General features: G+C 51.5%; 52 protein-coding genes and 2 riboswitches (1 of these 54 running past the window's edge). Of the genes, 31 read left to right on the top strand and 21 right to left on the bottom strand.

What is annotated here, in order from left to right; genetic code table 11:
• The 8 genes from P9J64_07830 to P9J64_07865 all read left to right on the top strand — a co-directional run.
• Positions 1–1,780: the 3' portion of a cohesin domain-containing protein gene (locus tag P9J64_07830; GenBank protein ID MDG5468226.1), read on the top strand. Its footprint begins 680 nt before the window's first position; only the last 1,780 of its 2,460 coding nucleotides appear in the window; its start codon lies off the left edge, out of view; it ends in the stop codon at positions 1,778–1,780.
• A gap of 2 nt (positions 1,781–1,782) precedes the next feature.
• Positions 1,783–2,274 carry a type II secretion system protein gene (locus P9J64_07835; GenBank protein MDG5468227.1) on the top strand — a complete coding sequence of 164 codons (492 nt, stop codon included), beginning with the start codon at positions 1,783–1,785 and terminating at the stop codon, positions 2,272–2,274.
• Positions 2,275–2,279: 5 nt separating this feature from the next.
• Entirely contained in the window at positions 2,280–2,687 is a 408-nt protein-coding gene (locus P9J64_07840) for a type II secretion system protein (GenBank protein MDG5468228.1), read from the top strand.
• A gap of 119 nt (positions 2,688–2,806) precedes the next feature.
• Entirely contained in the window at positions 2,807–3,508 is a 702-nt protein-coding gene (ftsE, locus tag P9J64_07845; protein MDG5468229.1) for a cell division ATP-binding protein FtsE, read from the top strand.
• Entirely contained in the window at positions 3,508–4,413 is a 906-nt protein-coding gene (locus P9J64_07850; protein MDG5468230.1) for a permease-like cell division protein FtsX, read from the top strand. Before ftsE ends, P9J64_07850 begins: the two co-directional genes overlap by 1 nt.
• Positions 4,410–5,582, top strand: a complete 1,173-nt coding sequence (locus P9J64_07855; protein MDG5468231.1) for a peptidoglycan DD-metalloendopeptidase family protein — start codon at positions 4,410–4,412, stop codon at positions 5,580–5,582. The genes P9J64_07850 and P9J64_07855 overlap by 4 nt, the downstream gene beginning before the upstream one ends.
• A 15-nt stretch (positions 5,583–5,597) precedes the next feature.
• Complete coding sequence (locus P9J64_07860) at positions 5,598–6,899, top strand: S41 family peptidase (GenBank protein MDG5468232.1); 1,302 nt, start codon at positions 5,598–5,600, stop codon at positions 6,897–6,899.
• A gap of 37 nt (positions 6,900–6,936) precedes the next feature.
• The gene (locus P9J64_07865) at positions 6,937–8,088 is read left to right on the top strand and encodes a divergent polysaccharide deacetylase family protein (GenBank protein ID MDG5468233.1); all 1,152 of its coding nucleotides are present in this window, start codon (positions 6,937–6,939) and stop codon (positions 8,086–8,088) included.
• Here the strand turns inward: P9J64_07865 and P9J64_07870 are convergent.
• Entirely contained in the window at positions 8,076–9,476 is a 1,401-nt protein-coding gene (locus tag P9J64_07870) for a ParA family protein (protein MDG5468234.1), read from the bottom strand. The two genes, P9J64_07865 and P9J64_07870, sit on opposite strands and share 13 nt — an antisense overlap.
• A gap of 91 nt (positions 9,477–9,567) precedes the next feature.
• Here P9J64_07870 and xseA point away from each other — a divergent pair, with 91 nt between their 5' ends.
• From xseA to dxs, 5 genes are read left to right on the top strand one after another with little or no spacing between them, the layout of a single operon-like run.
• On the top strand, positions 9,568–10,767 hold the full coding sequence (gene xseA, locus P9J64_07875; GenBank protein ID MDG5468235.1) for an exodeoxyribonuclease VII large subunit: 1,200 nt from the start codon (positions 9,568–9,570) through the stop codon (positions 10,765–10,767).
• Positions 10,764–11,606, top strand: coding sequence for a M23 family metallopeptidase (locus tag P9J64_07880; protein ID MDG5468236.1), 843 nt, complete (start codon positions 10,764–10,766; stop codon positions 11,604–11,606). The genes xseA and P9J64_07880 overlap by 4 nt, the downstream gene beginning before the upstream one ends.
• A gap of 54 nt (positions 11,607–11,660) precedes the next feature.
• A complete protein-coding gene (gene xseB / locus P9J64_07885; GenBank protein ID MDG5468237.1) occupies positions 11,661–11,900 on the top strand; it encodes an exodeoxyribonuclease VII small subunit in 240 nt (79 codons plus the stop codon).
• 7 nt (positions 11,901–11,907) lie between these two features.
• Positions 11,908–12,798 (top strand): polyprenyl synthetase family protein, encoded by an 891-nt coding sequence (locus tag P9J64_07890; GenBank protein MDG5468238.1) that lies wholly within the window; start codon positions 11,908–11,910, stop codon positions 12,796–12,798.
• Between the two features lie 29 nt (positions 12,799–12,827).
• Positions 12,828–14,699 carry a 1-deoxy-D-xylulose-5-phosphate synthase gene (dxs, locus tag P9J64_07895; GenBank protein ID MDG5468239.1) on the top strand — a complete coding sequence of 624 codons (1,872 nt, stop codon included), beginning with the start codon at positions 12,828–12,830 and terminating at the stop codon, positions 14,697–14,699.
• 86 nt (positions 14,700–14,785) lie between these two features.
• Here dxs and P9J64_07900 read toward each other — a convergent pair whose 3' ends face one another.
• The 4 genes from P9J64_07900 to ccsA all read right to left on the bottom strand — a co-directional run bounded on the left by P9J64_07900 (position 14,786) and on the right by ccsA (position 19,705).
• Positions 14,786–15,766 (bottom strand): response regulator, encoded by a 981-nt coding sequence (locus P9J64_07900; protein ID MDG5468240.1) that lies wholly within the window; start codon positions 15,764–15,766, stop codon positions 14,786–14,788.
• 55 nt (positions 15,767–15,821) lie between these two features.
• Positions 15,822–17,660: a hypothetical protein gene (locus tag P9J64_07905; protein ID MDG5468241.1), complete on the bottom strand. Its 1,839-nt coding sequence runs from the start codon at positions 17,658–17,660 to the stop codon at positions 15,822–15,824.
• A 173-nt stretch (positions 17,661–17,833) separates the two neighbouring features.
• A complete protein-coding gene (locus tag P9J64_07910) occupies positions 17,834–18,910 on the bottom strand; it encodes a cytochrome c biogenesis protein ResB (GenBank protein MDG5468242.1) in 1,077 nt (358 codons plus the stop codon).
• Positions 18,911–18,913: 3 nt separating this feature from the next.
• On the bottom strand, positions 18,914–19,705 hold the full coding sequence (gene ccsA / locus P9J64_07915; protein MDG5468243.1) for a cytochrome c biogenesis protein CcsA: 792 nt from the start codon (positions 19,703–19,705) through the stop codon (positions 18,914–18,916).
• Positions 19,706–19,866: 161 nt separating this feature from the next.
• Between ccsA and P9J64_07920 the strand changes: the two genes are divergently transcribed.
• Genes P9J64_07920 through P9J64_07935 form a run of 4 tightly spaced genes read left to right on the top strand, consistent with a single transcriptional unit; the run spans position 19,867 to position 23,477 of the window.
• On the top strand, positions 19,867–20,676 hold the full coding sequence (locus P9J64_07920; protein ID MDG5468244.1) for a 6-carboxyhexanoate--CoA ligase: 810 nt from the start codon (positions 19,867–19,869) through the stop codon (positions 20,674–20,676).
• Complete coding sequence (bioF, locus tag P9J64_07925; GenBank protein MDG5468245.1) at positions 20,669–21,841, top strand: 8-amino-7-oxononanoate synthase; 1,173 nt, start codon at positions 20,669–20,671, stop codon at positions 21,839–21,841. Before P9J64_07920 ends, bioF begins: the two co-directional genes overlap by 8 nt.
• The gene (locus P9J64_07930; protein ID MDG5468246.1) at positions 21,838–22,644 is read left to right on the top strand and encodes an alpha/beta fold hydrolase; all 807 of its coding nucleotides are present in this window, start codon (positions 21,838–21,840) and stop codon (positions 22,642–22,644) included. The genes bioF and P9J64_07930 overlap by 4 nt, the downstream gene beginning before the upstream one ends.
• Positions 22,644–23,477 (top strand): methyltransferase domain-containing protein, encoded by an 834-nt coding sequence (locus tag P9J64_07935; protein ID MDG5468247.1) that lies wholly within the window; start codon positions 22,644–22,646, stop codon positions 23,475–23,477. The genes P9J64_07930 and P9J64_07935 overlap by 1 nt, the downstream gene beginning before the upstream one ends.
• Positions 23,478–23,721: 244 nt before the next feature.
• Here the strand turns inward: P9J64_07935 and P9J64_07940 are convergent, their stop codons facing one another.
• The 7 genes from P9J64_07940 to P9J64_07970 form a co-directional block, all read right to left on the bottom strand.
• On the bottom strand, positions 23,722–24,810 hold the full coding sequence (locus P9J64_07940; protein MDG5468248.1) for an OmpA family protein: 1,089 nt from the start codon (positions 24,808–24,810) through the stop codon (positions 23,722–23,724).
• Between the two features lie 193 nt (positions 24,811–25,003).
• Positions 25,004–26,230: a hypothetical protein gene (locus tag P9J64_07945; protein MDG5468249.1), complete on the bottom strand. Its 1,227-nt coding sequence runs from the start codon at positions 26,228–26,230 to the stop codon at positions 25,004–25,006.
• A complete protein-coding gene (locus tag P9J64_07950; protein ID MDG5468250.1) occupies positions 26,227–26,916 on the bottom strand; it encodes an ABC transporter ATP-binding protein in 690 nt (229 codons plus the stop codon). The genes P9J64_07945 and P9J64_07950 overlap by 4 nt, the downstream gene beginning before the upstream one ends.
• Positions 26,917–27,059: 143 nt before the next feature.
• Positions 27,060–28,292: an FtsX-like permease family protein gene (locus P9J64_07955; protein ID MDG5468251.1), complete on the bottom strand. Its 1,233-nt coding sequence runs from the start codon at positions 28,290–28,292 to the stop codon at positions 27,060–27,062.
• An 8-nt stretch (positions 28,293–28,300) separates the two neighbouring features.
• Entirely contained in the window at positions 28,301–29,524 is a 1,224-nt protein-coding gene (locus tag P9J64_07960; GenBank protein MDG5468252.1) for an FtsX-like permease family protein, read from the bottom strand.
• Positions 29,525–29,526: 2 nt separating this feature from the next.
• The gene (locus P9J64_07965; GenBank protein MDG5468253.1) at positions 29,527–30,282 is read right to left on the bottom strand and encodes an outer membrane lipoprotein-sorting protein; all 756 of its coding nucleotides are present in this window, start codon (positions 30,280–30,282) and stop codon (positions 29,527–29,529) included.
• Positions 30,283–30,979: 697 nt separating this feature from the next.
• Entirely contained in the window at positions 30,980–31,768 is a 789-nt protein-coding gene (locus tag P9J64_07970; GenBank protein ID MDG5468254.1) for a methyltransferase domain-containing protein, read from the bottom strand.
• Between the two features lie 449 nt (positions 31,769–32,217).
• Between P9J64_07970 and P9J64_07975 the strand changes: the two genes are divergently transcribed.
• Complete coding sequence (locus P9J64_07975; GenBank protein ID MDG5468255.1) at positions 32,218–33,210, top strand: permease; 993 nt, start codon at positions 32,218–32,220, stop codon at positions 33,208–33,210.
• Positions 33,211–33,378: 168 nt separating this feature from the next.
• Entirely contained in the window at positions 33,379–33,885 is a 507-nt protein-coding gene (locus tag P9J64_07980; protein ID MDG5468256.1) for a peptidylprolyl isomerase, read from the top strand.
• A 129-nt stretch (positions 33,886–34,014) separates the two neighbouring features.
• Here the strand turns inward: P9J64_07980 and P9J64_07985 are convergent, their stop codons facing one another.
• Positions 34,015–34,656, bottom strand: a complete 642-nt coding sequence (locus P9J64_07985; GenBank protein MDG5468257.1) for a hypothetical protein — start codon at positions 34,654–34,656, stop codon at positions 34,015–34,017.
• Between the two features lie 254 nt (positions 34,657–34,910).
• Here P9J64_07985 and P9J64_07990 point away from each other — a divergent pair, with 254 nt between their 5' ends.
• Positions 34,911–36,131, top strand: coding sequence for a class I SAM-dependent rRNA methyltransferase (locus P9J64_07990; GenBank protein ID MDG5468258.1), 1,221 nt, complete (start codon positions 34,911–34,913; stop codon positions 36,129–36,131).
• On the opposite strand, the gene P9J64_07995 is transcribed toward P9J64_07990, so the two are convergent.
• The 4 genes from P9J64_07995 to P9J64_08010 all read right to left on the bottom strand — a co-directional run bounded on the left by P9J64_07995 (position 36,108) and on the right by P9J64_08010 (position 40,059).
• Positions 36,108–37,886 (bottom strand): alkaline phosphatase family protein, encoded by a 1,779-nt coding sequence (locus P9J64_07995; protein MDG5468259.1) that lies wholly within the window; start codon positions 37,884–37,886, stop codon positions 36,108–36,110. The genes P9J64_07990 and P9J64_07995 overlap by 24 nt on opposite strands.
• A 183-nt stretch (positions 37,887–38,069) precedes the next feature.
• Complete coding sequence (locus tag P9J64_08000; GenBank protein MDG5468260.1) at positions 38,070–38,585, bottom strand: peptidylprolyl isomerase; 516 nt, start codon at positions 38,583–38,585, stop codon at positions 38,070–38,072.
• A 126-nt stretch (positions 38,586–38,711) separates the two neighbouring features.
• The gene (gene ydiK / locus P9J64_08005) at positions 38,712–39,779 is read right to left on the bottom strand and encodes an AI-2E family transporter YdiK (protein MDG5468261.1); all 1,068 of its coding nucleotides are present in this window, start codon (positions 39,777–39,779) and stop codon (positions 38,712–38,714) included.
• A 97-nt stretch (positions 39,780–39,876) separates the two neighbouring features.
• Entirely contained in the window at positions 39,877–40,059 is a 183-nt protein-coding gene (locus tag P9J64_08010) for a hypothetical protein (protein MDG5468262.1), read from the bottom strand.
• 290 nt (positions 40,060–40,349) lie between these two features.
• On the opposite strand from P9J64_08010, the gene P9J64_08015 reads away from it, so the two are divergent.
• Positions 40,350–41,210, top strand: coding sequence for a PHP domain-containing protein (locus P9J64_08015; protein ID MDG5468263.1), 861 nt, complete (start codon positions 40,350–40,352; stop codon positions 41,208–41,210).
• 36 nt (positions 41,211–41,246) lie between these two features.
• On the opposite strand, the gene P9J64_08020 is transcribed toward P9J64_08015, so the two are convergent.
• On the bottom strand, positions 41,247–41,807 hold the full coding sequence (locus P9J64_08020) for a manganese efflux pump MntP family protein (GenBank protein MDG5468264.1): 561 nt from the start codon (positions 41,805–41,807) through the stop codon (positions 41,247–41,249).
• Between the two features lie 220 nt (positions 41,808–42,027).
• On the opposite strand from P9J64_08020, the gene P9J64_08025 reads away from it, so the two are divergent.
• The 9 genes from P9J64_08025 (at position 42,028) to P9J64_08065 (ending at position 52,410) form a co-directional block, all read left to right on the top strand.
• Positions 42,028–42,810 (top strand): DsbC family protein, encoded by a 783-nt coding sequence (locus P9J64_08025; GenBank protein MDG5468265.1) that lies wholly within the window; start codon positions 42,028–42,030, stop codon positions 42,808–42,810.
• 82 nt (positions 42,811–42,892) lie between these two features.
• A complete protein-coding gene (gene fabI / locus P9J64_08030; GenBank protein MDG5468266.1) occupies positions 42,893–43,660 on the top strand; it encodes an enoyl-ACP reductase FabI in 768 nt (255 codons plus the stop codon).
• Between the two features lie 194 nt (positions 43,661–43,854).
• A complete protein-coding gene (gene hflX / locus P9J64_08035; protein ID MDG5468267.1) occupies positions 43,855–45,492 on the top strand; it encodes a GTPase HflX in 1,638 nt (545 codons plus the stop codon).
• A gap of 51 nt (positions 45,493–45,543) precedes the next feature.
• Positions 45,544–47,250, top strand: coding sequence for a LysM peptidoglycan-binding domain-containing protein (locus P9J64_08040; GenBank protein MDG5468268.1), 1,707 nt, complete (start codon positions 45,544–45,546; stop codon positions 47,248–47,250).
• Entirely contained in the window at positions 47,243–48,007 is a 765-nt protein-coding gene (locus P9J64_08045; GenBank protein MDG5468269.1) for a hypothetical protein, read from the top strand. Before P9J64_08040 ends, P9J64_08045 begins: the two co-directional genes overlap by 8 nt.
• Before the next feature lie 136 nt (positions 48,008–48,143).
• Positions 48,144–48,872, top strand: a complete 729-nt coding sequence (locus P9J64_08050; protein MDG5468270.1) for a hypothetical protein — start codon at positions 48,144–48,146, stop codon at positions 48,870–48,872.
• A 37-nt stretch (positions 48,873–48,909) separates the two neighbouring features.
• The gene (locus P9J64_08055) at positions 48,910–49,620 is read left to right on the top strand and encodes a Smr/MutS family protein (GenBank protein ID MDG5468271.1); all 711 of its coding nucleotides are present in this window, start codon (positions 48,910–48,912) and stop codon (positions 49,618–49,620) included.
• Positions 49,621–49,773: 153 nt separating this feature from the next.
• Positions 49,774–49,862, top strand: a riboswitch (cyclic di-GMP riboswitch).
• A 99-nt stretch (positions 49,863–49,961) separates the two neighbouring features.
• On the top strand, positions 49,962–50,834 hold the full coding sequence (locus P9J64_08060; GenBank protein ID MDG5468272.1) for a hypothetical protein: 873 nt from the start codon (positions 49,962–49,964) through the stop codon (positions 50,832–50,834).
• A gap of 19 nt (positions 50,835–50,853) precedes the next feature.
• On the top strand, positions 50,854–52,410 hold the full coding sequence (locus P9J64_08065; GenBank protein ID MDG5468273.1) for a hypothetical protein: 1,557 nt from the start codon (positions 50,854–50,856) through the stop codon (positions 52,408–52,410).
• Positions 52,411–52,586: 176 nt separating this feature from the next.
• On the opposite strand, the gene P9J64_08070 is transcribed toward P9J64_08065, so the two are convergent.
• The 3 genes from P9J64_08070 to P9J64_08080 all read right to left on the bottom strand — a co-directional run bounded on the left by P9J64_08070 (position 52,587) and on the right by P9J64_08080 (position 55,280).
• On the bottom strand, positions 52,587–53,288 hold the full coding sequence (locus P9J64_08070) for a hypothetical protein (GenBank protein MDG5468274.1): 702 nt from the start codon (positions 53,286–53,288) through the stop codon (positions 52,587–52,589).
• A 147-nt stretch (positions 53,289–53,435) separates the two neighbouring features.
• Positions 53,436–54,011: a cytochrome c3 family protein gene (locus P9J64_08075; GenBank protein ID MDG5468275.1), complete on the bottom strand. Its 576-nt coding sequence runs from the start codon at positions 54,009–54,011 to the stop codon at positions 53,436–53,438.
• Between the two features lie 126 nt (positions 54,012–54,137).
• Positions 54,138–55,280: an SMP-30/gluconolactonase/LRE family protein gene (locus P9J64_08080; protein ID MDG5468276.1), complete on the bottom strand. Its 1,143-nt coding sequence runs from the start codon at positions 55,278–55,280 to the stop codon at positions 54,138–54,140.
• Positions 55,281–55,475: 195 nt separating this feature from the next.
• Positions 55,476–55,567: riboswitch (cyclic di-GMP riboswitch) on the bottom strand.
• Positions 55,568–55,696: 129 nt separating this feature from the next.
• Between P9J64_08080 and P9J64_08085 the strand changes: the two genes are divergently transcribed.
• Positions 55,697–55,784, top strand: an 88-nt coding sequence (locus tag P9J64_08085) for an IS1595 family transposase (GenBank protein ID MDG5468277.1), incomplete at its 3' end; no start/stop codon positions are given.

Raw genomic sequence — 55,784 nt, forward strand, 5'->3', positions numbered from 1 at the left:
CATTTCTGTTCTTCTGGAAAAAGCCAGCTTCCTCCAGGCGATGGAACTGATTCTACAGATGAACGCTCTTGATAAGAAAGTCCTCAACGGCAAGACCATTATTATTTATCCGCAATCCCGCGAGAAAAACAAACAGTATGACGACCAGATTATTCAAACTTTCTACCTGTCACATATCGATGCTAAGAAAGCAGTCAACCTGTTGCGCACCATGCTGCAGTTACGCAAGATTTACGTCCACGAGGAGCGGAATGCTATCGTCGTACGTGATAAACCAGAGGTTATTAAACTGGCGGAGCAGATTCTCCAAGCCGCTGATCGCTCGGATTCTGAGGTGCTCTTTGATGTCGAAGTTCTTGCGGTCAGGGACACAGATAACCTGAATTTTGGCCCTAAGCTTAGTACTTATTCGACAAAGGTTGGTTTTGGTGCAGTGACAGGTGCCGACGGCGTCATCGGCGCGATTCCCGACTCTATAGTCACACAAAGTCTCAGCGGGCTAGAAACCTTCTATACGGTTCCCTCGGCCACTTTTGATTATGCGAAGACCTTGAGCACGACAGAGCTTTTGGCGAGCCCTAAAATTAGGGTCAAGAACAACGAAAAGGCCAAGGTCCATATCGGCAAGCGTGACCCGATCGTAACTACGACACAAGTCGGCACCTCCGACTCAACGACTCAGAACGTCCAGTATGTTGACTCCGGTATTAAACTCGACATAGAACCAACGGTGCAGCTTGATGGGACCGTCCTGACGAAGATAACGCTGGAAGTCAGCACGGCAGAAAGATTGGATTCTACTGATACAACAGGTGAATCACCGATTGCTCTCACTACAACCAATGCACAGACCTCCCTGGTGTTGCTTGATGGCGCACGGACCATCCTCGGTGGCTTATTCGAAGATAACACCAGTAGCACTAAAACCACGTTCCCCTTTCTCGGTGAGATCCCATTTCTTGGCGACCTGTTCTCGAATTTCTCAAATTTTGAGGAGAAGCGCGAAATAATCCTGTCGATAACGCCCTACATTATCAAAAAAGTCGAACTTCCTGATGTCGATATTGCCACTATCTGGTCCGGTGGAGAAGACGATCTTAAGGACGGACCGAATTTTGGTTCTTTTGCTCAGCCTTTGCTGAGTGAGGTAGAAGCGACCCAGCCTCGTACTTCTCCTGCTGCCAAGCCCCCGCAGTTGAAAATGACTTCTGATGATGAGGCACCATCGCTGAACGAGACACCGGTCCCGACGCAACCGATAGTTCCTACGGAACAAGTAATGCCACCCGTTGAAGCCGTTCCACTCGAAGTGCTTACTGAACAGGTGGAAATCGGTGCGCCCATCGTTTTGCCAATGCCTGAAAAAGCCCCTGCTTCCATTAACTTTTCCGGGCCAAAAGAGGTTAAAAAAGGTTCTGAGTTTTCTCTTGCCGTACAAGTCAAAGACGTAGAGCAACTTTACAGCGCACCTCTTTTTGTCAAGTATGACCCGGCTATTCTTGAGCTGATGAGCCTCAATGAAGGAGTTTTCCTCAAACAAGATGGCCAGTCCACGGTGTTCTCCAGCAGCCCCAATCGCACTACGGGGCAGGTTATTGTCGGTTACAAGCAGGGAACCGGTGGTAAGGGCGCTTCAGGGGCGGGCGTTTTGTTCAACCTCAATTTCAAAGCTCTTACAGAGGGAGAAACGACGCTTGAAGTGAATCGTGTCAATTTCCGTAACCCGGAAGGTGTCCGTCTGCAGGTTGCTCCTGAGCCGGTCACAATAGAGATCCGTTGAGTCTGTCGCACTACATATCAAGGTCTAGAGGACAACGTGGCCTGACTCTCTTGGAGATGATTATTGCCCTGGCGATTCTGGCTGTCCTTGCCACGGTGGTTGTGCCGATGGCCGAGGTCACAGCGATGCGTGGCAAAGAATTGGAGCTGAGACGCTCTTTGCGCGAAATTCGCACCGCGATTGATCATTACAAGGCTGATTTTGATAAGGCTGTAGAAGAAAAAAAGATTATTGCTGCGATCGACGAAACCGGCTATCCGGAGGACCTTGAGTCTCTTTTGGAAGGCGACGATTGGGGCGGTCTCTACCCTTATAAACGCAAATATCTGCGGCGTTTGCCGAAAGACCCTTTCGACGAGTATGATGAGGGCTGGGGGTTGCGCTCATACAAGGACGATCCGGATTCGACTTTTTACAGTGGTGACGATGTTTACGATGTTTATTCCCAGAGTCAGCGAATGGCCCTGGATGGCACACCTTACAACACGTGGTGAAACGCATGAGCTTGCAAGATAAAAAAAGATCACAGCGGGGTTTTACGCTGATCGAGTTGCTGATCGTCATGTCCATCATCGGCATCCTGGCCAGCATTGTTGTGCCGAACTACCAGCGCAACCTGATAAAGGCCCGCGAAGCAGTACTGATGGAAGACTTGCACCAGATGCGTCGTGCTATCGATGCTTATTTCGCCGATAACATCAAATATCCCGAGTCGCTCGAGGACCTGGTCGACAGTAAATACCTGCGTGACATACCTCGTGACCCCTTCACTAAGGAAACAGATACCTGGGAAGAGGTTGCACCGACCCCTTCTATTGAAGGTGAGTTTGCCGAGGGCGGGATGGAGGACGTGCATAGTGGTAGCGACCTGATCGGGCTGAACGGTATTCCTTACCGGGATTGGTAGACACAAGACTTCAGACCCTGTCATGATCAGTCATTATATGACTGGAACTGACTCGGTCCCCTTTGGTTCTCGTCAGGTTATGCCTGTCCTTTTAATTCGATCTTTACAGATGCAGGATTATGATTCAGCTCTTTAATGTCTGCAAGGCATACCAGCGTGATCAGAACGCTCTGAACGATGTCACTCTCAAGGTCGAGAAGGGCGAATTCGTTTATCTGACCGGGCCCTCCGGTGCGGGTAAGTCCACCCTGCTCAAACTCCTCTACTGTGCTGAACGCCCGACGCGTGGACAGATCCTTGTTAACGGGCGCAATATCACCCGTTATGGGCCTGCTCGTATCCCTTATCTCAGGCGCAATCTCGGTATCATCTTCCAGGATTTCAAATTACTGAAACGACGTACTGTCTTTGAAAATGTCGCTTTTCCTTTAGAGGTTCAGGGCCGCAAGCGATTTGAAATCAGCAAGAAGGTCTACCAGACCCTGAAAAGCGTTGGGCTTGAACATCGCCTCAATCATTACCCTTTACAACTCTCCGGCGGTGAACAGCAACGGGTTGCTGTCGCACGAGCCCTGGTGGTTGATCCACTGATCCTGTTGGCGGACGAGCCGACAGGGAACCTTGACCCGGAAGTGACTCTTGATATCATGGGTCTCTTCAAAGGGGCGAATGCCCGCGGCACAACCATTATTATGGCGACACATGATCGCAGCTTGATTCGTGAGTTCCCCAGACGGATTGTCTCGCTGGATGCGGGTCGTCTCGCCAATGATGATTTGCCACTCTTTCGTGGCACTGCCGTTAAAGCGGGGCAACCCTGATGCTCTTACGCTCTGGTTATTTCCTGAAACGTGCCTTGCGTAACATGCGGCAAAGCCCTGTGCTGAGCCTGGCCTCGATTGGCACTGTCGCCGTCGCTCTGGCTCTTCTGGCCTTTTTTGCCATCGCCGTTCTGAACGTTCAGCAACTGACCGCTTCATGGGGTGAGAATCTGGCTGTGGTTGCTTATCTCGAGGATGTCCCGGAAAAAAAAGTTGTTAATGGCTGGATCAAAGAGATTGAGAGCTATCCTGAGGTGGAAAAGGTCACCTTCGTGTCTCCCAAGGCCGCGCTTGAGCGTTTTAGCCAACGTCTCGGCGACGATGCGGATCTGATAGAGGGTCTTGGCGAAGATGTCTTGCCGGCATCCCTGGAGATATCTCTTGGTAGTGAGTGGCGCAGCAAGTCGTCTTTGACCTCGGTTGTCGAACGATTACGCAAGGATCAACGCTTTTCTGACCTGCAATATGGCCAGGGCTGGTTGGAGAAGCTGGAGGCTTTTCTCCTCTTGTTGCGCGTGGCGGGTTCTGCGCTCGGTGGCTTCCTGGTTTTTGCGGCATTGATCATTGTTGCCAACACGATCAAGCTGACTCTCTATGCGCGTCAGGATGAACTTGAGGCAATGGCAATGGTTGGTGGGACGTCACTGTTCATCAAACTGCCTTACCTGGTTGAGGGTGCACTTCAGGGGCTCCTTGGAGGATTAACCGCACTCGGTTTGAGCTTTCTGGTGTTTCAGATTATTCTGCAAAAAACCCTGGGAAGTCTGCTGTTGATCACCGGTATCGACACGATTCATTTCCTGCCGCCTGTCTGGCAAGGTTCGTTGGTCGTTGGGGGCGGGCTCATCGGCCTGATGGGTAGTCTTTTTGCCTTGCGTAAGTTTGTACGTTTCGGAGTGTCATGAAAAGGCTGCGTGACGCAATCGGCAAGAGGGTTTGTGCGCTGTTGTTTGTCGGTCTTGCTGTGTCATTTGTCCCGTCTGCTGTTGTTGCTGACGACCTGAATGAGAGCAAAGAACGCCTCAATAAGATCCAGAAACAGATCGAAGAGGCCTTGCAGGGGCTGCGTAACAAAGAGTCGCAAAGCGGTACCCTCTCGGAAGAACTCGCTCGTCTCTCAGCTGAAACGCGCAGAATTGAAAAGCTGACTCAAAAAAGTAACCAACAACTCTCAGAGCTTTCTGCTCGCCTGGAAAAACAGCGCCATTCCCTCAAAGAGATTGAACAGCAACAGGACCAGACTGAACAACAGATTCGTCACCGTCTCGTGGCCCTCTACAAAACCGGCGAAGTCGGTTTGATCAAAGCCTTGCTCTCAGAAGCGGAAAGTCCGCGTGAAATTGCCGAAAAGTATGTTTTCTTGTCCAGAATGGTCAGACATGATCGTGCCCTGCTCGTCGAGTACCGCCAACAATCGGAGTCTCATCGTGTTCTTATGGTTGAGTTAGAGGCTTTGCGTAAAAAGCAAGCCGCTGTGGTCGACCGCCGCAAAGACGAAAAGGAAGCTCTCCGCAGAGCACGAAACAGTAAAAAAGCTCTGCTGGCTAAAGTGAATCAGGATGCTGACCTGTTGGAAGGCGTTGTGCAGGAATTAAAGACCAAGGCCTTGCGTCTTAACGGGCTCGTTAAAAAACTTGAAACAGAGCAGACGCAACCCTATACTGGGCCTTTGGATGGCCTTTCTTCGCAGAAGGGCCGTTTGTTTTGGCCTGTCCCAGGCAAGCTAAGGGTTGGTTTTGGGACCAGCCGTCATGGCGATCTTGGTACGCTCATTGAGAGTCATGGCTTCGATATAGAAGCGGCTTCCGGAACCCCTGTGAATGCTGCGGCTGCAGGTAGAGTCATCTTTGCCAAACGTCTGCGTGGTTATGGTAAACTGATGATTGTCGACCATGGAGAAAAGTTTTATACCCTCTATGCTCATGTGGCCAGTTTCACAAAGAAGCTTGGAGACATGGTTGCTGCTCAGGAAGTGATAGCTTTTTCTGGCTTTGAAGGCCGGGATGCTGTTTATTTTGAGATTCGCCAGGGGGGCAAGCCTATTGACCCATCGAGCTGGTTGAGGCCGCGTTAATATCTGGAGGAAAGTATGCGTCAAAAAAAACGACCAATTCTTCTGCTGACCAGCGTTCTTGTTCTGTTGTTCGGTCTACTCTTGTTCGGTCGTATTGATGTGCGTCAGGCCGATGCCGCGACAGACTACCAGGAGCTGCAATTATTTACGGACGTGCTGACGATCGTCAAGCGTAGCTACGTGGAAGAGGTGACAATCAAGGACCTGGTTTATGGTGCCATCGATGGGATGCTCGCTTCACTCGATCCTCATTCAGGCTTCATGTCTCCGGAAATTTACAAGGAGATGAAGGTTGACACCCGTGGCGAGTTTGGGGGCCTTGGCATTGAAATATCCCAACGAGACGGGGTACTGACCATCGTTTCGCCTATTGAAGACACTCCCGCTTCACGTGCCGGTTTACAGGCTGGCGACCATATCCTGAAAATTGAAGATGAGTATACAAAGGATATGGAAATCATGGAGGCTGTGCAGCTCATGCGTGGCAAACCAGGAACTTCAATTTCTATTACGATCATGCGGTCAGGTTTTGAGAAACCTCAGCCTTTTATCCTCGAACGTGAAGTCATCAAGGTCAAGAGTGTAAAATCAAGGACTCTCGAAAATGGCTTTGGTTATGTCCGCCTGGCCCAGTTCCAGGAACGCTCAGGCGAGGATCTTGGTAAGGCCCTGGACAGGTTGCGGAACGAAAATGGCGGTTCCTTAAAGGGGCTGGTGCTGGATCTTCGCAACAACCCCGGCGGTCTTCTGGATCAGGCTGTTGAAGTGAGTGATAAATTCATCACCGAGGGTTTGATCGTTTATACCAAGGGCCGCGAAGACGATGCGCAGATGGAGTTTTCCGCTTTGCGTAGCGGCACCGAACCCGATTACCCAATGGTTGTTCTGATAAACGGTGGCAGTGCCAGTGCTTCGGAGATTGTTGCAGGAGCCCTGCAGGATCAAGGTCGTGCGGTGATTATGGGGACGCAAAGTTTTGGCAAAGGTTCGGTACAGACGATCATTCCGCTGAGTGATGAATCTGGTCTGCGTCTGACGACTGCGAAATATTACACGCCGAACGGGACTTCGATTCAGGCCCGGGGCATTGTTCCTGACATCGAGGTGATGCAGAGCGAAGTGAAAAACGTTAAAGATATGAGTCATTTTCGGGAAAAGGATTTGAAGAATCATTTCAATACAGAAACTAATGGCGACGACGCCCCCCAAGAGGAAGAGACTCTCCTCGATGAAGAGACCCGCAAAGACTTTCAATTGATGCGTGCCCTTGACCTGCTTAAAGGCTGGACGATTTTCCAGGGTTTGAAAGCCGCCTGAATCAACCCTTTATCGGTCTAAACAAGAAGAGTTGTTGATGAAGAAACGAACCCAGCGGCGCCGCCCGAAAAAGCGGCGCCCTGATTTTTTATTGAAAAACAAGCTCCTTTTGTTGATTCTTGGAGTGGCCGGCCTGCTGGTCTTCAGTATGGTGTTTTTTGCTCGTATGGAAGAGCAACCATCCGCTCCGGCTCCAAAGCCTGTGGCGAAGCCGCAGGTGGACCCCCTCAAGAAAGTTCATGCAGAGGTTGAGGCGTTTCTGGCTGCTCTTAATGTTTCTGGCAAGGACATTCAGCGGGATCTCAGTTATGAGCCTGCCCGCTACATGCTTGAAGGCGCCTTCCCTGCTCCTGAACTGGTCGACGGGTTTAAGGCCCGAATCCAGCAATTACCCGGTGACTATCTCGTTCGTTTCCGTGAATCCAACTCACTGGCTGTTGAGAACAATCGCCGCACTGTGATCGTTCTCCACTTTGTATCGCCGAAACCTGATCTGCCTGACGGACCTCTTGTGACGATCATCATGGATGATCTTGGCAGGAGCCTTTACATGGCAGAGGCTCTTCTGGCGTTGCCGCAGGCAGTGACTTTTGCAATCATTCCTGGAGAAGCTCAGGCTGTTCAGGTTGCCGAACTCGCTTATGCCGGTGATCGTGAAGTCATGTTGCACACACCTATGGAACCTCAAGGCTATCCTGCTGTTAATCCAGGAGAAGATGCCCTCTTTGTAGAATATAGTGATCAAGAGATTCGCAGACGTTTAGATCAGTTCCTGGCGTATATCCCACACGTAACCGGCATCAACAATCATATGGGGTCGCGTTTTACGGAAGATGCCAGAGCTTTAACGCCGGTTATGAAAAGTCTCCAGGAAAAAGGCTTGTTTTTTGTTGATAGCCGAACGACAGGCCGTACGCTAGCCGCTGAGACCGCACGCCGTTACAATGTGCCAACGATGGAGCGTGATGTCTTTCTGGATAATGTCGCCGAGGTGAATGCGATTGTGACGCAAATACAGAAATTGGAGGCTAAGGCACGCAAACAGGGCATGGCGATTGGTATCTGCCACCCCTATCCGGAGACGTTGGAGGCCCTGCGCAGAGAGCTTCCCGGGTTGGTCGAACGCGGCATCTCGCTGGTGCCGGTTTCAGTTCTGTTGCAGAAAAAAGCTTTGGCTCAGGGGAGTTGAGTTCCGACCTTGTTCATGATGGCGGAAAAATTTGCATAGTTCTGGTCGTAGAGGATTTCTTCCGGGAGATCGGAACTGACCTTACGCAACAGCAGGAATTCGCCTTCAAGTCGGCCCTGGTCGTTAAAGAGCGTTCTCTCGAGAAGAGGAAAGAGGTCTGATCTTTCTTTGGAGAGCAGACGCTTTTCAAACTCCTGCAGGTCGATCGTTTTGTGCGAGACTTCCAATCCGCTATCGTCGAAACGATAGAAAGACAGCTTCTGTTGATAGAAGTTTTTCGTATGCGGGGCTCGTTGCAAGAGGAAATAGGATCTTTGCGCTGATTCGCGAAACAATTCCCAAACCGGGTCATGCGTTTCAATGGAGCGTTTTGCCCCATAAAAATAGCGGAAAACCAGGCTGGTAAAACATTCCTCCTCAATGAAACCGGAGACCTTCAGGTCTGAGGTCTGGGCGAAGTAGCCGGCCATGCCGATGCTCTCTTTGCTGACGAGAGGGTTGCCGCAGACCAGGCAGTTGGTCGCAAGGTTGTCGCGTCGCAAAGCGTAAGCACCTTGATGCTCTACTTCGGCCTCGGCCATATCTATGCGATACTCGTCCAGGCGCCTAGTCTCCTTGTCGAGGGTTTTCAGATAAACCTGGCGAGCGATGTGGGTCATCTGTACATGGACTTCGGTCTGGCGACCGTGACTGAGGATCGGATAGATCTTGCCTTCGGGGTTGGTGTTGAGTGACTCTACCTTGGGGCTTTTGGCAATGAAGCCTTCCATGCAACGATAGCCGCGGTTGATGGCATAAGCTTTCAAGAGTTGGTAGGGGTCACTAAAGGGCCCATCAAAGTGAATACGGCCATCTACCAGGCAGGGCAGGATACGTAATGGTCGTCGCGAGATCCCATGTGAGTCGAAGAATTCGTAGATGTGCCGGCAGTTGTCCATGGAGGGCGCGTCTTTGACTGGCACGATCACACGATCTGCAGCATAAAGTGCACTCTGGGTGAAAATATCCAGATCGGGCCGTGTATCAATAATGATAATGCCGCCAAGAGATGACATTGCCAAAGCGCGGGCCAGTGCTGTAGGGTCATCAAGCTCTCGCCGCATGATGTGCAGCTGTTTACTGGATGGAATGTACTGGACGCCATATTCCCCGGTCTCTATCAGGTCGTCAGGGTTGCTGCCTGTGAAAAGGCCCGTAACATCTCCTCGCTCGGGTTGCCGCTTTATCCTGAACATTTGGTCGACCGAGAAGTGGTTGTCGAAGCTCAGCAAGGTGACCGGAAGATCTTCGTGGAGGGCTTTCAGGTAGATGGCAAGGTTCGTTGCCAGGGTGGTCTTGCCGACCCCGCCTTTTTCACTTGAAATTGTTACAATGTACGGTGCAGACATAAGGTTCCCTTGTTGATTCAGGCTCTCCAATATATAGGGTTAAATTGATGAAAAGTCAAATAAAAACCACAAGATATGGGGTGTTTAGCGAGTGACAGAATCCCCTTCCAAATTATCAGTCAGTGGGTTGGTTGAACTCCTGCAGGACGTCGTAGAAACTAATTTTGTCACTGTGACGGTCGAGGGTGAAATCTCTAATTTTGCCGCGCCTGCTTCCGGGCACTGGTATTTTACACTCAAGGACAGTGGCGCACAGTTGCGGGGAGTCATGTTCCGCAGCCGAAACCGTCTTGTCGAGCGTCCACCGAAAGATGGTGCTCAGGTCGTTTGCTCTGGAACAGTGACTGTTTACGTCGCACGCGGTGAGATGCAGCTGGTCGTTGATAATTTAACTCAGGCGGGGCAAGGCCAGCTGCAGGAGGCCTTTGAAGCTCGTAAAGTGAAGCTGGCGGCCGAAGGTTTGTTCTCTGCTGAGCGTAAGCGTCCTTTGCCTGCCTTTCCGCAAGCCGTTGGTATTGTGACTTCGGCAACAGGGGCTGCTGTCCATGATATCTGCAATGTTTTGCGCCGACGTGCGCCCGATATCCATTTGCTGCTGCGGCCCGTCAAGGTTCAGGGAGATGATGCTGCTGCAGAGATCGCTGAAGCGATTTCTGATTTGAATCAGTACGGTGGTCTGGATGTCCTGATCGTAGGCCGAGGCGGCGGCTCTCTGGAGGACTTGTGGGCCTTTAACGAAGACGTTGTTGCCAGGGCGATCGCGGCTTCCGATATCCCTGTTATTTCAGCTGTCGGCCATGAAACCGACTTTACCATTGCTGATTTTGTCTCTGATTTACGGGCACCGACCCCCAGTGCTGCAGCAGAACTCGTCGCCCGGAGTCGACAGGAGTTGGAAGCCCACCTTGATCACCTGATCATCAGGTTGCAGTCACGAGTTGCTCAATCCGTTGCGTTGATTGCCGAGCGCCTCACCGGCCTTGAAAGACGACTTAAAGTGAGTTCGCGCGATTTTGTCAGCTTGCCCGACAATGTTGACGACCTCATGAACAGGCTTGCTTTGGCCATGAACTCCAGAATGCGCCAGTATTCCGATGCCTTGGGCCTCTCTGCCGCACAACTCAACGCTTTGTCTCCTTTACTGCAACTGGATCGTGGATACGTGATTGCCAGTAAGGACGAATCCGGAGGAGGGCTTGTCTCCGCCGAAGAGTTGCAAAGAGACGATCTTCTCTGGTTGCGCTTTTCTAGGGGACAGGTCCGTGCCAGGGTGGAGGACGTCGATTTATGAGGCAAATTTGTCTTTCACTGCTTCTTACGTTGTTCCTGGTTTCCTCGGCTTTGAGTGGAGAACTGTTTCTGCGCTCTGAACAGGTTAATAATGGAGAAGCGGCTGTGCTGCAGTGGCAGGGAGAACCTCTTTCCTTTGGTGTGGTGCGTTTTAACGAGGAAGTCTACTACCTCTATCCAGACAGTGATGGTGCTATTGCCTTGCTGCCTGTCGGCCTGGACGTCGCTGCTGGTCATTACCCTATTATGGCTGCTATGGTGGATCTGCAGGGGCAAACTTCAACCACAGAAATACTGTTGACTGTTGTCGATAAAAAGCGGCCCGAAGAGAAGCTGACTCTGCCAGAACGCATGGTCACGCCGAGCAAGAAGGACAGTGCGCGGATCAGTCGGGAACACAGTCACCTCAAAGAGGTTTTTGCTGAAAGATCTCCACGTTTCTGGACGACCTTCGAGCGGCCGGTCGGTGATGCTGTCAACAGTGTCTTCGGTAAGCGCAGAGTGTTGAATGGCAAGCCTAAGGCGCCTCATAGCGGTACGGATTTTCGCAGTCCCTCGGGAACGCCTGTGCGTCCAATCAGCAATGGTCGCGTGGCTCTGGTCTCTGATCTGTTCTATACTGGCAACACGGTTGTTGTTGATCACGGCGAAGGGTTATTCTCTCTCTATGCCCACCTCTCTGAAGTCCTTGTGGAAGAAGGGCATGACTTGCTCGTGACAGACGTCCTGGGCAAAGTTGGTAGCACCGGGCGATCAACAGGGGCCCATCTGCATCTGACTGTGAAACTGTTTGGCGAACGGATTGACCCTCTCGCCCTGTTGGCAGCGTTTAAAGATTAAGTTGCTTGACACTATACTTAAGAGCATGGTGTCTTACGAATGGAAGGAATCGGAATGCCTGAAGAAATGACATTTGAGCAAGCCCTGAAGAGCCTCGAGGAAGCCGTTGCACAACTTGAGAAGGGGCAGATGCCACTGGACGAGTCTCTTGATTGTTTTGAGGCGGGCGTGCAAAGCGCTAACCTGTGCCGTAAAAAATTGCAGGCGGTCGAGTCTCGTATCGAAACCTTGATGAAAAATTCTGATGGCTCGTTTACGACGGAGCCTTTTGGTGAAGATGACGGCCAGGACTGATCAACCCATGGACCTCAAGGAATATCTAGGCAATTGTTCTGCCCTCGTTGATCAGGCCATGGAGAAATATCTTCCGGCCGGGGACAGGATGCCCCAATCTTTGCATCAGTCGATGCGCTACTCGGTTTTTGCCGGCGGCAAGCGTTTGCGGCCGATTCTTATGATTGCAGCTTGCGAGGCCGTTGGTGGTTCTGCTCAGGATGTTCTCCATGCGGCTTGTGCCCTGGAGATGATTCATACTTACTCTCTTGTCCATGACGACCTTCCGGCCATGGACGATGATGACTTTCGCCGTGGGCGCCCCACAAATCACAAGGTTTATGGCGAGGCGACAGCGATCCTTGCCGGTGATGCGCTTTTGACCGAGGCTTTTCGCCTCTTGGCCGATGCGAAGGCCAACTCTGGAGTCTCGGCAGAAAAAGCCCTGCGAGTGATTGAAATTCTGGCGCGTTACGCCGGTTCGCAAGGTATGGTTGGCGGTCAGGTTGTCGACATGGAGTCTGAAGGCAAGGAGATAGACTTTCCGACCCTTGAATATATCCATACCCATAAGACGGGAGCCTTGATCCTGGCCTCTGTCCAGGTTGGTGCTCTGCTTGGTGGCGGTGATGAAGAGCAGCTTACCGCTTTAACCCGATTTGGAGGTGCTGCCGGATTGGCTTTTCAGATCACAGATGATATTCTGGACGTCGTCGGTGAACAGGCTGATTTAGGTAAGGATATTGGTAGCGATCAGGAGCGCGGCAAGGCGACCTATCCGGCACTGCTTGGTGTCTCCGATGCACGAATACGAGCCAGTGAACTTTGTACTATTGCCGTTGACGCCTTGGCCCCACTTGGTGACAAAGCTGCAACCTTGCAGTCTCTGGCCCGCTATATTGTTGATCGAAGCTCTTAAAGAAACCTTTTGAATAATATGTGGTGAATATGTCCGAGTTATTAAAGCAGGAAAATCCTATTGCGGCGTTGAAGGCTCTTTCGGAAGACCAGTTGCCGAAACTGGCGCAGGAACTTCGGGACGTTATTGTCAACACGGTCGCTGAAACAGGTGGGCATTTGGGAAGTTCTCTCGGCGTCATTGAGTTAACGATTGCGCTACACCGGGTCTTTGACTCTCCCAAAGACAAGATTGTCTGGGATGTCGGTCACCAGGCCTACGCCCACAAGCTGTTGACCGGTCGTTATGAACGCTTCAAAAGCTTACGGCAACTGGATGGTATCAGTGGTTTTCCGAAATGCAGTGAGAGCGATCACGATGCTTTCGGTGTCGGTCATTCAAGTACTTCGATCTCGGCGGCGCTCGGTATGGCAACAGCGCGAGATGCCAATGGCACTAATGAGAAAATCGTCGCTGTTATCGGTGATGGCTCCCTGACCGCTGGCATGGCATTCGAAGCTTTGAACCAGGCGGGACACCTTAAAAAAAATCTGCTCGTCATCCTCAACGACAACGAAATGTCGATTTCTCCTAATGTCGGCGCGCTCTCATCTTTTTTCAGCCGTCAGTTGACTTCCGATTTTTTCGTGCGGCTGAAGCGGGAAACGGAAAATTTTCTCGATAGCGTGCCTAAAATTGGTAAAGACTTGCGACGCCTGGCGAAAAAAGCCGAGGAAGCAGTGAAAGGGTTTTTAACTCCCGGAATGCTTTTTGAGGCTTTTGATTTTGATTACGTCGGCCCGATTGATGGGCATAAACTCGAAGAATTACTGCCGACACTGGAAAATATCACCCATATGGATGGCCCGGTTCTCATGCACGTGGTGACCAAGAAGGGCAAGGGCTATCCTCCGGCTGAAGAAAACCCGCATCTTTTTCACGGTGTCGGACCTTTTGACCCGGTTACGGGAGAGATCAAGAAAGGAAGCCCCGGCCCGCCCAGTTACACGGCGGTCTTCGGGCAAACCCTGACCGACCTGGCAGAGAAAGATGATCGTGTTGTCGCCATCACGGCCGCTATGCTCGAGGGAACCGGACTCGCTCCTTTCGCCGCAAAGTTTCCGGACCGATGCTTCGATGTCGGGATCGCTGAACAGCATGCGGTGACCTATGCCGCCGGCATGGCGACCCTTGGAATCAAGCCGGTTTTGGCTATCTACTCAACGTTCCTGCAACGTGCTTACGACAATGTTTTGCATGATGTCTGCTTACAGAACCTTCCGGTGACCTTTGCTCTCGACCGTGGCGGTCTTGTGGGTGCCGATGGGCCGACACATCATGGTGTGTTTGATCTTTCCTATCTGCGACACATCCCGAACCTGGTCTTTATGATCCCTCGCGATGAAAATCATTTACGCCATGCAATGGCAACGGCGCTTGCTTATGATGGCCCCTTCGCTTTCCGTTACCCGAGAGGTTCGGGAACCGGTGTTGCACCCGAAGAACCGCGTGAGTTAACGATTGGTAAGGCCGAGAAGCTGCGTGATGGCAAGAATGGCGTTATCTTCGCTGTGGGAGCGTTGGTGGAAGAAGCCTTGGCGGCGGCTGAAGCTCTGGTCGATGAAGGCTTTCAGGTTGCTGTTGTTGACCCTGTTTTTCTCAAGCCTCTTGATCGAGATCTGTTGGTTGCCATGGCTACAGATAACGGCCCTGTTTTTACTCTTGAAGAGAATGTTCTGGAGGGTGGCTTCGGTTCCGCGGTTCTGGAAATGCTTTGCGATGCCGGAGTTCATGTGCCAGTCACGAGGATCGGTCTTCCCGATAAATTTGTTGAGCAAGGCAGCCAGTCTGAATTGCGAGCCAGGTATCGAATTGATGCTGCAGGTGTCGTTAAGGTCATCATGAAGGCTTTAAAGACCTGATTATTAAGAAACCAAGTTTTGAATTATAAAGGGGGGACAGAAATTCTGTCCCCCCCTTTTTGATTCTTGATCAGTTTTTAATCTAGTCAAGTTTTGTCGTTTTTACCCTGCCGCTTTAATTGATGGATGATGCCAGCTTTTTCGAGAGTGAGTGCTGCGTGATGAGCCAGTTGCACGAGGAACTGTAGATTCTGGTCGGTAAAAGGTGTCCCTTCTGCATGGCCGAATAAAACCATCACACCGATCGCACGGTCGCGATGATAGAGTGGCACGGAGAGTAAACCGGGTTTCTCCACCAGCGATTGTTCGGCGATTGTCACCCGGTCAGCCATGTAGCCGGGCAATCCCTCAGGTACAACTATCGGGCTGCCGCTGCGGGCAATGTCCAGCAGGAGTCCTTCTGGAAGTTGATCTGAATGGTCTTGTACAAAGTCTGCCGCGATGCCGCGACTCATTTTGATGCCGAAGTGACTGCGTCCATTGCCACGAATCAGTGCCAATAAACCACGTTTGGCATGCAAGGCTCCAAGGGCAGAATCAAGCAGGCGCCCAAGCAGGTCACTGACTTCAATTGCGGAATTTATTTTTTCTATCGCTTCACTGAGTGCGGTCATCATGCTCAATGACTGGGCCATCTCTTGGTTGCGATGTTCCAGCTCTGCCAGAAGAGTTCGATTCTGTATTCTCAGGTCGATTTGTGTGAAAGCGCGGTCGATAACGTTGAAGAGAATCTCAGAGGTGTCGATGGGGCGAACGATGAAGTCAAAGGCGCCATGCCTCAGAGCCTGTAACAAGCTGAAAGACGAGGCGTTGTGGGTTGTCAGTATTACCTCTGTCTCCGGGTGCTGTTGCTTGACCTTCTGTAACAGGTACAGGCCGCTCCGCGTTGGCAGTTCTGTCTCTGTGATGACCAGGTCTGCCGGTCTTTGTTTGACCATTTCGAGAGCTTCTTCTGCTGTTTCTGCCTCCATCACCGCATCTTCTCGTTCCAGAAGCATGGACTTGAGATGCTGACGTCGTTTCTTGACATCGTCAACGATCAGGATCGTATGGCTTTTGGTTATCATGGTTGCTCGTTAACCCCTTTGGGCTTTCATGTGGAAGGCTGAAGTTCTTCTCCGCTTACTTTAAGACCTCTGCCTTAACCATCAAGTATAGAAAACGGTAAACTTCGTAATCCATCATCGAGGATTCAACACAGATTTCATTGATCGTTCGGTTGCCGTCGATGCGGGTCAAGGTCTCTTCCTGTTGAGGAGAGAGGCTTACCTTCTCGAGTTTGGTGCGACCATCCGGGCAGAACCCCAGGGATGTGTTGAGGTTAGGCAGGGACTGCCTTATTGCAGCCCACTCGGTTTGATGGTGAGACGCCTCACGGATCAATGCTGTGATTTCAAGAGTGATGCTCTCTTCTGGTGGCAATGAACCTTCCCCGGCGTAAATCTGGTAACGCCCTTCAGGGTAGAGAATAAGTGAATAGATCGTGACCTTGGCCTGACGAGTGAGCGCATGCCTGAGTCCGGCGAGGTCAATCAGGCCGAGTTTGAGGAGTGCCTCTCCAAAGCGCAAGCCTGGCTCCTTTGCTAACAGTGCCATGCCCCGATCACGTTCTTCTGCGGTAATCAAAGCCTCTCGGACCAATAGATTGCCGAGCTTGTTCCAACGAACGCCTGACTCCTCTATCGTCGAGTGCTGAGTCAATGCGCCGGAAACCTGGCCACCAGCAAAGTAAACCAGCTTTTCACAGGAGCCCTTGGTAATGCGCAAAACAACTGGTCGCGGCAGGTCTGCGCAGCGTTTGAGGAGTTGAGGAACTTTGCCAGGGCCCAGTCGGCCTTCTTCGATAATGACATCTTCTTCTTGTTTCAATGGCTCCGCAGGAGCTGACTGTTGAACCTCAGGCTCTTCTCTGTGGAAGTTTGTATCCATTGTCGGAGTTTCTTCCTGCCTGAATGAAGATGCCTTTTTCTTCTTCCAACGTAGGACGAAAAGAGCCGTCTTGAAAATAATGGCTGCGAAAATGACCAGTACAATAAAAAGGGTCATGCGCTTGTTGGTCGCTGGCTTTGCTGCTTGTTCCTCTGCCTTGACCTTTTCTTTGCCAGGTGTTGGCTGGGGCTCTGGTGCTGTTGTCACAGAGGGTTGAGCCTCGCTTGCAGGCTGATCTTTAACTACAGGCGCTACTTTCTTGCCTGCAGGGGCAACCTGCTTGTCTACAGGGGCCGCGCTTGGTGCTTTTACTGCAGGAGACTCGACCTTTATACTTTTTACTGGCTGCGATTTCTCAGGCGCAGGCTCTGGAGCCATTGCGGGAGCTACGGTAGCCGGTTTCTTCTTAACCTTTGTTTGCACAGGAAGTTGTGATGCGGCTGCTGGTTTTACCTTTGCTATTGGCGTAGGCTTTTTTTGAGGGACCGGTGTCGGCTGCTTCTTAACGATTTGAGCTGGAGGCTCAGGAGCCAATCTTTTTTGGCTCAGAGCTTTTTCCGGGAGGGTTGTCCCTGCCAAGCCAATTTGAGACAGGGCCTTACGGCCATCTTTACTGGTTCCGAGGTCCAGAAAGGCTTTCTTGATCTGTTCTGTTTTGTTGTTGGCCAGATTGCTGCGTACGACCAACGCCAACGGTGTTAGCGAAGGCTGTTGAGCATGCAGATCAGAAATTCTATTGAGGGCTCCGGGTGGATGCTGTGTGATAAAAGACGGGGGCACTATGGCGGCATCGACTTCCTGGAAACGAAGAAGCCAGTTGGTGAGTGCGGCATCATTCTCAAAGCGCCTGACTTTTACGGGCTCTCCAGCAAGCTGACTCAGCTCTTTACTTAACTGGTCGATGTTCCCTTGAGTAACACCGGAAAGCGGTACTGTCGAGATCAAGCCGATTGTCATGCGGGCTTCGGCGGGCAGACACAAAGTCATCAGCAGAACCGCATTGCACAAGATTGTTAGAATGAATTTTTTCATAATCCCCGGTTCAAATAGTGCCACCACCTGAAAGAATAACCTGCAAAATATAGGGCGGCTGAATTCATTATTCTTCCAGAGGTGTGTGACTCGCAAGGACTCGAAGAAGAAAGGCGGCTAAAACCCCTGAATAATAGCCAATCAGGCGGGTTGAAACAAGTAGTAAACGCCACTCAAACTTCCGGGCGATCTCCCTGTGCTCTTTTACGATAAAAGGAGAAGAGGGCGAAGACTACCCCGAGGGTGATGCACCCAGCGCCCAACGCAGCCAATTTGTCTCCAGGGTCTCTATTGATTGTCAAAAGGCTGAAAGTTTTGAACACTGGCTCGGTCGGACGTAGCGCGATACCTGCTTCCCTCAGTTGCCGGGGCAGCGGGGTGCGCAGAAAATACCAACCTTCCCAGAGTTTGCCGGATGGCCCCTGAAGAGAGATCAGCATGGCCGGGTTGTTGAGTCGATTGCCGGTTTGTATGACTCTTCCCTGGTTGTTTCGGCGTGCATCCGGGAGCGTCTTGAGGAGAACAATAGTGCTCTCAGAAGAAATTGACAGCCTGCTACCGGTCCTGAGCTCGATCACCCCGCGGCCCGGCATGTGAAATTTGAAACCGTCCAACTCCTGGCCAAAGGAGGTGGGCAGGATAACCATTCCCTTATATATGAGCGGGTGGTTCATTCGTACCAGTGCTTCAGCGACCTGTGTGCCGTTATCCCAGAGAGAGACCTGGTTCAGCATATCAAGCGGGCGCCCGGAAGGTTCGAGCTGCGGTGTGAACTCCTCCAGGAGTAGAGAAAGCCCTTGCATGTTGGGAATGGCCAGATGTTCTCCCTGAAAAATGCGATGAGGCCCGGATCGGAAACCGCTGATGTTTCCCCACAAGAAAGCGATGCTCAGGAGGATGAAGCCGGCATGAATCAGGTATTCGCCGGTTTTACGCCAGCGAGCCTTGATTTTTAAAAGCCAGTCGATCAGGCAGCAGAGTGTGTTGATTGCGAACAGGAAAACACAGATGCCGCTTAATGGAACCCAAACCACCAGCAGGGGCGCTTGTGACCATGCCCATGGTAGCCAGCGGGCCATGATGTCATCTTCCATGCCAGCGAAGATGGCTGGATTGAAGTGCATGACAAGCGAGCCGCCCATAATCAGAATGGTTGCCGCAGAGGCCAGGGCAATTGCCAGCTTCAGTGAGCAGCCAAGCAGCCATAACCTGTGCAATAGCGAAAGAGACTTTTGTTTGCTGTCAGTCATCTGCTACTCCAGAGGATGGTTGCTTTCCAGCAACAGGCCAATGCCAAGGTAAGTGAAAAGTACGACACCGAATCCGGCGATCGAGAGCCAGGCGTAGACGCCTCCTTGCCAGCGACGAATGAACTTGGCGTGGCACATTCCCGCATAAAACATCCAGACCAGCACCGACCAGACACTTTTGATGTTCCAGCTGAACCAGTGGCCCCAGGCAATATGCGCCCAGATGCTGCCTGCAATCATGCAGAGGGTAAAAAGGCTGAAACCAAGAAAGATCGCTTCTTCGTTGATGCGCCTCAGGGTCTGAAGATCCGGTAACATGTTGCTGTGCAAGCGGGTCTGGAGCAGGTAGAGCGCGCCGATGGAAAAGGCCATGGCGAAAAAGGCATAACCGATGAAAGAAAAAATAATGTGCAAGCTGAACAACGGTGTGTCGAGCGCCGGGATCAAGGCAGAGATCTTCGTGTCTCGCGGCAGTGCGCCACCGAGTAGAAGGAGATTGAGAAGCATAACAAAAAGACCCGTGGCGCGGATGCGATAACGGAGCTCAAAGTACAGGTAAATCAGGGCCAGGGCCCAGCTGAAAAAGAAGAGCGTGGCGAAAAGGTTGGTTACCGGCAAGTAGCCCGCGAGCCACCAACGATGAGCGAGGAGGCCTGTTTGCAGAAAGACGCCTGCGGCTATCAGCGCAAGCGCTCCCTTGGCAATGATGGGCCGTCTCCAGATCAGGTGCAGCAGGTAGCCGATGGTGGCCGTCGCGTAGATTGAAAATAGCAGGTAGAGAAGTGGTTTTGACATTTTTGAATGCGTCCGCTGAGATTGATATCGTTGTTTAGTGGGTTAATTTGTTATGCGAGGAAGCTAACATTATCACCTTGATCAGCCCAAGCGAAAAGAGTTGTTAACCATCGCTCAGTCAAGGTTGACAACCCCGGGTGGCAATGATAATTTCATGTCCGATGAAGACCTCCCTCTATTCAGTGCGTATGCGGGCCTCTTGCCACGATCAGCACATTTCTGGTGCGGAACGCATTGTGCCCGTGCATGCTGTTGCAGAAACCACGGCTGCTTTGATTGAGCGTGCGTTAAGTGCTCCTCTCGGACCGCCTGACAAGGTTCATTGTAACTCAGAGCAAATTGATCCGGCAACGGTGCACTTGGCAAAACTTCCTGATGTGCACAGTTATCAGGTTGAGAGTGTTCAGGACGGCCGTCTGGCTGCCTCACAGTTGCTGGTCGGGGCCGGTCTCTCGGTAGACTGTGCCGCTCTTGCCGTTGCTACCCTCGCCGAGGGGGCTGGCCCGGATGGAGTCGTTATGCGTGGAGCTGTACTGATGGATGCGCTAACCGGCGAGCGGCTGGAACATGATCCGGCGCGTGGTGTTCGGGTTTCACGCATGGATCTTTTGTCAACCTGCCGACCAGATGTAGAAGCTCTTTTGGCCGCTGCAGGGCTTGGTCATCATCGAGTTCTCGAAGCCTTGATTCTGTCGGGGAAGGTTCTGCACGCACCTGGTATCGTTGCCGAACTCTGCTGGTCTGATGCTCCCGAGTATGTGACCGGCTATGTCGCTTCTCCGCGATGTGGCTACCAGCGCATCTCGCAGTTGAAAACAGCTGGAGACAAGCGTGGCGGCAGGGTGTTTTTTGTCGACCGGACGAAAGTTACTGTGCCGGCTCTTGTTGATTACCTGGAACGACAACCGGTTCTTTTTGATGCCGCGGGCACAATCGCACCTCTGAAGAAATGGGAGCTAGCAGATGCGTAACTGGCAAGCACGGCTTGACCAACTTTCTCAGCAAGGCATGTTGCGCTCCATGCGAGTCGTTGATGGGCAGGGACCCAAAGTCAATATTAATGGCCGCGAAGCACTCTTGCTCTGTTCCAATAACTATCTCGGTATTGCAGAGCACCCTGCCTTGACAGAAGCGATGCTTGTAGCGACAAGGCAATACGGTACGGGCTCCGGAGCCAGCCGCCTTGTCTCAGGGACAATGCCACCACATGCCGCATTGGAGGAGCGCATCGCCTTCTTCAAGGGCTCCGCCGCCGCACTGCTGTTCAACTCTGGCTATGCGGCGAACACGGGCATCTTGCAAGGGCTTTTTGGCCCGGATGACGTGATCTTTTCCGATGAACTTAACCACGCCTCGATTATTGACGGTTGTCGCTTGGCCCGTGCGCGTACGGTCGTTTACCCACACTGTGATGTTGCCGCCCTGGCCGAACTCATGGCAGATGAAAAGCCACAGCGTAAAGGGCGCTGGTTGATTGTCACTGATGGTGTTTTCAGTATGGATGGTGATAAGGCGCCGTTGGCCGAACTTTGCGACCTTAAGGAAGAGCACGATGCCTTGTTGATGGTTGATGATGCGCACGGTACGGGTGTCCTTGGTAAGGGAGGGCGGGGTACCGGGGAATATTTTGATTGTCTTGATCGTATTGATTTGCATATGGGCACGTTCGGTAAAGCCCTGGGCTGCGCCGGCGCCTACCTTGCTGCCGAGCAGGTTGTCATCAACACACTGATCAATAACAGCCGTGCCTTTATCTTCTCCACCAGCCTACCGCCGGGTATCCCTGCTGCGGCCATGGCAGCTTTTGATCTCATTGATAGCGAAGAGGGCCACCTGCTCCGCAACAAACTTGAAGCAAATCGGAAACAATTGGCCGGATTGTTGACGGCCGGTGGCATGGACCTTTTGGGCAGTACCACACAGATTATCCCGGTCTTAAGCAAAGACCCGGAGCCGACCATGAAGATGACTGTCCGACTCCTTGAAAACGGCATCTTTTTGCAGGGCATTCGCCCGCCAACGGTCGCGCCAGGACTCTGCCGCTTGCGGGCCACTGTTATGGCCAGTCATGAACCAGCGGACCTTGAACGTGCGGCGAAAAAGATTCTCACCGTCCATAAGGAGCTTTCCGGTTGAAGCGAGAGCGCTTTACATTACCGGACGGTGGCGACCTGGCCTGGTACGAGGCGGGCAATGGGCGCCCTCTTGTGCTTCTTCATGGTTGGGCTACGTCGGCGTCAGTTTTTAGCGAATTGGTTGCCATGCTTGCCGACGATTTCCGCCTGTTGATCCCAGATCTCCCGGGCCATGGTGCTTCGTCGCCAGCGGTGCAGAACGATCTTGAGAGTATTGCCACAACGTTAAACTTTTGGCTTGCGACCATTGGAAGCGCCCCTGTTGCCCTCGGTGGTTGGTCGCTAGGCGGTATGCTTGCCCTGGAGATGGCTCGTCAAAAGCCTCAGAGGATAGATCGTTTGCTGCTGATCGGAACCTCGCCACGTTTTACTTCTGGTGACGACTGGACTTTTGGCCTGCCCGAAGTTCAGGCCCGTGCCCTAGGCAGAAATCTTGCCCGCCGTTTTGAGGCAACACTGGCTGATTTTTTCAATCTGGCTTTTGCCGGGGAGAACATCTCCAAGGAACGTCTACGCGCAATTCGCCGCTTCGCTGTAAAGCAGAGTCCGCTCCCAGACCAGGTTGCGGCGATGGAACTGTTAAAGGGTTTCTCTGAACAGAATCAACTTGATCTCTTGTCTCAAATTGATCAACGGGCACTGGTTATTCACGGAGGGTTAGATCAGATCACCCCTCTGGCTGCGGGTCGGTATCTTGCGGCAAGTCTACCGCATGGCGAATTTTTGGAGTTTCCCGGAGTCGGGCATGGACCATTTTTGAGCCGACCGCAGGAAGTCGTTGCTAGAATCTTGGAGTTTTGCTGATGGTTCCGGTTAAGGCCATTGACAGTGAGCGCATGCGAGGCAACTTTTCGAGTCATGCAGGTGATTATGACCGCTACGCTTGCGTGCAAAAGCGTGTCGTTGATTTGCTGTGCAGTAAAATGTCTGCTCTTGAAGTGAAGTCGGGGATGATTCTGGATGTCGGAACCGGAACAGGGGCTCTTGCTACCGCAATCGCCTCGCAGGTATCAGAGCAACCGCTGGTTATTATGGATATTGCTCACGGCATGACCCATGAAGCGGCGCAGAGAATGCCCGGCGCTTTTGCCTGTGATGGTGACGCAAGATTCCTTCCCTTCGGGGGCCACTCTTTTGCCACTGTCGTCTCAAGCTCCGTCTATCAGTGGGTTAATTGTTTGCCTGCCGCATTTACAGAGGTTGCCAGAATATTGAAGCCCGGTGGGCTCTTTGCCATGGCGTTGTTTGGTGAAAAAACCCTGCACGAGCTGCGTAGCTCCCATCGTCACGCGGTTGCCGAGAATAATCAGAGCCGCTCCTCACATGTGCAGAGTTTCCCTGATCTCAATGAAGTCTCTACCGCCATCGAGCTGGCCGGTCTGTCGTGTCATGAGCTTTGCAGCACGATGGAGGTTGAATTTCATCGGGATGTCCCGGACTTGTTGCGGCAACTCAAGCAGATAGGCGCCAGTAACGCGGCTACAGATCGTCCGCGAGGACTGGCTTCCCGACAAGTCATGCAATCGATGATCAAAGAATATGAGCGCAGTTACAGGTCTGAGGCTGGTTTGCCGGCCAGTTACGAGGTGATTATTACTCTTGCCCAAAAGCTTGAAAGGGGCAGGGTGCGAATATAGTTATGATAGCTCACCTTAGGAGCTCTTTGTTCGTGAGCGCATAATATAAGGTTACGGACAAACGGTAAAAGAAAACCCCACATTGGAAAATGCGGGGTTTCTCTGTGATCTGAGTGCCGACATATAGAGTGTCGGCCCTTTGTCCTTCTGTTGCCTGCAATAAATTCTGTTTGCGCAAGAAGCCCCCTGTCGTCCGAAACTCAACAGGTGATTCCTTGCCGCCTTCTTGTTGTTACCGGGTTAACTACTCCTGAGTCAGAATCTCGACACGGCGGTTCAGCTTGCGGCTCTCCTCTATGCCATTGTCGTACTTGGGCTGGCTTTCGCCATAGCCGATAGCTTCCAGTCGTTCTGCCGCAATACCGTTGCTGATCAACCAGTTCTTGACTGAAGTTGCCCGTCGTTCAGACAAGCTCTGGTTATAGCTGTCGGAGCCGATGGAACAGGTATGGCCTAGTACCAGGAAGGTCGTGGTAGAGTCTTCGTCCAGGATGAGCTTGGCTTGCTCCAATGCAGGGATCATCTCATCGGTGATCTCGTACTTGTCGAAGCCGAACTGCAGGTTGAAGGTGATGATCTCCTTGGTCACTTTAGGGGTCGGCTTCACTACAACCGGTGGCGGTGGTGGTGGAGGAGTTTTTTCGACAGGGGGACAACCGACGGCGTCAACCATAACACCAAGTGGTGTGTCGGGACACTTGTCACGAAGATCGGGGATACCGTCGCCGTCGCTGTCCAATGGTGGTGGAGGGGCAAGTGCAGGACCACCGAATTGCCAGTAGAGTCCGGCCGAAGCCAGGAAGTTATTGTCTAGATCATCTCCACTTGTGCGATCCCACTCACGATCGGAGTGGAAGTCCAGCACATGACGCAAGTCCAGGCGTAAGGCCGTGTCGTCGCTGATGAAGTACTTGGCACCTGCGCCCCAGTTCATCATGTAATCTGAATCGTCGTCATAGCCGTCGACATCGAAATACATGCCGCCGAAACCCGCTGACAAATAAGGAACAAAAGGCCCGTCCGGGTTGAAGTGGTAGAGGGCATTCACGCCGAAGGACCAGACATCAATATCCTCATCTGGAGCTCCTGATAAATCTGTTTCTGTCCCTGTGTAGCGGACTTCAACTTCCGCGGCCCAACGCTTACTCACGTTATAGCCGAGGGAGAAGCCTGCGAACAAGTTGTCCTCTGTGTTTTGGTCGCCTTCAAAGACATGGTAGCCAACCATCGGAGAAACGCTGAAGGCGCCTTCCCTTTGGCCAGCCTGGGCAAACCCTGCAAGGCACAGTATTGCCACTAAAGTTAGTAGTCCGCCTACTTTCAAACATTTCATAGAAATGCCTCCTTATAAAATTGACGCATAGTCGCTTTGATTTATTTAAAATATCTACCATGCAATGATAACAGTTATTTGCGCGCTCGCAATGCTTATGTGCTTATTTGTCATGAGTTTTTTTGGATATTTATGAAAAATCATTAGTCAAACTTTAGTTGGTAATTGTTGTTGCGGAGCGCCTTGCTGAAAACTAGAAAAAATACTTGAGGAAGAGGCCACAATTGTCGCCGATCATACCAAATTCACTGCGTGGCTCAGGAGGTTGAAAAGCCGAGACGGTACGTGGCTTATCACCAATATGGCTGGTCCAGAATATCTGCAGAGTCACGTTGTCGGCAAGATTGAGATCAAGTGTTGGTCGGATGAGAGCCGAGTCGTCAGCAAGGTTGTAAATCACGATTCCCTGGATGTTCGCCAATGGATGGATTTCATAGGTTGGTGCAACCATCAGGTAGTGACGACCGAGGAGATAGGTCAGACCTTCCTGCAGAGGGGCCGACAGGAGAACCTTGTTGTAGTCCTTTGGGTCGGTGACACCGGGCCCATTGTAAAGGTATTGGGTGATCAGAGAAATGCCGCTGCCGAAACGATACCATGCTTCAACGGCTGCAACGGCAAAACTATCATACAGGTCCCCGCCGGCCTTGTTCGTATCTTTCCCTTCGTAGACACTGAACTCGCCTTTTAGCCCAAGGGGCCCAAGGCTTCCCGCCAGGCCGGCCCCGAACATCGGTCTGTCGCGTAAACTCCCTGTTATCATTAACAGATCGACACCGTAGCGATTGTCTGTCCAGGTTGTGAGTAAGGAGTTGTCGCTACTGTTTTCTCCCCATACGGCAGTCGCCGCTAGCTGACCGTCCATGCCGTAATTGTAGACGCCCTGCAGTGCGTCGACTCCTCTGCGGATGTCTGTGTCCAATGCATCCGGGGCGAAGGGTGCTATGACATCAAGGGGGGAAAAGATCAGGATTCGTCCGAAACCGACGGCCTGACGCCCCAGAGTGACATCCATGTCTCCGCTTCGCCAGTGCAGGTTCAATCGGTCGACCTGAAGAAGGCTGGAAGCGTGATCGCCATGTTGCCAGTTTTTTTCCAGATCAAGGTGACGGTTGTAAGTTTTCTTCGGCAGGCTAAAGGCTGATTTCGGATCTCTCCATAGATACTGGTAGTCAAGGGCGGCTTCAAACTGCCAAGCTCTGTCCCGTTGCCAATCCATATCGAGACGGACGCGGTTGCTGGACAGACGGTAGTCAGGGAAAAGCTCTGCAGGGGCTTCCTCGCCGTAGATGTTGAGAGACTTGACAGAGCCACTCCATCGCGGCGCATCTGAGTAAACAGGAGCGGCTGAAATAAGAATGGCACAGAAGGCCAAAAATGGAGTTTTAAAGAGAGAAATTGCTTTTAACGCTCTCTTCATTGGCTCTCCTTGCTGTCATCGGCGAGGCGCCCATCCTCGAGACGGATCACTCTTTGTGCCTGGGAGATCACCCTGTCGTCATGGGAACTGAAGATGAAGGTTGTGCCTTTCTCCTGGTTGAGCTGGCGCATTAGAGCCAGTAGCTCTTCAGCGGTGTGAGAATCGAGGTTTGCCGTTGGCTCATCCGCCAGAATGACGTGCGGGTTGGCAGCCATAGCCCTGGCAATGGCGACTCTTTGTTGCTGCCCTCCAGAGAGATCGGCTGGCCGTCGATCTTCCAGACCATCGATACCCAGATCGGCAAAGAGTTGGCAGACGATTTTTCTGCGTTTTAGTTTCGGGACCTTCTGCAGCATCAGAGTGAACTCGGCATTCTCCGCCGCTGTTAAGACCGGAATCAGGTTGTAGGACTGGAAGATAAATCCGATATGATGCAAACGAAAGTCAGCAAGTTGTTTCGAGCTTGCCGCGCCGAGGTCGAGATCGCTGACGATCACTTTCCCGGACGTTGGCCGGTCGAGGCAACCGATCAGATTCAGAGCTGTCGTCTTGCCGCTTCCAGAGGGCCCTGCCAGTACGGCAAACGCTCCTTCGTCGAAAGTGAGAGACACGTCTGTCAGGGCAGGTATTTCCTGACTTCCTAGCCGGTAGACTTTAGAGACTTTTTTCAGCTCGATTAAAGACATGAAAACCTCGGTACGCTGTACGTGGTACGCGAAAAACAAAAGCAGGGCCCATGCTAATCTGGTTCATAACGTGTCTCTTTTCGTTTGCCGCTCATGGGGCGCTGCTTTTCTCGTCCCACCTCACTCGCTACGCGTTCCATTCCTTAATGATGTCGCATTCCTTCCACCGGGGTAATCCGCCCTGCCTTGATTGCCGGGTAGAGGGATGCGAGTAGTGTCAAGCCAGTCACGTAACCGGCAATCTTGCCCATCCAGACCGGATCCCAACTTGCCCGCATAATCGGATCGAAAACGACCCCGCCGAACTCGAGTGTTTCCGGAACAAAGGCCGCCAGGTCAATGCCCCTGTCAACCAGGTACCAGGTTGCCAGGCTGCCGAGCAGGGTGCCGATTGTAGCGGCGAGCAGGCCGAGCATCAGAGCTTCCGTCATGATCATGATGCGCAGTGTCATAGGCTTGCTGCCGAGAGCCAGAATGACGCCAAACTCACGCATACGTTCCATAACAGACATGAGCAGGGTATTGATCACGCCGATCGTAACGATCAGCAGGATAATCAGAAAAATGAACTTCTGGCTGGCGTAATCAAGTTTGATCGCATTTGCGAGATTGGGCATGGCGCGCTCCCAATTGACGGCCTCTATCCCGGGATGTGCTTCAATCAGTGTGGACACTTGATCCAGGACAGTTTCCTCATCGTTCGAGTTGGCCAAGATGACGGACAACTCATGAACAGATCCGGAGCTCCCGGTGAGAAGACCGGCGCGCTCAAGGCCTACCATGATCAGCGAGCCGTCGATGTCCTTCATGCCGGATTTGACAACTCCTCGAACACGCAGGAGTTCACTGTGTAGTGTGCCGTCCTGGTGTTGAGCGGTGACGACGAACTTTTGGCCGGGTTTGATCTGCAGCTCGTCAAGCAGGCGAACTCCGATCACGGCATCGCGTGAATTGGTAGCACGAACCATGCTGTTTTCAGTCAGCGCCTTGAGAAAAGGGTTGATCACCTTTTCTCGCTGCGGATCTACGCCGATGACCATAACGCCTCTGCTTTCTCTGCTCGACTGGGCCAGGGCGGGGATATAGAGGCGAGGCAAGACCTCTTCAACGCCGGCAATTGCGGCAATCTCCGTAATCAGGTTCCGGTCCTTGAAATGCAATGTTTCGTCTCGACTCTCAAGGTAGTTCTGTCGATAGACCGCAACATGACCTGAGCCGGCTCTGACGCCACTGTCAACCATGCCGGCATAAACCCCGTAAGAAAGATTGTGTGCTGCCTGCACCAGCATAATGCTGAAAGCAATTGCCGCCAGGGTTATGAAGGTGCGCCTTCTGTTCCTCCAGAGGTTTTTCCAGGCCAGAAATAGATGGTCCATATCGGTCTTCAATCCTCTCGTACCGCAACCACGGGATCGAGCCGCGCGGCTCGATTGGCGGGCAGAAAACCAGCAATCAGGCTGACGAGTAGCAGCATGCCGGCCGGAACCAGGAAGTTGGCGACTTCAAAGACAGCGTGCAGGCGGGGCAGGATGGTTCCCCCGGCATAGGTGATTGGCGTGATGTATGTGGTGAGGTCGATGCCAACCTGCTGCATATAAAGGGTCATCAGAGCTCCACAGAACAGGCCGATAGCCAAAGCAATACCCCCAAGAAACAAGGTCTCCAATAACACCAGGCTGCGAATTGCCATTGGCCGCATCCCCTGGGCCATGAGAATGCCGAACTCACGGGTGCGTTCCATAACAGACATGAAAAAGGTGTTGAGAATGCCGAGACCCGTGGCCAGGTAAAGGATCGTGACGATGATCATGCGGCTGACCCCATAGGCCGCTATGACTTCACGCATCTCCGGCAGTAAATCACCCCAATCCAGGACCTCTGTGTTCTCGGGCAAACGTGGGGTGATTCGATCGGCAACCTCTGCGGCAAGCATGGGGTTAGCGAGGATCATAGCGACTTCGTGGATGCGGCCGGGTAGCACCATGACTTCCTGTAGCCAGGGTAATGGAGCCAGCACCAGATTGTTGTCGTTACGGCTATCGCCGGTGGCAAAGACTCCTCGCACGATCAGAAGATCATTGCCAATCGATCCATCGGCAGCCTGGGTGACGAAGACCAGTTCGTCCCCTGGCTTGAGTTTCATTTTGTTCGCAAGCCCCTGGCCGATCATTGCGCCGTTCCGATCTTCCAGCTTCGGGTAATACCCGGCTGTTATCTTGTTTTGTAGCGAGGTGACCTGCTGTTCTAACTCCGGAATAATGCCAAGGAGTTCGACAGGTTGACTGCTGAGCTGCCTGGAGAGTAAGCCGAAGCTGCGTAAGCGCGGTGATCTTGCCAGTATTTCAGGTTCATTCCCAAGTGCTGGATGGTTTGCGATGTCGACAGAGAGATTGGCGAAAAGATCCCGGCGCAGATGGTATTCGGGTTGAGCAAGCACCAGGTGGCCGTAATATTGCTCGGTCGCCGAGGCGAGCATGTCTTTAAACATCCCTGAGAAGACACCCAGGGCAAGGATCAGCAAGGCTGCGGAGACCACCATTGCAGAAAGGGTCAAAAGGGTGCGCCTGCGGTTGCGCCAGAGATTTCGAAAGGCCAGTGATAGCAGCATGGTCAAGGTGATTCGAGGTTGCGTAGCGAAAAATAGCTTTCATCCAAGTCCAGATCGTAAACCAGTTCCCGGTAATGGAGTACGGTCCTTTCCTCAGGTTTTTCCAGGGGCAGAACGGTTAAGCGCAAGGGGACGATCCGTTCACCGATCTGCTGGATGTCATCAAAATGAATTTCACGTACGCGGACCATCTCTTCGTCAAAGTAATCGATTTGTTCTGGAACCTGTGGGGTTTTGCGAACACGGTAGACAATTTTGCCCCAAACCACCGCGGCGTTCTCTTTTGGCAGACACTCAATGACATAGTTGGTCGCGGTCTCTTCGAGTAATCTCAGGTGAAAGTCTTCATCGATATGGTTGGCTTTAACCAGGTCGTCATTGGTGATGTGACTGCCCATCCAGCTGCCACCCATCATCGAAGGCGGCACTTTGATAATGCGATCGACCTTGGGGAGGTAGTTCCAAACTTCGCGGTTCCTCTTGAGTGTCGCAACGCCACGTTCCTTGGAAGGCTCGAGGATGCGGACCAAGAAATAATCGCGCTCCAGCGACCAGGCTTCCATCTCCAGGGTCCTCTCCCAGTGGGAGGTCTTGACCTGCATGGTCGTGCGGGCTCGAGAGGAGGTGCCCATGTACTGTTGCTCAACTTCGCGAATCACTGACTGGATGTCCAGCGCCAAGGCTGTGCTTGATAGTATAGACAGGAGAATCAAGAGCGGCAGGAGCTTTCGAATCAATGGGGTGTTGTATATGGACATCTTCTCTTCTCACCTTTTGCATAAGTTCAAGCAGTTAAGAGAAGAATATCATAAAAAAATTCATTTCGTGGTTGACGGCGATCTTGGGAGAAGTGGAGGAGTGAGTGCAACAGAAGGTTAATCTGTTGTATTTTTTTCTTTTGTGAAGAGAAAGGCAACACCGGCGGGGCGCGTCCCGCCAGACGCCTTACTTTTGTCCGGCAACAAAAGTAAGCAAAAGTGCCGTCTCCTAGCGGAGGGCATATTCTTTCTCCTGGTTACATTGACTTCAAAAGACCGAGGAGAATGGGATCCGGCCCGTTTCAGGGGGCCTCTCGTCGCCGCTTTTTTGCAGCAAGAAGCTAGAAGACACCAAGCGTGCAAACAAGCAACGTTGGAGAGGACCTCAAGGGCCTCGTGGATAACGGGGGAAGCGTAGACCCCTGGAAGTTAGTCCCTCTGAATTTTACCAGTAAGACACCACGCGCAAAACATGCCAAGCGCAGCGCAGCCATTTTCTGCATACTCTTTTGGGGCTTCAAAAGAGTATGGCGTCAGACGGGACGCGACCCGTCGGTCTTGCTTATTTCTTTGGAACTATAAAATCCAACAATAAAGCGCAACAGATTAACCATCTGTTGCGCTCATACTATAAAAAAATCTACCCCAAAAATGCAGAAAATTATGTAGGGCTTGTCAACTGTGTCCGTACTTTTGACTACTTCTTTGGCGGCCGGCTGGCATAAACCAACACTTTACGGTCTGTGTAGGCTTCAACTTCTCCGGCAAAGGTTTCGATCTGGAAATAATCCTGAACTTTGTCAGGAGCATCAACGAAAAATTTATTCAGTGCGGCAATCCCTTCGCGGTTAAGTCCTGCCCGTTTTGCCCAGGTTGGAAAGTCGTGGGTCTTAGGAACAGTGACTGTCTCGTGCAGGATAAAGCCGGCTTCCTGAACCATCTCTTGCCATTTCTCTTCCGTGTAGGCCTGGATGTGAGTCGGGTCGCGCATCTTCTCCATTTCCTGGTACCACTCAGCAATCTCCGGGTCGTTTGGCAGCATTGTATCTACGATGGCAATTCGACCGCCACGACGCAAGACGCGATGGAACTCATTCAGTGCCCTTGCGACATCAGGAAAATGATGTGGGGCGACACGGCAGGTCAGCAGAGTGAAGGCCCCAGCGGGGAAGGGTAGATCTTCAGCGTCAGCTTCACGAAAAGTGATGTTGTCGACACTGCCTTCGTCACTGATATGCTCCTGGGCTTTTTTCAGCATAACCATGGTCAGGTCAGAAGCGACTACGCTACGAACCAGCGGAGAAAAGCGGAGAGCCGTGTGACCTCCGCCACAGGCTACGTCGAGCATATTATCGTCAGGCATCGGTTGCAGCAGGCGTACCATCTCTTCAAGGTCGTTGCCGCTGGCAAAGCCTTTGTCGTGGATATAGCCATCCGCTGCGCGGCCGAACTGTTCCCTGATTCTGTTCTTGAATTCACGAGTCATTAGCAGAACTCCTCCTTGATTAACGACAGATTATAACATCAGTTTCCAAAAAAGCTTGTCAGGAAAAGCACCTTCTGATAATAAAATTCGTTTACTGTCGACTTTTTAATGCATCCTATCCTGCTTGGCAAGGTCAAACTGTAAATTGTCTATTCTTAATAAGTTGCTAAACGGCCTTTTTGCTGCCTTTGAAGAGTTTCTTCCCTTGTTTGTTGCGTGTTTTGTCCTTTTAGACCAACCAGCTTTGTGTGGAAGATAAAGCGTAACAGATCTTGCTAAAAGCGGAACAGCTCTTGCTAGTGTGATAGGCGTTGTTTCCTTGTTGCCTTGAATATACTCATTTTCCTGCTGGTTAAGACTGTTTTCGGGTCAGAAAGCTGTCCTGTCGACATCGAACAGACAGAAACCTGACCACGCAGACATTCAACCTCTCGACACGGAATGGATTGATGAACGATTTTCCCAGTATGCTGCTAGAACTTGTCAAAGCGATCGGCGAGGAATTCCTCTACATCCTCCCTTACCTGGTGGTTGGTGTCTTGTTTGAGGCTATCATCCGGACCCTGAAGTGGCACGTCAAAATCCGCAAGGCTTTAACGCGTTTCGGAATTCTGGCGATTCCTGCAGCAGTCCTGCTCGGTGTTGCAAGCCCTCTCTGTGCCTGTGCAACCCTGCCGCTGGTGATCTCACTTCTGATCGCTGGCCTGCCGTTGGCTCCGGCCATGGCTTTGCTGGTGACCTCGCCGTTGATGAGTCCGGCCTCTTTTGCCATGCTCTCGGGGATGTTGAGTGTCAACTGGGCGTTGGCCGTCCTTGTCTGTGCTGTCCTGCTAGGTCTTTTTGCGGGCTATATGACACATTTTCTCAGGAAAAAAGGTTTTGCCGAAGAAGATATCTTTCGCGAGGCGTTGCCGCAGGGAGATTTCCACGACCCTGATTATCCTGTTGAACAGCTGCGTTGTGAATGTGGGCAGCAACTTTCACATCGCGTTAATCGCTGCACCCACAACAAGTTCCTGGTGTTCCTGGCCAGGTTCTGGGAAGGCGGCTTGAAAATTAGCAAGTTTGTCTTGATCGGTCTGGTGATCGAAGTGGTCGCTTTGCTCTTCATCCCTAACGGCTGGATTACCGGCTTGCTCGAAGGGCAGGGGGTTCTGCCGATCTTTACCCTGACTCTTGCGGCAATTCCGCTGCATCTGCCGCAGGTGACTGCTGCTTCGATGCTCTTTGGTTTTTACCTTCCTGACCCGGGACAAGTGATCCCCCTGGCGAAAGGAGCGGGTATTGCCATGCTGGTTGGGGGCCCGGTCACAGCTTTGCCGGTTATGGCCGTATTTATCTCTATGTTCAAGCCGCGCGTACTTATCCTTTACATCTCTCTCTGTGTTGGTGGTACGATAGCCCTCGCGTTGCTCTTCAGGGCATTACCGATAACGATTTAGAGGCAGGGACTCGTTGCTAGGAGCTGGGGGCTGGTTATTACCCTGAAGTTCAATCATCATGGTCCACTGGCTGATAAATAACACTTTTGGGACAGTCCCCATGCGGAGACAGTCCCTTAATTCATCAATAGACCCGCTTCAGGGAAAGGACACATCATGGGACAGGCAATTCAACAAGTAAAACCAGGCGACAGAGTTAAAATTAATTTCACCGGGACGCTGGAAGACGGCACCCTGTTCGATACGACTTATGAGAGCATCGGTTGTGCTGACGACGACTGTGGCTGCGACGAAGGTGGTTGCGATGACGACGATTGCGGCTGTAATGGGAACGTCGGCCCTATGGAGTTGGAGGTTGGCAGCGATGCTTTCTTCCCCCAGGTCGAAGAGGCCCTGATCGGCATGGCTGCAGGTGATAAAAAAACCATCACCATCAAGTCTGACGATGCTTTTGGCGCTTACGATGCGGAGCAGGTTTCTGCTGTTCCCCGTGACCAGTTTCCCGATGATATTGATCCGCAGGTCGGTGATAACTTCGAGCTTCTCAACGATGACGGAGAAGGCATGGTGGTTACGGTGATCGACGTGAATGACACCGAGGTTACCCTCGACGCCAACCATCCACTGGCCGGCGAAGATCTCAATTTCGATGTGGAAATGGTTGAGATTGTTTAGGATCTTCGGGACGCGGAACGCGGGACGAGGGACACGACAATATTCTCATTATCTTGAATACATAAAAGGGCTGTCCTTTAATTGGGCAGCCCTTTTGCATTTCTGATCGGTCTTTTTATTTTCTAGGTCTTACTCGACCCCCGTGCCGCACTCCGCGTCCCGCTCTTCTAAAAACCCGATCAATTGCACCACGGCCTGGCTCAACTCTTCCGGTACCTCGGAAACCTCATGCAAGCTGGTCGCAAGTCGTTTTGCTGCGAGCAGGGCGTTGCGGTGCTGGTGCTGCGTTTTTTGTTCCGGTTGATGACTGTGTGTCATGTCTCGAAACCGCTTGGCGACGGAGGGATGGTTGCGCTCCTCTTCGATCACCGCCTGACGCAGTTCACTGTATTCCTCCATGCTGAAATGCTCGCGTTCATCTGCTTTCCGGAGCAGGTCAATTGATCGGTAATCGGGAAGGGGACGTCCTTCCTTGCGTTCCAGAAGGCTTGGCTCTCTGCGCTCCAGGAAGCGGAAGGCGAGCAAGAGCTTTTCCGCGGTCTGACGCCGAATACGGATCTCCTTGGTGCAATAATCCTCAAAAGAGGTAAAGCCCCACTCGGAAAACTGTTTTTTGTTGCTGACTTTTGCCAGCCACTCACCAAGTTCAACCCAGGATGATTTGAACTGTTTTGCCGTGGCTAAAACCTGGTAACGCTCAGATTCAGGCGGCAGCTGCCGCATGAGCTGTTCAATATGTTGAGAGCCTTTGGTCGGGCTTTTCTCTTCCATTCGCGTTCTCCTCTGGGATGCGCCGAAATCATAACATAACTGTTAAATCGTTTAGCAAAATGATTCTTAGCGCAAAGGCGCAAAGACGTAAAGCTACTCACGCTATTATATGGATTAACGGTTTGTCGCTTGGGGTGTATCGTGCTAATTAATTGTAAAGGTTAATTTTACCCTTGAAATTACCTGTTATAGAATAAATTCTTTTACTCTGTGTCTTTGCGCCTTTGCGTTAAGTGTTTTGAAAGGTTTTAAACGTGTCTGCCCGTAAACAACTCCGCTGCACCATCGGTTCCGAAACCGTACGTATGCTCAATCTCGGTCACCCCTGGGTGATCTCTGACCGCTTTACCTCAAATTGGCCAAAGACCGCGTGTGGCAGCCTTGTCGAGCTTGTGTCTGAAAAAGGGGATTCGCTGGGGACGGCGCTTTGTGATCCGGGCTCACGAATCGTTGCCCGCAGATTGTCGAGTTCTGTGGTTCAGCTCGATCAACAATGGCTGACAAAGATGTTGCAGCAGGCTCAAGTAAGCCGGAGTTGGCTGGACTTTGGTGATACAAACGTGTCTCGTCTGGTGAATGCAGAAGGTGACAGTTTGCCAGGTCTGACCGTTGATCGCTACGATGACTATCTCATGGTGCAATATTATACTTCGGCCTGGGAGAAGCACCTGGAGGTTTTGTCCTCGGCCTTGCAGGAGGTCTATTCTCCCGTGGGTATCTATTGTAAGTACCGCCCGCAGGAAACCCGCAAGCTTGCTTCTGGAAAAGAGAGTAGGGCACCGCAAGGCTGGTTGTTGGCCGGCGATCCTGCGCCACAGGACTTGACTGTTCGGGAAAATGGATTGAACTACCGGATTGATCTTGTGAAAGACCTGCACACCGGATTGTTCCATGATCAGCGACAAAACAGGCTGGGTTTTCGGCGTCAAGCAGCGGGCTGCCAGGTGCTCAACTTGTTTGCTTACACCGGGGCCTTCTCTGTGGCTGCTGCCGCCGGCGGTGCCACGCAGGTTACCAGCGTCGACGCCTCTGGCCGTTATCTAGATTGGGCGCGTGATAATTTCAGGCTCAACGGGATTGATCCTGAAAGCCACGAGTTTGTTACCGGTGACTGTTTTGTTGAATTAGATCGCCTGGCCAAGGCGGGGCGCAGTTTTGACCTGGTTTTTGTTGACCCACCGAGCTTCTCCACCACCCGCAAGAGTCGCTTTACGACGAGTGGTGGTACCTCTGAACTGGTGCAGAAGGTATTGCGCTTGATGCCGACCGGCGGGCTTCTGGTGACTTCGTCGAATCTGCAGAAGATGCCCCTTGAGAAATATCTCAAGGAATTGCGCAAAGGCAGCCTCGCCGGTGGGCGTCACCTGCAGGTGGTCGAAGTGTCAGGGCAGGCAGAGGACTTCCCCTTCTCACCATGTTTTCCGGAAGGGCATTATCTCAAATATGTGGTCTCAGTCGTGCAGGATAAAATCTGAGTTTATCAACTCTTCATGTTTTCTTGGGGACTCCTGCTGCGGAGGCCTTTTCTCTTCTGGCTCATCTTCACCGACCTGGGCTCTGAAAATCTCGTGGTATAGAAATTCATAACCGCTCAAGCGCTCTTTTTGCAGAACAGGGTGGTCCAGGGGCAAGATGATGAAGGGGCGAGACTGTTCTCCTCCAACAGAGCCATGACCACCAACTTGATCGTCAAAGCAGGCAATCCCTTCTTCATCGAGAGCGCCGAACAGGATCAAGTCACCGCAGCGTGGCCCCAGGCCAAAGCGGTGTAGCTTTTCAAGCAGTTCGTACGGTGCTCCGTAAGGTCGCAGAAAAGCGAGTTCGTCCTGTTGAAAGCGTGGATTGTCCGTAACTGTTATCTTTCCACCGCTATGGAAAATCATCAACTCTCCCTCGTTTTCACCCCGGGCCAGAACAAAGCCTATCCCCTTATGCTTCTGTAAAAACCGCAACAACAGGGGCTGGGCCTCTTCAACCTGTTCCCAGTTGAGAGGAGCTTTTGATCCGGTAATGTAAAGGTGCGCCAGGCTGCTGGAGTAGGTGATCACCACACCCCCTTCGGGGTCGATTTTCAGAGTCTCCGGAACCAGAGCTTGGATTTTCTTTTGCAGGTGATTCTTGGTGCGACGATAGATGCGATGCCGCCAACTTTTTTCTCGGGCCTCCAGTTCGTCCTGCAGGTACCCAAGCTGTAGCCGGGTCGATTCCAGTGCTCCGGACGATACCGAAGCTGTCTGGTTCTCGCGTAGGAAAGCACTGACAGCATCACCAAGGGTCGTGCCGAAGCGATTCTGGAAAGGGTAGCCCGGGGTTTGCCCATGGTCGGAGAGAATGACCAGAAGATAGTCAGCTCCTGGAACATGATCGACTGCGCGCAAGATCTCACCGATGCGTCGGTCAATGTAGCGCAGATTTTTCAGCGCCGGCCAGGATTCCGGCCCAAAGTGATGAGCGATCTCGTCGTAGCCGCTGTATGTAGTGTAAATGCGTGGTGTCCCGGCATAGACTTCGGCGATCACCCCAAAGGTCTGCATCTCACGCAGGATAACATTGCAGAAAATACGGATGAAAGGGAAGAGCCCCTCCTGGGTGCTCCAGGCTTTTTTTCGTTTATGATGCCACTCATCCTTGCGATTGGCCCAGAACTCATAAAAGCTGGCCAGAAACATTCGGCAGGTTCGCAAGGGGTTGAGCAACAGGAGAAGAAGGATACGAAAGCCGCCAAGGCGGCCGAAGAGTGTCTGTGGATGGGGTGAAGAAACGGTAAAGATGCTGCGTTCAGCGTCGCCATCGAGAATGTTCGAATAAGAGGCGCCGCCCGTGAGTAAACCCCTTTCCCCGGCAAACAGAGATTCACGAAAAATCTGAACATGGTCCGGGTCATTGCAGGATATAATCTGTCCGGATTCTTTCTCGAACCAGCGAAAGGCCGGAATGGCGTGGTCGTTGCCGTAGAAGAAGGTTGATTGAGCCGCCGGCGTCGTACTCGGCAGGCCGGCCTGGTACTCGACCAGCTTGTGGCCGCGGCGCAGGTAGCGCTCCAGGTGAGGAAGGTAGCCCCGATCAAGGGCTTGTTGCAGATAGGGAAAGGCCAGGCCGTCAATCTGAATTCCGACGAGCCCCTTTTGTCGACCGTTAAGCAGGCGTTCTTGACGTTCCTTGCGAAAGGGGAACAGCTTCAGGCCGTAATAACAATGGGCCAACCATTTGGTCAGTGTGCGTTGTGGCATGAAGCCCTCCTCGCCGACCATTATAGCAGATTAGTACCCCAGATTAGAAAAAGGAAATGAGGGCTGTTGAAGATGAACCTGGAATTAGGTAAAAAAGGGGACTGTTCTCTTCATGAGAGCAGTCCCCTAGTGGGTCTGTTCGTCGCTTTTATCTGAGGTCTTTCCGCGTTCCTCGTTCCGTCCCTACTCGACAGTCACTTTCTGAATGGTAATGGTCTCTACCGGAACATCCTGATGCATCCCTTTGTTGCCGGTTTTGACCTGGCGGATGGCATCCACCACATCCATGCCATCGGTTACTTTGCCGAATACAGCATAACCGAAGCCTTGCGGAGTTGGTGCTGTGTGATTAAGGAAACTGTTCTCGCCAACATTGATGAAGAATTGGCTTGTCGCACTGTCGACGACATTGGTGCGTGCCATGGCGACTGTACCATGATCATTCTTAAGCCCGTTTGCGGCTTCATTCTTGATGGGCGCCTTCTTGTTGCTCTTGTCGCTCATGTCGGCAGTCAAGCCACCGCCCTGCACCATAAAGCCGTCGATGACCCGGTGAAAGATGGTGTCTTCGTAGAAGCCGTCATTGGCGTAAGCGATAAAGTTAGCGGTGCTGATTGGCGCATTGACGGCATCGAGTTCGAGGACAATGTTGCCCATGCTGGTTTCGATGCGAACGGTTGGATTGGTTGTTTCAGACATTATTTTTCTCCTTGCTTTGGATTGAATGTGGCAGGTATAGCACGACCTGAGAGGCGAGGCAATCGTCAGTGGACGTGGACCGGATAAGTCACTTGAGGGAGATTGGCTGTCCTCGCTAACGGCAACTCAGGTCGTTGTCTCTTCATTGTTTTCTTCGTTGATCCAGGCGAGCATAAGGGTATAGCAGACAGCCAGCAGTACGGGCCCTATGAAGAGGCCAATAACGCCAAAAGAGATCAATCCGCCAATAACACCGGCAAAGATCAGTAGCAGGGGCAGGTTAGCGTTACGACGGATCAGGTACGGCCGTAGAAAGCCGTCCATGCCCATAACGAAGATCGACCAAATCAGCATGGCGATCCCCCATCCCGTGCTACCGCTCCAGAAGAGCCAAATGATAGCTGGAATCAGAACCGGCCCGGCACCGATTTGAGCGATGGTCAGCATAAATATCAGTGCCGTTAAAAGAGAGGCATAGGGGATGCCAACCACCGCCAGGCCAATCCCCGCGAGGAGAGATTGGGCAAGAGCCGTAACAACGACCCCTTGCGCGACAGCTCTCACGGAAAGAGCGGCGAGGTTCGTTGCGTGCTCACCACGCTCTCCTGCAATGCGGTGAGAGAGGCGAAGCATAATCTTTGCCGCGTCTTCTCCGTTCATGTAGAGAATTGATGCTAGAATCAAAGTTAAAAGCAGATGAAGAAACATGAGGCCGAAGCTTCCGGCCTGTGCGACCAGCCATCCACCTATGTTACGCATGTAGGGGGAGAGGCGCTTGGTGAGCTCTTCGGGTGCCGTGGTTGAAGTTTTTTGCCAAAACTCGGCAACGGATTTGCCGACGAGGGGGATTTGGTCAACCCAGTCTGGTGGTGCCGGGATGCCTACGTTGACCAGCTCTTTACTTAAAGCAGTGATCTGTGGGGCATTTTCAGCGATGGTGCCGACGGCTAAGGTGAAGGGGATGACAAACACCAGAACCAGCAGGCCAATCACGATCATTACGGCAGGGCGACGACCATGAACCTTCTTCTGGATAATCAGCAATAGGGGCCAGGTTGCTATCACTATCATGGCGGCCCATATCAGGGCGGGCAGAAATGGACGCAAGATCCAGAAACAGGCTGCGAGCAGGGCACCAATCAGAACGATGGCGAGGGTGCTTTTGGTCAGGTCTCTCTGAATTGTCTCAGGCATGGAGTCCCCTCAAATAAGTATTGATATTCATAAGTTGCTGTAATTTCGAGGATTGTGGCATAAGTCGAAGTGAATTGCACCTTCTGAATTTGGACTCTTATAGTGGCTTTGGCTGGCAGACCGATTCCGGAACGTCAGCTTTTGCTCCGCATTTAGAGCAGACTACGGTTGGCTTGGAGGATTGCTGGTCGATCTCCATCATCAAGCCCTTCTTGAAGAGTTTACACATGTGGGTTGGGTGCTTTTCAGGTTTCCAGCAGTCTTTGTCTTTTTTGCCCATGTCATTTACTCCGGTATCTGTGGTTTGTTGTGCCTGTAAATTTACCACAGTTATTGCTAGATGTAAGGTGCGGGGGGGTATCTTCTGAAAAGAAAAAGGGCTGTACGGATATGAAACTCTTTATAGTGGGTGTCACAGTGGGTCAGGTTAAGTCTGACCTATTACAAATCAGGCCTAAAAGATTTGACAATGTTTACTCTATTGTTTAGCCCTTTTTGCCCCTCGTTCGTCGTTTTTCAATTTGTGTTAACATGGCCTGAAACTATTCCTGCGAATGATAGGTGCTTGCGATGCATAAGCTGGTTGATCTTCATCTCCATAGCCTTTTTTCCGATGGCATCTTAACGCCTAAAGAGCTGGTTGCCGAAGCAGCTTCTCTCGGTTTGCGCGCAATAGCCTTGGCTGATCATGACAATGTCGATGGTGTTCCGGAAGCGCTTGCAGCAGGGCTCAAGTACGATGTTGAAATTATTCCTGCGGTAGAGCTCTCCGTACAGTGGGAGGAGCTGAGCGATATTCACCTGCTCGGTTATGCCTTTGATCATAAAAACGCAGCCTTGCAGAAGGCGCTTGCTGAATTCAGGGACTTTCGTGCCGGGCGCAGTGAACGCATTCTTGTCAATATCAACCACCGCTTAACAGGAGAGGGACGACAGCCTCTTGATTATGCCGATGTTGCAAAGCGTGCCGGTGGCACCATTGGTCGGCCTCACATCGGTCAGGCCTTGCTCGCAGCAGGTTACGTCAAGGATATGGAAGAAGCCTTCACACGTTACCTGGTCCCTTGCAACGAGCCGAAGAGGTTTTTCCCCCTCGAAGAGGCGATCCAACTGATCCGCGATGCCGGTGGTTGTACGGTCCTCGCCCATCCGGTCTTTATCGGGGTCAGCGATGTCCGGCTTGGCGAGTTGCTCGATATCTTTATCGGTCTGGGCCTGGATGGCGTGGAAGCGTACAGCTCAGGAACCACCAATGATGGTATCGATCGTTATATCACCATGGCCCGCAGGAGAAATCTGATCGTTACCGGCGGCTCTGATTTTCATCAACCGATCAAGGGTGGCGTTGAGATGGGGAAGGGCAGGGGGAACCTGAAGATTCCTTACAGGTGTGTCGAAGAGATTCGGGACGTTGTCGGAAAGAGAGGTTAAGCCCCTTACCGATTATGTATCCTATCGTCTGAAATTTTAAGTTGACAGGTGCTCAATCAAAATTTTGAAACCAATCGCAATCAGAACCAACCCACCAAAAATTTCTACGCGGGACCCCCAGCGATCACCGATACGGCCGCCGAGAAGCATTCCGATAATCGTGAGGATACCGGCGACCAGGCCGATCACCAGAGCGGGCATCCAGATCGAGACACCGATCACGCTGAGAGAAAACCCGACGGCCAAGGCATCGATACTGGTGGCGATAGAGAGTAAAACCAGGCTCAAGCCTTTGGTCGGGTCGCGATCATCGGTTTTCTCTTCGTCGCTGAAGGCCTCATAAATCATGCGGCCACCGATGATCGCCAGCAGGCTGAAGGCGATCCAGTGATCCCAGGCTTCAACCCATTGTATGATGGTGAGTCCTGCCAGCCAGCCAATCACCGGCATCAGCGCCTGGAAGAGCCCGAAGTGGAAGCCGAGCCGAAAGAGGTGCCGACCGGTCAGACGTGACAACACGGCACCCGTGCCGAGTGCAACGGCGAAGGCATCCATGGCCAAGGCCAGGGCAAGTCCTGTTAAGGTGATGGCATCCATTTTGCTTTGTTATCCCTCTGCGATAGAGACTTTGGGGTGGGCCTAAGGCGAGTTATTACGGAAGATGGAGCGAATTGTCAACCATTTCGCTTTTTATATGTCTAACCCTTGTAAAACATGATAGCTATTCGTTATTATGACGAAGTCAAAAATTTCGCCAGATAAACAGGTTGCATGTCAAATAACTGCCGACTTAAGAGTCGGAGAAGGACGAATTTAAATGCGTTTTATTCTCATTGTTGTTGCGCTGATTTTTTGCTCCCAGACTACTTTTGCCATGACTGCTGATGGTTGCGGTGCTGGTACTTGCAACGATTGCCACAGCATCACCAAGGAAGAGACGTCACTACTTTTGGGTACCATGGTCGATAAAGTGAATAGCGTGGAATTCTCTGAAATCCCCGGTATGTGGGTGGCTGAAGTTGAGAAGGGTGATAGGAAATTGCCGGTTTATATCGACTTCTCCAAGCAGTACCTGGTGTCCGGTAATGTGATCCGCCTGGATGATAAGGAAAACCTGACCAAAAAGCGTAGCGCTCGGATGAATAAAGTTGATGTCACTAAGATTCCTCTTGATGATGCTCTTTTGCTTGGTAAACCGACGGCCAAAAACAAGGTTGTGGTGTTTACCGACCCGGAATGCCCCTATTGCAAAAAACTGCATGAAGAGTTGAAAGAGGTTGTCCGCATCGATCCGAACATTGCCTTTCTCATCAAGCTGTTCCCGTTAAAGATGCATCCCAACGCTTACGGCATTTCCAAGAGCATCATCTGTCATGATTCTATGGAGTTGCTGGAGCTCAGCTTTGCCGGGAAGCCGGTTCCATCGGCCAATTGTGAAACAAATGTGGTGGACCAGACGCTGGCTTTAGGACCGACCCTGGGTGTGACCTCGACACCGACTCTGATCATGCCTGATGGATTGGTTGTGCCTGGCTATAAAAAAGCGGAAGCGCTCTTAGCGATAATCAGTGAGAATGTCGACCAGGCGGCGAAACCATAAATTATTGTGGCAAAGCTTGCCTTCGATGCGTCTATCTGGTATGAAACCTACCAGCTATCTAATATTTCAGGAGGAATGATTGATGGGTTTGATGACTGGCAAGCGCGGTGTGATTTTCGGTGTCGCTAACGATAAAAGTATTGCCTGGGGGATTGCACAGCAATTGCATGAGGCCGGTGCCGAACTGGCTTTTACCTACCTGAATGAAGCACTGGAAAAGCGCGTCCGTCCTTTGGCCGAGAGCCTGGGCTCAAAAATTATCCTGCCCTGCGACGTTGGCGCGGATGAAGATGTTGAAGCGGTTTTCAAAGAGTTGCAGAAACAGTGGGGAACGATCGATTTTGTTGTGCACGCTGTCGCTTTCGCCAACCGTGAAGATTTGAAAAACCCCTTCTCCCAGACGAGCCGGGAAGGATTCAACTTGGCCATGGATATCAGTGCTTACTCACTGCTTCCCATGACTCGTTATGCCATGCCTTTGATGCCTGAAGGGGGCAGCATCGTGACGATGAGCTACCTCGGCGCTGTGATGGCTGTTCCCGATTATAACGTTATGGGCGTTGCCAAGGCAGCATTGGAAGCCTCGGTGCGTTACCTGGCGGCTGAGCTTGGCCCCCGCAAGATTCGGGTCAACGCCGTGTCCGCCGGTCCAATCAAGACTTTGGCCGCTTCCGGCATCGGTAACTTCAAGCAGAAACTGCATACCATGGAAGAACGCAGCCCCTTGCGGAGAACTGTTACTCAGGATGAGGTCGGTAAATCAACCCTCTACCTCCTCTCCGATCTTTCCACGGGGGTGACTGGAGAAGTTCACTACGTCGACGGTGGTTTTAACATCTCGGCATTATGATGTTTGTGTAGAGGAGATACAACGATCTTAAAAGGCCCTTAGCGGGCCTTTTTTGCGTAAAAGACAGAACTGGAACGCAGTGTGCAGTAAAAATAGATCTAACGACCACCACAAAGACTGTCCCCGCAGTTAAGGGGACTGTCCCAAAGCTTATAAATAATACAGATAACCAATCACTGATAACTGGAACCTCAATGATTCACGGTAGTACCACAGGCCTAAAATCAAGCCAGGTCAAAGCGCTCGAGCGGATTTACCAGCGTCGTCTGCCTGCTGGAGAGATGATCACTCCGGAGCTTGCCCGCTATCTCACCGAGCAGTCGCGCGAATTACGTCGTCAGATCGGCCTGATTATCGATCGCAGCGGCGAAGTCAAATATGTGGTGCTGGGCGATGATCGCGAAATCGTTATTCCCGATCTGAGTGGTTACGGCATGGGACGCAGTGGTCTGCGCGGCCTGCGTTGTATTCACACCCATCTCAAAGGTGAACCTCTCTCCCAGGACGACCTCAATGATCTGGCCCTGTTGCGTCTCGACATGATGGTCAGTCTCGCCGTTGGCGATGATGGCTTGCCCGGTGCCGTCAATTACGCACACCTGATCCCGCCTGACCCTGAGGGGCAGATTCATCTTTTACAGAAAGCTTCTTCGCTCTATTCTTTGGATCTTGATTTCGGCTCTTTCATCCGCGCTCTCGATGCCGAATTGGAGCGCTCACGCTCGGAATCCCTTGACCTTGGAGACACCCGGGAGAAGGCGATTCTGCTTTCCGTGACCCAGGCGCCGCTTCGCGAGGCGGAAGATGCTCTAGACGAGCTGACCGAGCTGGCTCGTACCGCTGATGTGGTAGTCCTCGATCGCATCATGCAGCGTTCCCGCAAGATGAATCCGCGCTCCCTGATGGGGGAGGGCAAGCTCAAAGAGGTTGTCATCAGTGCTTTACATAGGGGCGCGACTCTACTGGTCTTCGATCAAGATCTCACCCCGGTCCAGGCACGCACGATTACCGCCATGACCGACCTGAAGGTCATAGACCGCAGCCAGTTGATCCTGGATATCTTTGCTCGTCGAGCGCACACTCTGGACGGCAAGGTTCAGGTTGAGCTGGCTCAGCTCAAATATATTCTGCCGCGTTTGTCCGGTAAGGGCACGGAGATGTCACGCCTGATGGGCGGTATCGGTGGTCGTGGGCCGGGTGAAACCAAACTGGAAACGGACCGCCGTCGAATTCGTGATCGTATCAGCCGCCTCGAGAAGCAGCTCGCTTCCCTGAGTAAGGGGCGGCTACAGAGACGCCAGAAACGCATCAAGAAGGGTGTGCCGATTGTCTCAATTGTTGGCTACACGAACGCCGGGAAATCGACTCTCCTTAACGCCCTGACTCAGAGTGAGGTCTTTACCGAAGACCTGCTCTTTGCCACTCTCGACACCTCGACCCGTCGTTTGCGTTTTCCCGAGGACCGGGAAGTGATTATTACTGACACGGTCGGTTTTATTCGGCAACTGCCGAAAAGTTTGATGGGTGCCTTCAAGGCGACCCTGGAAGAAATGGTCGATGCGCATCTGCTGCTGCATGTTGTTGATATCTCCAATCCTCGTTTTGAAGAACAAATTCGCGCTGTTGATCGTATCCTGAGTGATCTCGACCTGGAAGAAATACCAAGAATCCTGGTCTTTAACAAAATTGACCTGATCCCCGATGAAGAGGTTGCCCCTCTCTGTCGACGTTTTGAAGCGATCGCCGTGAGTGCGCAAAGAAGAAAAACTTTTGCTGACCTGCTGCGGGAAATGGAAGAACGCTGTTGGGGCGAAGAATTACGTAGTATTTGACACTTAGCGCGTTTTTCGTGTAGCCTGTGCCCGCTTTAGGAGGTTTAATTAATGCGGTTTTTTAAAGTAACTCTCTATCTCCTGGCAGGGTTGACCCTGGCAGGTTGTTTCTCAACAAATATCCCCTTGCTGTCTTCTGAACCCCTCGAAGAGAGCTCTCCTCAGCCCCTGCTTGAGGTGGCAGCTCCTGCTGTGCCTGTGGATGAAGCGACTGATGTCAACCATAACGAGTTACTTGCAGACTCGCTGTTTGAAGAGGTGGTTGAAGAGAACCTTGCCGAACAGGTTGAGCCTCTTGATGCCGAGACTCTCGCTGATAATCAGCTTTTGCAAGGTGTCGATCAGGATCCGCCTGAGGATCCGGGGCAAACCCTTGCTCTTCAGGAACCGGTCTACGATTTTCCCGTCGTGGAGAATGAAAAGGTCCGCTATTATGTTGACTACTACACGGGTCGGGCGAGAAAAACCTTCAAAATCTGGTTGGAGCGTTCCGGTCGTTACTTACCGATGATGCGTGAAATCTTTGCCGAGGCCGGACTGCCAAAAGACCTTGCTTACCTGGCTATGGTTGAGTCGGGCTTCAATGACAAAGCTTACAGTTGGGCTCATGCCGTGGGCCCCTGGCAATTTATCGAAAGCACCGGTCGTCGCTACGGTCTGAAGAATGACTGGTGGCACGACGAGCGCCGAGACCCGGAGAAGGCCACGCGCGCAGCAGCCCACTTCCTGAGCGACCTGTACAAGAGCTTCGATGGCGACTGGTATCTCGCTGTCCCTTCCTATAACGCAGGTCCCGGCAAATTGCGTCAGGCCGTCAAACGTTACAAGACCAGGGATTTCTGGGAACTCAGTCGTGGAAAATATCTGCAGGCTGAAACCAAAAACTATCTGCCAAAGCTCCTTGCCGTCATCCTGATCGCGAAGCAGCCTGAGAAATATGGTTTTACTGACCTCGAGTACCAGGAGCCAATCGCTTACGAGACGATGGCACTGCCCAGTAGTACTGATCTGGAAGTGCTTGCGCGTTTGAGTGATTCAGACTATGCCTCGATTAAAAAACTCAATCCGGAGTTGAAACGTTGGTGTACACCGCCTGCAGCCAAAGGCTTTGAAGTTCGTCTCCCGGTCGGTTCACAACCCCTCTTCGCTGAGAAGTATGCGCAGCTTCCTAAGCGTGAGCGGGCCAATTATGTGCGTCACAAGGTTAAATCGGGCGATACTCTGCTGGCCCTTTCACATCGCTATGGGGTGCGTGTTACGGATATCAAACGTCTCAACAGTATCAAGAACTCGCGTACTATTCAGATTGGTACCAACCTGATTGTGCCGCTCAATCCTGATTCAAACGGTTTGAAGCCGCTCGCCGAACTTAAGGATGATTACAAGCGTTCACGACTTTCACGCTACACGGTACGCTCCGGTGATTCCCTCTGGAAAATATCACGCAAGTTTAATGTCACAGAGAAGCAACTGCGCGTCTGGAACAAGCTGGGTTGGAGTAATACGATTCGACCAGGTCAAAGCCTGATTGTCTCCTCGAAAAAGACGTCTAAAAAACAAATAGCGAAGGTTAAAAAGACCAGTGGGCCAGTAACCAAGATGGTCTACACGGTACGTTCCGGCGATACGCTCTGGGCGATCGGTCGCGAATTTGCAGTTGACACAGGCCAGATCCGCAGCTGGAATAACCTTGCGGAAAACCATGTGCTGCAACCGGGTGAAAGTCTGACCCTGCACGTGAGCAGCAACCGTGGCTGAGCTTGAACAAGCCGCTTTTCTGTATGATCTCCCCGAAGAACCACCGGCAGGGTTTTCCCGTCTCTATTATGGCGCCGAGTTCTGCTTCTGGCGTCTGCCCTCTATTGAAAAAACGCTGGCTTCCAGAGCCTGGGCACGCCGTTTTGATTGGGCCTATACCCTGGTGACGCCGGTTCTCGGCGAGGCCGAACGGCGGCAGCTTGACAATTATTTTAAAACAGTCCTGCCCGAACTGACTTGCGGTGATGAGGTCCTGATCTCTGACTGGGGAGCTCTGGAACTGTTACGTTCTGTGCGTGATGACCTGACGGTGATCCTGGGTCGAGCGCTCTCAGGTCAGAAGCGTGGGCCACGTATCCTCGAGATGACCCTGGGGGCCGAGCAGTCTGAATATTTCCGCCGTGGATCCTGGCACAATCGCGACGCCGTGGAACTGCTTGTCGAGAAAGGGGTCACGCGCATTGAACAGGACAACCTCCTGCAGGGGCTTGCTCCTCTTCCGGTCCCTCTACAAGGCTCTTTACATCTTCCTTATGCCATGGTCACTTCGAGCCGTAACTGTCCGTTTCGCACCTCCCCCGAATTTGGCCCTTGTGCTGCTCCTTGTGGAGAGACCTTTACCCTGAAAACAGAGGAGACAGAGCCTCTTCTTTACCAGGACGGCAATACGCAATTTCTGCACAATGAGACCTTGCCGAATAACCTCTCAAATCTCGGTATCAACCGCATCGTCACACACCCAGAACTGGTAAATTGAAAGCTTCAGGTTTCTCAATGGCAAGTGGTGTGTGGCACGTGGCGCGTGCCTCTTCTAAGGATTTAGTTTGCTTTGACAACCTCGATGCAGGCTGATAGTATACGTCGCTCTAAACCACTCGAAAGGACTTTTTTTCATGCTGTCTGTACTCATTGCATTAGTTGCAGGCTCCGCGCTCGGCGCCGCCCTGTATTTCACCACCAGCTTGCACCCCGCTATTTCCGCGATTACCGCTTTGGTCGGCTTTACTCTTATCTACGTGCTTATCCTCAAACAGGTGATGAAGGCTGTTGGCGATGCCATGGAGGTGGTGCAGAAAGACATCATGGCCAATCGTCCCGAAGCCGCGGTTCATAAGCTGGAGGGCGTAAAGAAGAAGTACCAATGGTGGCAGTTCTTCATCGACAAGCAGATGAATGCCCAGATCGGCATGGTTTATTACCTGCGTCGCGATTTCAGCAAAGCCTACGATTATCTTGAGAAGGGCTTTGTGCGTCACTGGGTTGCTATGGCGATGCTGGCGATTATCCAGATGAAGCGCAACCAGCCTAAAAAGATGATTGCGACTTTTGACAAGACCGTCGCTGGAACCCGCAAGGAGCCGTTGCTCTGGAGCCTCTACGCCTTCTGCCTCGACAAGATCGGTGATCGCAACAAGGCTGTCAGCGTCATGGAAAAAGGCCTGAAAAAGGTTGGCAGTGATGAGCTGATGAGCTCCAACCTGGAAGCTCTTAAAACCGGCGGTAAGATGAAGATGCAGGGTTACGGTGACCTCTGGTTGCAGTTCCAGCTGGAGAAGCAGGGCGCCATGATTCGTAAGCAGACCAAGGCCATGCAGGGTCGACGCAAGATAGTCAGAAGATAACGGCGTCGCCGTGTGACTCTTAATCAAGGTTATAACCATGGCCAAGAAAAAGTCGACGAAACAGAAGAACTCGACACCGAAAGAATTTTCCAGCAGCCCCTTCAAGAATTTGAAGGGGCTGTCTGCGTTGAAGGAGCCACCTGCTTTGCCAAAAAGTGTGGACGATCAGAAAAGCAGCGTGACCGGGAATACCGCTCCGCCTTCAAATGATGGAGTTTCTTTTGCTGATGAGATGGGTTTTCTCGGGGTGAGGCCGCTGCCAGGGAAGACGATTGAAGAGCATGCGCCGAAGCAGGGTAGAGCTGTACAACCTCCTGTTTTGCCCGAGAAATCCAAGGAGGAGCGCGACCAGGAGGCCTTTCTTGAGGCCTTGGGGTCCATGGAAAAGACTTTTGTCGATGAGTGGTCAGAGGAGGAGCCTGTCAATAAGGCTGTCCCTCGTCGTATGAAGCAGGTTGAACGTGGGCAGCTCAAGCCTGAAGCCGAGCTTGACCTGCATGGGTTGACCGTTGAAGAGGCTTGTACAAAGGTTCAATTTTTCCTTCAGGATGCCCTCTATCAGGGATGCCGGACCGTTCTTGTCATCACTGGCAAAGGGTCGCATTCAAGCGATGGCCCGGTGCTGCGCACTGCTATGGAAAGGTTGCTGGAGTCTCAGAGAGAACTTGTTCTGGAATGGGGGCTGGCGCCGCAACGTTACGGTGGTCGTGGGGCCTTGATCGTTTTTTTACGTCAATCCGGAGCTTAGTCCTTTCCTTGAAAGAACACCGTCAATCCCAAGATTGAATGCCCGCTGAGAAATTGTGAGATATTTTTGAGGTGTATGTGTTAGAGTAGCCGCATAATCATAAATGTTAAAAGGAGAGTCGTCCTAAAGTGTCGTGACTCTCCTTTATGACCAAGCCGACAAGAGCAAACCATCTGCAAGGGTGGGACGCAAAGCCTCCGGTCCTGGGACAGTTACTGTTACAGGAAAGCGGGGTTGCCGAAGCAGGATCAAGCGTCCCCACACCTCCGAATGGTGTGGTTTTTTTGTTGGCGCTAATCCACAATAATTCAAAACGTTTTTACGCTTTGAGGGAGGCCAAAATGTCTCGATTTAAAACCCTGCCAATCATGCTTCTGCTTATCTTTTTATCCAGTTCTACATTATCTGCTGCCACTTATACGGAATGCTACCAAAGCGCCTGTGCCTTTATAACGGTTCCTGACAATGTCGTGGCAAATGAAGATTTTGAGGTGACGGTTGAAGGTTACCTGGAGGGAGGAAGTTCCTTTGGTACGACCTCATACATGTTCCTCGAAAATTCCGAATGGAGTTATGACCACAACAACATGGTAAGAACTTCGGCTGCGCCGCTTGATGTTAAAGGTGTTAATTGGGGTTCTTCTTTTTTGAAAACATATACTTTGAATAGGGCCGCTGGAGATTATTCCTTCACCTTTGTTTTCGGTTACCGTAATTTCGCAAAAGATTGGTACGATGTCGCTGTTGAGGCAACCATTACGACCACAAGTTCAGCGACGCCAGTCGCTTTTGACATCAAACCTCAATCCTGTCCAAACCCACTGAATATAAAGAAAAAAGGCATCTTGTCAGCGGCTATTGTTGGCTCGGAAGAACTCGACGTGACACAGATTGATCCCGGAACGATTAAAGTTGCCGGATTATCTCCGATTCATTTTGCCTATGAAGATGTGACCGAGCCTTATTATCCGTTAAGCGGCAAAGCCTCTGATATGGATTGCACCGACGCTGGCCCTGATGGTTTTCTTGACCTGAATTTAAAGTTCAGAGCCCAGGATTTTTATGCAGCTCTAGAGGAAGTAACAGGTGAGCCTTTGCGGAGAGGAGATGGTGTTGTGGTGGTCATGTCTGCTGGTTTGATCGCCGTTGGTGGCGACTCTTCGGCCGGGTTGCTGGTCGGAGAAGATGTGGTTCGCATCATCACCAAGAAATAATCGTATGAGGCAACAAGCTATGATCTTTCTGCGTAGAGGAACTCTTCTCCTGTTAATGGCCCTTTGCTGGTGTTCCTCCCCGGCCTTGAGTGCTGAAATTGACCTCGTCAGTCGTTCGGGATTCGGTACGATAGGGAATGGACCAAGCTCAGAACCTGACATTAATGCTGATGGCCGGTTCATTGCTTATGTCTCAGATGCAGACAACCTGGTCGATCATGATCCTGGTTCCTGGTACTGGAACACCGATCCGGATATCTTTGTCCTCGATCGAGACAGCGGTCTCGTGGAAAATGTCAGCCGCGATCTGAATCCGAACAACTACTGGTTTTATCAAACAGTTTGCAAGAGCCCGTCACTCAATGCCCGGGGAGACCTTGCGGCTTTTTCGTGTGCCAGCGGATATCACATTTCCTACCGCCAACTTTTTCGTATCTTTCTTTATGATCGATTGTCTGGTTCTCTCGGCTTGATAACTCAGGGGCTTTCCGGTCGCCTGGTTAATGGAGCCAGTGATGAGGTCGTGATAAGTTCCGACGGATCGACTTTAGCCTTTACCTCTCGCGCGTCCAACCTGATCAGTACTGATTCCGACCAGAGTTCAGATATTTATCTTTACGATATTCAAAATGCGACCCTGGAGTTGGCCAGCATCAACGTCAATGGCGAAAAAGGCAATGGGCCAAGTAAAGAGGCCTCATTGAGCGGTAATGGTCAGCTTATAGCCTACGTCTCGGAGTCTGATAACCTAGTGGATGGTGATGGCAACAACGCTGCAGACATCTTTTATTATGATCGCCAGGACGGCTCAGTCCAACGCATTTCCTCTCCAGGAAATACTGATTGCGCCGAACCTTCTCTGAGTGGAGATGGCAGTTTGCTGGCTTTCTCCGCCTCCGACGGCACAGGTGGCCAGAACCTCTATCTCGTCGCCCGTGACGGCGAGCCCCGGTTTATAGCAAAAGGGAGCTCGCCCGCCTTGAGTCTTGATGGTCGTTTTCTTGCCTACGTCGCAAGGACTCCGGGCCTTCCTTCGGATGTCAAAGGAATCCTCCGACTTGATCTCGAGAGCGGCGTCCATGACCTGGTCAGCACAACTTTGCCCGGGACCTTGAATGAGGGTGATTCCGTTGCTCCTGCTATGACTGAACATGGTTCCATGCTGGTCTTCTCTTCAAAGGACCCCCACCTGGTGGTCGGGGATAATAACGCCAGTCAGGATGTTTTTATTGCCGAAGCCGCCGTTGACACAACGCCACCTGAAATCCACCTGGTGCTGAGTACGCAAATTCTTTGGCCACCCAACAAGAAGTCTGTTGAGGTTTTGGTCGGTGGCTCTGCCACGGACGATAGCGGGTCCGTCGAAGTCGAAATCACCCTGAATGACGAATACGGTAGCACCATCGGTCAGGTTGTTCCAGGTTTTGGCAGCTCTCTGTGGCTCGAAGCCTGGCGCGATGGTAATGACACCGACGGTCGGACATACACAGTTACAGCCGTTGCCGTCGATGCCGCCGGTAACCGTAGCGAACAATCCGCCACTGTTCTCGTTCCCCATGACATGCGGAACAAATAAGCCCGTGCTGGCTTTCTGACGTGCCCCTTTATCCGAAAGCTCTTGCCAATAAGAATGGCCATCGGAGATCGAATCCTGATGGGCTTGGTTTTTTTGGCACGTTTCATCAGGCAAACAATCTGCACCTCTTGACCATAAAATCCATCTCACCCCAGACAGATCCTCTACTCCGAGTCTCAGTAACATTTAATCATTTGATCATTGTCTCTGCGCTCGAAGCCCGCATAAATGCCGTCTTCTCTTTGGCTTCGTAAGCAATCTTTACCAACAACAGCCCAGCCTTCAGATCTTTTAAATTTGACGACCTTGTTTTCTGAAAGCAAGTAATGCATCGCTCTGCATCCGATGCTATATGTTTTTCCAGAGGTAAAGTGTACTTCAATGAGTTCCCCCGCATTTTCCCCACGCAGGTAGTTCCTCTGGGCGAAGTAGGCCACAGTCGTCAATGCGAAAACAAAAAAGAAAAGATCCTGTGGCCGAAAGGATTCAAGAAATACTGAACTGAGCATCTGAATGTCTTCAGGAAAACGCCGTGCAGAAAGAACCTGCCAGTAACTTACTCCCATTTTGGAGCTGAATAACGCCAAGCCTGCCAGTACATTGCTGAGTATGCCACCGAAAAGCGTTAGCATCAGCGCACTGGGAAGGTTAAAACGTTGAACGCCTTTCGGTCTTAAAAGGTGAACACTCCCTATTGCAGCACCTAGTAATATGACAAAGGCGATGGTAAAGACTCCGGTGAACAATGTGAAGAACACCCAGATGCCGGCAACCAGAACTGTTACCATTACGCGTGCCAGGTGAAGAATCAGAATCTGACCTGGGGCCTCTCCATCTGAGGCCGTTCTGAAATACTTGATGATTTCCCAACGCTCCATAAAAAAGAATTTTTTACTTTATTTTTCAGAATCATTGCCGCCCCTCCTTTCCCTTGACTCCACTCAGCAGATATTTACTTCGTGAATCCAAGATGACGCCTCTATGTAAGCTTTGAGGAACGAAACCCGGCATTTAATGCTTAAAAATCAGGTACTGTGACAGTCCAGGCAAAGTGTTGACCCCTGGTTTGAGATCCTCAAAAGAGCGATCTCTTCACGATGCGGGCTATGGCAGGTTGTGCAAAGAATGTAGTTATCATAAAGTTTCAGGCTGGTCTCCTTGAAATTCTGGTTCGAACCAAACGCGTAATATTCTACGAAAATTTCATGGTTTAAACCTGGCTCTGCCTCTGTTATGTCTGTGTGGCAATTTCTGCATGATCTTTGCAACGAGCCAATTTTGTTCCAGCTGGCTTCATTCTTTATGTCTTGAGGGAATATTACATCTGTTGTGTATGCCTCAGGGTTGTCCTTGCCCCCAATGACTGTTGCAAATTTGTGGCAGGTATCACAAACGCTCTGGCAGTCTTTAGGGTCATCACTGAAAGGCACTTCGAAATCTTCCCAGCAGGCTGATGCTTTTTGATGGATGCTTTGATGTTCAGGGGGCGTAAGTGGGGGCTCTGTAGAGGAGGCTGCTTCTGAAATGGTTGTGCCCGTCTTGATAACACAAACGAGGACGAGAAGAGTTCTTATTGTTAATGAAAAGGTCCTTTTAAGCATAGTGACCTCCTGTAGTGGACTCAATCCTTACATTAGACAACTCAGCATTCTCTACGAGTGGAGAACGGTTACTTTCCCTATCCATCTCACAGTAGATAGAGCTTATTGCCGGGAACAAGTTTCAGCCTATTCGCCACCCAGGCCGATGTAAATAAGAGCATATTCCTTGCTGCAATTTGGGCAGACGACTTTTCTCTGTTTTTTCTTTACTTTCTTTTCTCTCTCCTTATGGTCATTGTTTTCTTGCTTGTCTATTAAGGAGATTGCTTCCTTTGCTTTTCTCTGCTCAGCTAACTCAGATTTTCTCTTTTCGATATAGTTGTTTAGTGCTTCAATGTCATCTTCTGTAATGGGATTTTCTTCCAGATAGGTTTGTGTCAGAACCTGCCAAACGCTGAATCGATTGTTCAGGTCATCCGTAATGATTATTCTGTCTTTTCTGTCGATGTGAATATCATTTGGGCGATTTAACCCCATGGAATGATTGGTCGGCTCTTTTGCCATGGTTGCAAAAAGCAGTTCTCCGTTCTGAGCGAATGTAATCAGGGCTGCACTTCCCTGATCAATGATATGAAGCTTCTCCTGGCTGTCGAAGGCTAGGTCCCATGGTCTTTTGATGACGGAATCACCCTTATTCTGCTTGATTTTGAAAATTTCCAGAAAATTTCCGGCGTTGTCAAATATCTTGATTTCCGAGTTGCCGGTATCGGCGACATATAAGTTGCCTTCAGGGTTAACGGCCAGACCGTGGGGGGAATTTAACTTGGCTTCAGCGTTCTCGCCACCGCCAATTTCAAAAAGTAGTTGGCCGCTCCTGTCAAAAGCAAATACTTTGTTGAGAACAGAATCCGAGGCATAGATCGTCTGGGTGGCTGAGTCTATGGCAATTTTTTCCAGTTTTTCAAATTTTAAATTTCTGCCAATCAAGGCGATAGACTCCAGGTTGCGGTCAAAAACTGTGATGACGCCTTTTTTCTGGTCTGCCACCATAAAGTTGTTTTTACCATCAATGGCAATATCGACAGGATTTTCGAAAAGGGAGAATTGTCTTTTGAAGAGGTTGCCGGTCTTTTTCTGGGAAAAATCAAAAACCTTGATCTCTCCGCTTCCCCATTCTGTAACCAGCACCGTATTAGCGTCCATTGTGGTTACGCTTGTTGGGCGGGAGAGGTTTTTCTGCCAGTCTTCGCCTAAAACAGTCTCGATGAATTGGCTGCCTTTGCTTGTGGCAAGATCGGTCTCTGAGTTAAAAACTCCGACAAATTCCAATTGATACTTGTTGGGTGTAGGTGGCCATAGTCGCCTGATTTGGGGAGTGTCTGTGGCGTGGCAAAGTGATGCAAATATAACGACTGGAAAGAAAATGAGAAGACTGCGGAGGGCTAGAGTACACATGGTTCCCCCATCTCTGAGTAGCGGTTACCCCCTGTTACTGATTGAATATCATCGTCCGATAACGTTCAGCTTGGGAACCCGGCTATCTTGTGGAGGAGAAGGGAAGATAAAGATCCGTGGCTTTCCGTCCCTGCCTCACGACAGGTTTGGTATTGTCAACGAAGCTATCGCTCAACACATTTCCATTTAAACTCAGGGTTAGAATTTGTCAAGAAACTCTAATTGTTTGTCTGTTATGCGTTCAATTTAGAGGCTGTCCTAGATAACTGAATTTCGTCTAGGATAGCAGTATGCGTAAAAGTCGTTTAAGTGAGTCCAAACAACAACGCTTAATTGAGCTCTTTATTTCAGGGTCAACGGCCCGAACAGCCGCTGCCC

The organism is Deltaproteobacteria bacterium IMCC39524 (genome assembly GCA_029667085.1).
Taxonomy (GTDB): domain Bacteria; phylum Desulfobacterota; class Desulfuromonadia; order Desulfuromonadales; family BM103; genus M0040.

Bases quoted from the DNA above. Each gene is read 5' to 3' on its own strand.
- P9J64_07995 (MDG5468259.1), bottom strand. From the start codon at position 37,886: ATGCCACAACGCACACTGACCAAATGGTTGGCCCATTGTTATTACGGC.
- bioF (MDG5468245.1), top strand. From the start codon at position 20,669: ATGCGTAACTGGCAAGCACGGCTTGACCAACTTTCTCAGCAAGGCATG.
- P9J64_07880 (MDG5468236.1), top strand. From the start codon at position 10,764: ATGAGGCAAATTTGTCTTTCACTGCTTCTTACGTTGTTCCTGGTTTCC.
- P9J64_07860 (MDG5468232.1), top strand. From the start codon at position 5,598: ATGCGTCAAAAAAAACGACCAATTCTTCTGCTGACCAGCGTTCTTGTT.
- P9J64_08050 (MDG5468270.1), top strand. From the start codon at position 48,144: ATGCTGTCTGTACTCATTGCATTAGTTGCAGGCTCCGCGCTCGGCGCC.
- P9J64_07850 (MDG5468230.1), top strand. From the start codon at position 3,508: ATGCTCTTACGCTCTGGTTATTTCCTGAAACGTGCCTTGCGTAACATG.
- P9J64_08055 (MDG5468271.1), top strand. From the start codon at position 48,910: ATGGCCAAGAAAAAGTCGACGAAACAGAAGAACTCGACACCGAAAGAA.
- P9J64_07905 (MDG5468241.1), bottom strand. From the start codon at position 17,660: ATGAAAAAATTCATTCTAACAATCTTGTGCAATGCGGTTCTGCTGATG.
- xseB (MDG5468237.1), top strand. From the start codon at position 11,661: ATGCCTGAAGAAATGACATTTGAGCAAGCCCTGAAGAGCCTCGAGGAA.
- P9J64_08010 (MDG5468262.1), bottom strand. From the start codon at position 40,059: ATGGGCAAAAAAGACAAAGACTGCTGGAAACCTGAAAAGCACCCAACC.
- P9J64_08020 (MDG5468264.1), bottom strand. From the start codon at position 41,807: ATGGATGCCATCACCTTAACAGGACTTGCCCTGGCCTTGGCCATGGAT.
- P9J64_07935 (MDG5468247.1), top strand. From the start codon at position 22,644: ATGGTTCCGGTTAAGGCCATTGACAGTGAGCGCATGCGAGGCAACTTT.
- P9J64_07940 (MDG5468248.1), bottom strand. From the start codon at position 24,810: ATGAAATGTTTGAAAGTAGGCGGACTACTAACTTTAGTGGCAATACTG.
- P9J64_08015 (MDG5468263.1), top strand. From the start codon at position 40,350: ATGCATAAGCTGGTTGATCTTCATCTCCATAGCCTTTTTTCCGATGGC.
- dxs (MDG5468239.1), top strand. From the start codon at position 12,828: ATGTCCGAGTTATTAAAGCAGGAAAATCCTATTGCGGCGTTGAAGGCT.
- P9J64_07890 (MDG5468238.1), top strand. From the start codon at position 11,908: ATGGACCTCAAGGAATATCTAGGCAATTGTTCTGCCCTCGTTGATCAG.
- P9J64_07870 (MDG5468234.1), bottom strand. From the start codon at position 9,476: ATGTCTGCACCGTACATTGTAACAATTTCAAGTGAAAAAGGCGGGGTC.
- ccsA (MDG5468243.1), bottom strand. From the start codon at position 19,705: ATGTCAAAACCACTTCTCTACCTGCTATTTTCAATCTACGCGACGGCC.
- ftsE (MDG5468229.1), top strand. From the start codon at position 2,807: ATGATTCAGCTCTTTAATGTCTGCAAGGCATACCAGCGTGATCAGAAC.
- ydiK (MDG5468261.1), bottom strand. From the start codon at position 39,779: ATGCCTGAGACAATTCAGAGAGACCTGACCAAAAGCACCCTCGCCATC.
- P9J64_07840 (MDG5468228.1), top strand. From the start codon at position 2,280: ATGAGCTTGCAAGATAAAAAAAGATCACAGCGGGGTTTTACGCTGATC.
- P9J64_07960 (MDG5468252.1), bottom strand. From the start codon at position 29,524: ATGCTGCTATCACTGGCCTTTCGAAATCTCTGGCGCAACCGCAGGCGC.
- P9J64_08060 (MDG5468272.1), top strand. From the start codon at position 49,962: ATGTCTCGATTTAAAACCCTGCCAATCATGCTTCTGCTTATCTTTTTA.
- P9J64_08075 (MDG5468275.1), bottom strand. From the start codon at position 54,011: ATGCTTAAAAGGACCTTTTCATTAACAATAAGAACTCTTCTCGTCCTC.
- P9J64_07920 (MDG5468244.1), top strand. From the start codon at position 19,867: ATGAAGACCTCCCTCTATTCAGTGCGTATGCGGGCCTCTTGCCACGAT.
- P9J64_07950 (MDG5468250.1), bottom strand. From the start codon at position 26,916: ATGTCTTTAATCGAGCTGAAAAAAGTCTCTAAAGTCTACCGGCTAGGA.
- fabI (MDG5468266.1), top strand. From the start codon at position 42,893: ATGGGTTTGATGACTGGCAAGCGCGGTGTGATTTTCGGTGTCGCTAAC.
- P9J64_08070 (MDG5468274.1), bottom strand. From the start codon at position 53,288: ATGGAGCGTTGGGAAATCATCAAGTATTTCAGAACGGCCTCAGATGGA.
- P9J64_08065 (MDG5468273.1), top strand. From the start codon at position 50,854: ATGATCTTTCTGCGTAGAGGAACTCTTCTCCTGTTAATGGCCCTTTGC.
- P9J64_07855 (MDG5468231.1), top strand. From the start codon at position 4,410: ATGAAAAGGCTGCGTGACGCAATCGGCAAGAGGGTTTGTGCGCTGTTG.
- P9J64_07975 (MDG5468255.1), top strand. From the start codon at position 32,218: ATGAACGATTTTCCCAGTATGCTGCTAGAACTTGTCAAAGCGATCGGC.
- P9J64_07900 (MDG5468240.1), bottom strand. From the start codon at position 15,766: ATGATAACCAAAAGCCATACGATCCTGATCGTTGACGATGTCAAGAAA.
- P9J64_08040 (MDG5468268.1), top strand. From the start codon at position 45,544: ATGCGGTTTTTTAAAGTAACTCTCTATCTCCTGGCAGGGTTGACCCTG.
- P9J64_07970 (MDG5468254.1), bottom strand. From the start codon at position 31,768: ATGACTCGTGAATTCAAGAACAGAATCAGGGAACAGTTCGGCCGCGCA.
- P9J64_07910 (MDG5468242.1), bottom strand. From the start codon at position 18,910: ATGACTGACAGCAAACAAAAGTCTCTTTCGCTATTGCACAGGTTATGG.
- P9J64_07945 (MDG5468249.1), bottom strand. From the start codon at position 26,230: ATGAAGAGAGCGTTAAAAGCAATTTCTCTCTTTAAAACTCCATTTTTG.
- P9J64_07985 (MDG5468257.1), bottom strand. From the start codon at position 34,656: ATGGAAGAGAAAAGCCCGACCAAAGGCTCTCAACATATTGAACAGCTC.
- P9J64_08025 (MDG5468265.1), top strand. From the start codon at position 42,028: ATGCGTTTTATTCTCATTGTTGTTGCGCTGATTTTTTGCTCCCAGACT.
- hflX (MDG5468267.1), top strand. From the start codon at position 43,855: ATGATTCACGGTAGTACCACAGGCCTAAAATCAAGCCAGGTCAAAGCG.
- P9J64_07955 (MDG5468251.1), bottom strand. From the start codon at position 28,292: ATGGACCATCTATTTCTGGCCTGGAAAAACCTCTGGAGGAACAGAAGG.
- P9J64_07865 (MDG5468233.1), top strand. From the start codon at position 6,937: ATGAAGAAACGAACCCAGCGGCGCCGCCCGAAAAAGCGGCGCCCTGAT.
- P9J64_07965 (MDG5468253.1), bottom strand. From the start codon at position 30,282: ATGTCCATATACAACACCCCATTGATTCGAAAGCTCCTGCCGCTCTTG.
- P9J64_08000 (MDG5468260.1), bottom strand. From the start codon at position 38,585: ATGTCTGAAACAACCAATCCAACCGTTCGCATCGAAACCAGCATGGGC.